This is a genomic window from Sphingobium sp. DC-2, assembly GCF_000722555.1.
GTDB classification, from domain to species: Bacteria; Pseudomonadota; Alphaproteobacteria; order Sphingomonadales; family Sphingomonadaceae; genus Sphingobium; species Sphingobium quisquiliarum.
In genome coordinates, this window is record NZ_JNAC01000050.1 from 56,645 (window position 1) to 112,554 (window position 55,910).

General features: G+C 65.8%; 55 protein-coding genes and 1 riboswitch (2 of these 56 running past the window's edge). Of the genes, 19 read left to right on the plus strand and 36 right to left on the minus strand.

The window, feature by feature from the left end:
* From ET21_RS0110295 to ptsP, 8 genes are all read right to left on the minus strand, one after another.
* Positions 1-807: the 5' portion of an RsmB/NOP family class I SAM-dependent RNA methyltransferase gene (locus ET21_RS0110295; protein WP_030539614.1), read on the minus strand. It extends 369 nt beyond the left edge of the window; the window shows 807 of its 1,176 coding nt (coding positions 1-807); its start codon is at positions 805-807; its stop codon lies beyond the left edge, outside the window.
* A 138-nt stretch (positions 808-945) separates the two neighbouring features.
* Positions 946-2,403 (minus strand): IMP dehydrogenase, encoded by a 1,458-nt coding sequence (gene guaB / locus ET21_RS0110300; RefSeq protein WP_021237552.1) that lies wholly within the window; start codon positions 2,401-2,403, stop codon positions 946-948.
* Positions 2,404-2,933: 530 nt separating this feature from the next.
* Positions 2,934-4,883: an ATP-dependent zinc metalloprotease FtsH gene (gene ftsH, locus ET21_RS0110310; RefSeq protein ID WP_021237551.1), complete on the minus strand. Its 1,950-nt coding sequence runs from the start codon at positions 4,881-4,883 to the stop codon at positions 2,934-2,936.
* Between the two features lie 75 nt (positions 4,884-4,958).
* Positions 4,959-5,150, minus strand: a complete 192-nt coding sequence (locus ET21_RS0110315) for a hypothetical protein (RefSeq protein ID WP_021237550.1) — start codon at positions 5,148-5,150, stop codon at positions 4,959-4,961.
* Between the two features lie 134 nt (positions 5,151-5,284).
* Entirely contained in the window at positions 5,285-6,238 is a 954-nt protein-coding gene (tilS, locus tag ET21_RS0110320; RefSeq protein WP_051768107.1) for a tRNA lysidine(34) synthetase TilS, read from the minus strand.
* Between the two features lie 6 nt (positions 6,239-6,244).
* The gene (locus tag ET21_RS0110325; protein ID WP_030539617.1) at positions 6,245-7,153 is read right to left on the minus strand and encodes a tetratricopeptide repeat protein; all 909 of its coding nucleotides are present in this window, start codon (positions 7,151-7,153) and stop codon (positions 6,245-6,247) included.
* A 99-nt stretch (positions 7,154-7,252) separates the two neighbouring features.
* On the minus strand, positions 7,253-8,173 hold the full coding sequence (locus ET21_RS0110330; RefSeq protein ID WP_030539618.1) for a helix-turn-helix domain-containing protein: 921 nt from the start codon (positions 8,171-8,173) through the stop codon (positions 7,253-7,255).
* A 90-nt stretch (positions 8,174-8,263) separates the two neighbouring features.
* Positions 8,264-10,540 (minus strand): phosphoenolpyruvate--protein phosphotransferase, encoded by a 2,277-nt coding sequence (ptsP, locus tag ET21_RS0110335; RefSeq protein ID WP_030539619.1) that lies wholly within the window; start codon positions 10,538-10,540, stop codon positions 8,264-8,266.
* A gap of 173 nt (positions 10,541-10,713) precedes the next feature.
* Here ptsP and ET21_RS0110345 point away from each other — a divergent pair, with 173 nt between their 5' ends.
* Positions 10,714-11,880, plus strand: coding sequence for a pyridoxal phosphate-dependent aminotransferase (locus ET21_RS0110345; protein ID WP_021238275.1), 1,167 nt, complete (start codon positions 10,714-10,716; stop codon positions 11,878-11,880).
* 145 nt (positions 11,881-12,025) lie between these two features.
* On the opposite strand, the gene ET21_RS0110350 is transcribed toward ET21_RS0110345, so the two are convergent.
* From ET21_RS0110350 to ET21_RS0110370, 5 genes are read right to left on the minus strand one after another with little or no spacing between them, the layout of a single operon-like run.
* The gene (locus tag ET21_RS0110350) at positions 12,026-12,493 is read right to left on the minus strand and encodes an SRPBCC family protein (protein ID WP_030539620.1); all 468 of its coding nucleotides are present in this window, start codon (positions 12,491-12,493) and stop codon (positions 12,026-12,028) included.
* On the minus strand, positions 12,490-12,978 hold the full coding sequence (locus ET21_RS0110355) for a VOC family protein (RefSeq protein WP_030539621.1): 489 nt from the start codon (positions 12,976-12,978) through the stop codon (positions 12,490-12,492). The genes ET21_RS0110350 and ET21_RS0110355 overlap by 4 nt, the downstream gene beginning before the upstream one ends.
* Before the next feature lie 11 nt (positions 12,979-12,989).
* Positions 12,990-13,793 carry a VOC family protein gene (locus ET21_RS0110360; RefSeq protein ID WP_021238278.1) on the minus strand — a complete coding sequence of 268 codons (804 nt, stop codon included), beginning with the start codon at positions 13,791-13,793 and terminating at the stop codon, positions 12,990-12,992.
* A 14-nt stretch (positions 13,794-13,807) separates the two neighbouring features.
* The gene (locus tag ET21_RS0110365; RefSeq protein WP_021238279.1) at positions 13,808-14,170 is read right to left on the minus strand and encodes a DUF1428 domain-containing protein; all 363 of its coding nucleotides are present in this window, start codon (positions 14,168-14,170) and stop codon (positions 13,808-13,810) included.
* Positions 14,171-14,208: 38 nt separating this feature from the next.
* Positions 14,209-14,646, minus strand: a complete 438-nt coding sequence (locus ET21_RS0110370) for a VOC family protein (protein WP_030539622.1) — start codon at positions 14,644-14,646, stop codon at positions 14,209-14,211.
* Between the two features lie 136 nt (positions 14,647-14,782).
* On the opposite strand from ET21_RS0110370, the gene ET21_RS0110375 reads away from it, so the two are divergent.
* Positions 14,783-15,457, plus strand: a complete 675-nt coding sequence (locus tag ET21_RS0110375; protein WP_030539623.1) for a helix-turn-helix domain-containing protein — start codon at positions 14,783-14,785, stop codon at positions 15,455-15,457.
* Between the two features lie 43 nt (positions 15,458-15,500).
* Here ET21_RS0110375 and ET21_RS0110380 read toward each other — a convergent pair whose 3' ends face one another.
* From ET21_RS0110380 to ET21_RS0110390, 3 genes are all read right to left on the minus strand, one after another.
* Entirely contained in the window at positions 15,501-16,349 is an 849-nt protein-coding gene (locus tag ET21_RS0110380) for a hypothetical protein (RefSeq protein ID WP_021238282.1), read from the minus strand.
* A gap of 130 nt (positions 16,350-16,479) precedes the next feature.
* Complete coding sequence (locus tag ET21_RS0110385; protein WP_030539624.1) at positions 16,480-17,493, minus strand: nitronate monooxygenase family protein; 1,014 nt, start codon at positions 17,491-17,493, stop codon at positions 16,480-16,482.
* Positions 17,494-17,723: 230 nt separating this feature from the next.
* Positions 17,724-18,989, minus strand: a complete 1,266-nt coding sequence (locus ET21_RS0110390; protein ID WP_021238284.1) for an aspartate kinase — start codon at positions 18,987-18,989, stop codon at positions 17,724-17,726.
* Positions 18,990-19,153: 164 nt separating this feature from the next.
* Here ET21_RS0110390 and ET21_RS0110395 point away from each other — a divergent pair, with 164 nt between their 5' ends.
* Both ET21_RS0110395 and ubiG read left to right on the plus strand, forming a co-directional pair.
* A complete protein-coding gene (locus ET21_RS0110395; RefSeq protein ID WP_237751537.1) occupies positions 19,154-19,357 on the plus strand; it encodes a hypothetical protein in 204 nt (67 codons plus the stop codon).
* Between the two features lie 48 nt (positions 19,358-19,405).
* Positions 19,406-20,134, plus strand: a complete 729-nt coding sequence (gene ubiG / locus ET21_RS0110400) for a bifunctional 2-polyprenyl-6-hydroxyphenol methylase/3-demethylubiquinol 3-O-methyltransferase UbiG (RefSeq protein WP_030539626.1) — start codon at positions 19,406-19,408, stop codon at positions 20,132-20,134.
* A 33-nt stretch (positions 20,135-20,167) separates the two neighbouring features.
* Here the strand turns inward: ubiG and ET21_RS0110405 are convergent, their stop codons facing one another.
* On the minus strand, positions 20,168-20,983 hold the full coding sequence (locus ET21_RS0110405) for a CoA ester lyase (protein ID WP_021238287.1): 816 nt from the start codon (positions 20,981-20,983) through the stop codon (positions 20,168-20,170).
* Between the two features lie 97 nt (positions 20,984-21,080).
* On the opposite strand from ET21_RS0110405, the gene ET21_RS0110410 reads away from it, so the two are divergent.
* Together ET21_RS0110410 and ET21_RS0110415 are read left to right on the plus strand one after the other, a co-directional pair.
* Complete coding sequence (locus tag ET21_RS0110410) at positions 21,081-22,052, plus strand: SPFH domain-containing protein (RefSeq protein ID WP_030539627.1); 972 nt, start codon at positions 21,081-21,083, stop codon at positions 22,050-22,052.
* The gene (locus tag ET21_RS0110415; protein ID WP_030539628.1) at positions 22,052-22,495 is read left to right on the plus strand and encodes an NfeD family protein; all 444 of its coding nucleotides are present in this window, start codon (positions 22,052-22,054) and stop codon (positions 22,493-22,495) included. The genes ET21_RS0110410 and ET21_RS0110415 overlap by 1 nt, the downstream gene beginning before the upstream one ends.
* Positions 22,496-22,626: 131 nt before the next feature.
* Here ET21_RS0110415 and ET21_RS0110420 read toward each other — a convergent pair whose 3' ends face one another.
* From ET21_RS0110420 to ET21_RS0110435, 4 genes are all read right to left on the minus strand, one after another.
* Positions 22,627-23,442 carry a ferredoxin--NADP reductase gene (locus tag ET21_RS0110420; protein WP_030539629.1) on the minus strand — a complete coding sequence of 272 codons (816 nt, stop codon included), beginning with the start codon at positions 23,440-23,442 and terminating at the stop codon, positions 22,627-22,629.
* 41 nt (positions 23,443-23,483) lie between these two features.
* The gene (locus ET21_RS0110425; RefSeq protein ID WP_030539630.1) at positions 23,484-23,804 is read right to left on the minus strand and encodes a hypothetical protein; all 321 of its coding nucleotides are present in this window, start codon (positions 23,802-23,804) and stop codon (positions 23,484-23,486) included.
* A 132-nt stretch (positions 23,805-23,936) separates the two neighbouring features.
* Positions 23,937-24,254: a hypothetical protein gene (locus ET21_RS0110430; protein WP_021238292.1), complete on the minus strand. Its 318-nt coding sequence runs from the start codon at positions 24,252-24,254 to the stop codon at positions 23,937-23,939.
* 114 nt (positions 24,255-24,368) lie between these two features.
* Entirely contained in the window at positions 24,369-25,964 is a 1,596-nt protein-coding gene (locus ET21_RS0110435) for a phosphoenolpyruvate carboxykinase (protein WP_030539631.1), read from the minus strand.
* Positions 25,965-26,264: 300 nt separating this feature from the next.
* Between ET21_RS0110435 and ET21_RS0110440 the strand changes: the two genes are divergently transcribed.
* From ET21_RS0110440 to ET21_RS0110500, 13 genes are all read left to right on the plus strand, one after another.
* Positions 26,265-26,969 (plus strand): response regulator transcription factor, encoded by a 705-nt coding sequence (locus ET21_RS0110440; protein ID WP_021238294.1) that lies wholly within the window; start codon positions 26,265-26,267, stop codon positions 26,967-26,969.
* Positions 26,938-28,536: a stimulus-sensing domain-containing protein gene (locus tag ET21_RS0110445; RefSeq protein WP_030539632.1), complete on the plus strand. Its 1,599-nt coding sequence runs from the start codon at positions 26,938-26,940 to the stop codon at positions 28,534-28,536. Before ET21_RS0110440 ends, ET21_RS0110445 begins: the two co-directional genes overlap by 32 nt.
* 69 nt (positions 28,537-28,605) lie before the next feature.
* Positions 28,606-29,040, plus strand: a complete 435-nt coding sequence (locus ET21_RS0110450) for an HPr kinase/phosphorylase (RefSeq protein WP_030539633.1) — start codon at positions 28,606-28,608, stop codon at positions 29,038-29,040.
* Positions 29,037-29,975 (plus strand): RNase adapter RapZ, encoded by a 939-nt coding sequence (gene rapZ / locus ET21_RS0110455; RefSeq protein WP_021238297.1) that lies wholly within the window; start codon positions 29,037-29,039, stop codon positions 29,973-29,975. The genes ET21_RS0110450 and rapZ overlap by 4 nt, the downstream gene beginning before the upstream one ends.
* A 22-nt stretch (positions 29,976-29,997) precedes the next feature.
* The gene (locus ET21_RS0110460; protein WP_021238298.1) at positions 29,998-30,402 is read left to right on the plus strand and encodes a PTS sugar transporter subunit IIA; all 405 of its coding nucleotides are present in this window, start codon (positions 29,998-30,000) and stop codon (positions 30,400-30,402) included.
* On the plus strand, positions 30,399-30,671 hold the full coding sequence (locus ET21_RS0110465) for an HPr family phosphocarrier protein (protein ID WP_021238299.1): 273 nt from the start codon (positions 30,399-30,401) through the stop codon (positions 30,669-30,671). The genes ET21_RS0110460 and ET21_RS0110465 overlap by 4 nt, the downstream gene beginning before the upstream one ends.
* Positions 30,672-30,736: 65 nt before the next feature.
* Positions 30,737-31,537 carry an RNA methyltransferase gene (locus ET21_RS0110470; protein WP_021238300.1) on the plus strand — a complete coding sequence of 267 codons (801 nt, stop codon included), beginning with the start codon at positions 30,737-30,739 and terminating at the stop codon, positions 31,535-31,537.
* Positions 31,538-31,670: 133 nt separating this feature from the next.
* Positions 31,671-32,945: an MFS transporter gene (locus ET21_RS0110475; protein WP_037470709.1), complete on the plus strand. Its 1,275-nt coding sequence runs from the start codon at positions 31,671-31,673 to the stop codon at positions 32,943-32,945.
* Positions 32,946-33,066: 121 nt separating this feature from the next.
* Positions 33,067-35,565: an ATP-dependent helicase HrpB gene (hrpB, locus tag ET21_RS0110480; protein ID WP_030539635.1), complete on the plus strand. Its 2,499-nt coding sequence runs from the start codon at positions 33,067-33,069 to the stop codon at positions 35,563-35,565.
* Between the two features lie 60 nt (positions 35,566-35,625).
* Complete coding sequence (locus ET21_RS0110485; protein WP_021237309.1) at positions 35,626-35,904, plus strand: ETC complex I subunit; 279 nt, start codon at positions 35,626-35,628, stop codon at positions 35,902-35,904.
* A 117-nt stretch (positions 35,905-36,021) separates the two neighbouring features.
* Positions 36,022-36,264 carry an acyl carrier protein gene (locus tag ET21_RS0110490; protein ID WP_030539636.1) on the plus strand — a complete coding sequence of 81 codons (243 nt, stop codon included), beginning with the start codon at positions 36,022-36,024 and terminating at the stop codon, positions 36,262-36,264.
* Positions 36,265-36,432: 168 nt separating this feature from the next.
* Entirely contained in the window at positions 36,433-37,695 is a 1,263-nt protein-coding gene (locus ET21_RS0110495; RefSeq protein WP_030539637.1) for an aminotransferase class I/II-fold pyridoxal phosphate-dependent enzyme, read from the plus strand.
* A 120-nt stretch (positions 37,696-37,815) separates the two neighbouring features.
* Positions 37,816-39,807, plus strand: coding sequence for an ATP-binding protein (locus ET21_RS0110500; RefSeq protein ID WP_030539638.1), 1,992 nt, complete (start codon positions 37,816-37,818; stop codon positions 39,805-39,807).
* On the opposite strand, the gene ET21_RS0110505 is transcribed toward ET21_RS0110500, so the two are convergent.
* The 15 genes from ET21_RS0110505 to ET21_RS0110580 all read right to left on the minus strand — a co-directional run.
* A complete protein-coding gene (locus tag ET21_RS0110505; protein ID WP_030539639.1) occupies positions 39,764-40,648 on the minus strand; it encodes a hypothetical protein in 885 nt (294 codons plus the stop codon). The two genes, ET21_RS0110500 and ET21_RS0110505, sit on opposite strands and share 44 nt — an antisense overlap.
* A 325-nt stretch (positions 40,649-40,973) precedes the next feature.
* Positions 40,974-41,618 (minus strand): DUF938 domain-containing protein, encoded by a 645-nt coding sequence (locus ET21_RS0110510; protein ID WP_030539640.1) that lies wholly within the window; start codon positions 41,616-41,618, stop codon positions 40,974-40,976.
* On the minus strand, positions 41,615-43,186 hold the full coding sequence (gene gcvPB, locus ET21_RS0110515) for an aminomethyl-transferring glycine dehydrogenase subunit GcvPB (RefSeq protein ID WP_030539641.1): 1,572 nt from the start codon (positions 43,184-43,186) through the stop codon (positions 41,615-41,617). Before gcvPB ends, ET21_RS0110510 begins: the two co-directional genes overlap by 4 nt.
* A gap of 96 nt (positions 43,187-43,282) precedes the next feature.
* A complete protein-coding gene (gene gcvPA, locus ET21_RS0110525; RefSeq protein WP_030539642.1) occupies positions 43,283-44,641 on the minus strand; it encodes an aminomethyl-transferring glycine dehydrogenase subunit GcvPA in 1,359 nt (452 codons plus the stop codon).
* A 114-nt stretch (positions 44,642-44,755) separates the two neighbouring features.
* Complete coding sequence (gene gcvH, locus ET21_RS0110530) at positions 44,756-45,127, minus strand: glycine cleavage system protein GcvH (RefSeq protein WP_021237300.1); 372 nt, start codon at positions 45,125-45,127, stop codon at positions 44,756-44,758.
* Between the two features lie 22 nt (positions 45,128-45,149).
* Entirely contained in the window at positions 45,150-46,301 is a 1,152-nt protein-coding gene (gene gcvT, locus ET21_RS0110535) for a glycine cleavage system aminomethyltransferase GcvT (protein WP_021237299.1), read from the minus strand.
* 173 nt (positions 46,302-46,474) lie between these two features.
* A riboswitch (glycine riboswitch) is annotated at positions 46,475-46,574 on the minus strand.
* A 69-nt stretch (positions 46,575-46,643) separates the two neighbouring features.
* Positions 46,644-46,934: a hypothetical protein gene (locus ET21_RS0110540; RefSeq protein ID WP_021237298.1), complete on the minus strand. Its 291-nt coding sequence runs from the start codon at positions 46,932-46,934 to the stop codon at positions 46,644-46,646.
* Between the two features lie 45 nt (positions 46,935-46,979).
* Positions 46,980-48,137, minus strand: a complete 1,158-nt coding sequence (locus ET21_RS0110545) for a deoxyguanosinetriphosphate triphosphohydrolase (protein WP_030539644.1) — start codon at positions 48,135-48,137, stop codon at positions 46,980-46,982.
* Positions 48,138-48,147: 10 nt separating this feature from the next.
* Positions 48,148-49,884: a tetratricopeptide repeat protein gene (locus tag ET21_RS0110550; protein ID WP_081856672.1), complete on the minus strand. Its 1,737-nt coding sequence runs from the start codon at positions 49,882-49,884 to the stop codon at positions 48,148-48,150.
* A 185-nt stretch (positions 49,885-50,069) separates the two neighbouring features.
* Complete coding sequence (gene ftsZ, locus ET21_RS0110555) at positions 50,070-51,536, minus strand: cell division protein FtsZ (protein ID WP_030539646.1); 1,467 nt, start codon at positions 51,534-51,536, stop codon at positions 50,070-50,072.
* Positions 51,537-51,645: 109 nt separating this feature from the next.
* The gene (gene ftsA / locus ET21_RS0110560; RefSeq protein ID WP_021236350.1) at positions 51,646-52,932 is read right to left on the minus strand and encodes a cell division protein FtsA; all 1,287 of its coding nucleotides are present in this window, start codon (positions 52,930-52,932) and stop codon (positions 51,646-51,648) included.
* A 4-nt stretch (positions 52,933-52,936) separates the two neighbouring features.
* Complete coding sequence (locus ET21_RS0110565) at positions 52,937-53,893, minus strand: cell division protein FtsQ/DivIB (protein ID WP_021236351.1); 957 nt, start codon at positions 53,891-53,893, stop codon at positions 52,937-52,939.
* Positions 53,886-54,827: a D-alanine--D-alanine ligase gene (locus ET21_RS0110570; protein WP_030539647.1), complete on the minus strand. Its 942-nt coding sequence runs from the start codon at positions 54,825-54,827 to the stop codon at positions 53,886-53,888. Before ET21_RS0110570 ends, ET21_RS0110565 begins: the two co-directional genes overlap by 8 nt.
* A gap of 112 nt (positions 54,828-54,939) precedes the next feature.
* Positions 54,940-55,842, minus strand: coding sequence for a UDP-N-acetylmuramate dehydrogenase (gene murB / locus ET21_RS0110575; protein WP_030539648.1), 903 nt, complete (start codon positions 55,840-55,842; stop codon positions 54,940-54,942).
* Positions 55,839-55,910, minus strand: the 3' portion of a protein-coding gene (locus ET21_RS0110580; protein ID WP_021236354.1) for a hypothetical protein. Its footprint extends 126 nt past the window's final position; the window shows 72 of its 198 coding nt (coding positions 127-198); the start codon falls outside the window, past its right edge; it ends in the stop codon at positions 55,839-55,841. Before ET21_RS0110580 ends, murB begins: the two co-directional genes overlap by 4 nt.

The window sequence follows — 55,910 nt, forward strand, 5'->3', positions numbered from 1 at the left end:
CAGATCGCGCAGTGCCCTTTCCTCATGCCCCTGATCCAGCAGCAATGTCTGGATGAAGGTCGCCCCGGCCCGCACGGCCCGCGGCTCCAACCGGGCGAGGCGCGACCGGATGGTGTCCGCCGCGATCAATGTGCCCCGGCTCCCCATCGCGCTCGCCAGCGCCAGCGTCTTGCCCCCCGCGCCCGCGCAGAGATCGACGACCGTCATCCCCGGCCCCGCTCCGCACGCGGCGGAAATCAACTGGCTTCCGGCATCCTGCACTTCCACCAGACCCTGTTTCCAGGCGTCGCTCTGCTCGACTGGCCAGCCCTCAGCCAGGCGAAGCGCGTCGTCCAGTCCATCGACCGGCACGGCTTCGGGCAACAGGGGCGCGACCTCCTGCCGCACCGCCTTCAACCGATTGACGCGCAGGTCGACCGACGCGCGGCCAAGCAGGGCCTGCTGCTCGACAGGATCGGCAAGCAGCGGCTGCAACCATTGCGGCACATCGCCTGCCTCTGCCCCCGCCTCCCGCGCGTCGATCGGCGCTGGCCCATGAGCGGACCCGTCGAACAGGGCGGCCAGATCGCCCCGCTCCCGCGCCAGCCCCACCATCGCGGCGCGCCCTGATGAAGGCCGTTCCGCCGCGCGGCGCACCGCATCATAGACATGATCGCGCACCGCCCGCCGGTCGCGCGATCCCGCATAGCGGCGCTCCTTGAAATAGCGCGCGATCAGCGTGTCCGCCGCCGGTCCACCATCCCGCGCCGACGCGATGATGGCGTCGAGCAGTTCGATCGCAGCCTGAATGCGGGCAGATGGGGTCATATACTACTCCCCCTCCCACGGCAGAGAGGGGCCGGGGGTGTCTGCCACGCCAGCGGCGCTTTGGGCGGAGAGCAGTAAGGCCCGCTTCGCTCGCGCCCACCCCTGACCTCATCCGCGTGCGGGAGAGGAATGAAGATGTCAGCGCGTGGGATAGTTGGGCGCTTCCCGCGTGATCGTCACGTCATGAACGTGGCTTTCGGACAATCCCGCATTGGTGATCTGCACGAAGCGGGCGCGCTCCTGGAGGTCCTTGATCGTGCGGCTTCCGGTATAGCCCATGGCCGCCTTCACGCCGCCGACCAGCTGGTGGATCACGTCCTTGGCGGGGCCCTTGAACGGCACCTGGCCTTCAATGCCTTCGGGCACCAGCTTCATCTGGTCCTTGATGTCCGCCTGGAAATAGCGGTCCGCCGACCCGCGCGCCATGGCGCCGACGCTGCCCATGCCGCGATAGCTCTTATAGGCGCGGCCCTGATAGAGGAAGGTTTCGCCCGGCGCTTCGGCCGTGCCCGCCAACAGCGACCCCACCATGACGCATCCCGCGCCCGCCGCCAGAGCCTTGGCCACGTCGCCCGACGTGCGCAGGCCGCCATCGGCGATCACCGGAATGCCCTGCTTCGCCGCTTCATTGGCCGAATCCATGACGGCGGTCAGCTGCGGCACGCCCACGCCCGCGACCACGCGCGTGGTGCAGATGGAACCGGGGCCGATGCCCACCTTCACGCAGTCCGCGCCAGCGCCGATCAGCGCCTTGGTCGCTTCGGCGGTGGCGACATTGCCCGCCACCACCTGAACATGGTTGGACAGCCGCTTCACCGCCTCGACCGCGACGGCCACCTGCTTGCTGTGCCCATGCGCGGTGTCGATGACGATCAGGTCGCATTCGGCGTCGATCAGCGCCTCGCTGCGCTCCAGCCCCTTGTCGCCGACCGTCGTCGCGGCGGCCACGCGCAGGCGGCCCGACGCGTCCTTGGTCGCCTGAGGATAGGTGACCGCCTTCTCGATATCCTTGACGGTGATCAGGCCGACGCAATGATAATCATCGTCCACGACCAGCAGCTTTTCGATCCGGCGCTGGTGCAGCAGGCGCATCGCCTCATCCTGGCCCACGCCCGCCTTCACCGTCGCCAGATTGTCCCTGGTCATCAATTCGCTGACGGGCTGCTGCGGATTTTCGGCGAAGCGCACGTCGCGGTGCGTGAGGATGCCGACCAGCTTGCCGCTGTCCTCGACGACCGGGATGCCGCTGATCCGGTGCCGCTCCATCAGCATCTGCGCATCCGCCAGCGTGGCGCGGGGGGTGATGGTGATCGGGTTCACCACCATGCCGCTTTCGAACCGCTTGACCGCCCGCACCGCCGCCGCCTGCTCCTCGATCGACAGGTTGCGGTGCAGGACGCCGATCCCGCCCAGTTGCGCCATGACGATCGCCATGTCGGCTTCGGTCACCGTATCCATGGCGGAGGAGAGGATCGGGATGTTGAGCTTGATCTGCTTGGTCACATGGGTGCTGGTGTCGGCCTGGCTCGGCAGCACATCGGACTCGGCGGGCTGCAACAGCACGTCGTCAAAGGTGAGGCCGAGGCGGATATCCATGTGAAAGCCACTTTCTGCTACAGGCCTTGGCGAAGGCCGGGGGGATTCGTGGCGGCCCATGTAACCATTAACCAGCAAAACAGCCAGACCTTAGCAGGCATTTTGTTGCGCAAGCGCGAAAAGCCGCTGTGGGATAGGATTATTCGCGCAAAGGCGCAGAGGACGCAGAAGCCTTCCTCCCCCTCAAAAGCGGCGCAGCCCCTCAAATCCCTCTGCGCTCTCTGCGCCTCTGCGCGAAAATAATTCACGCGGAGGCGCGGAGGCGCGGAGAATGGGGGCATCCAGTCTCTGCGACTGAACATTTTCAAATCCTGCCTCCAGCTGACCTCATTTTGATCAAAAAAGAAAGGGCTTCGAAAAGCTCACCCCGAACGGATGACCTGTGACCCGGCAGCGGCCGCCAATGCCATGGCACGACCTCTCCGCCGTCATCTCTCTGCGTCTCCGCGCCTCCGCGCCTCCGCGCCTCCGCGTGAATCAAAAAGGGCGCAGCCACCGGCCACGCCCCCTTTGCACCATTCAGCTAAACCTCAAGCCCCTGCCGGAGAAGGTTCCCCAAAGGGCCCCTTGCGCTTGCGCGTCTTGGGGATGGAGGAACCAGCCGCCGGCACCGCCGATGGCTTGATCGTCGTGCCGTCGTCGCGGGTGATCTCACCCTTGTCGAGCAGCGTCTTGATCTCCTCGCCGGTCAGCGTCTCATATTCCAGCAACGCGTTGGCGAGCAGATGGAGCTGGTCCTCATGCTCCGTCAGCACCGTCTTGGCGCGCTGATAGCCGCCTTCCACGATCGTGCGGATTTCATGGTCGATCGCCTTGGCCGTCTCGTCCGACATATGGACGCGCTGGCTCTGGGAATAGCCGAGGAAGGTTTCCCCCTGCTGCTCCTCATATTGCAGCGGGCCCAGCTTGTCCGACATGCCCCACTGGGTCACCATGTCGCGCGCCAGCTTGGTCGCATATTGGATGTCACCCGAAGCGCCCGACGATACCTTGTCATGCCCGAAGATGATCTCTTCGGCCACGCGCCCGCCCATGGCGACGGCCAGGTTCGCATGCATCTTGTCGCGGTGATAGCTGTAGCTGTCCCGCTCCGGCAGGCGCATCACCATGCCCAGCGCGCGGCCGCGCGGGATGATCGTCGCCTTGTGGATCGGGTCGGACGCCGGTTCATGGACCGCGACGATGGCATGGCCCGCCTCATGATAGGCGGTCATCTTCTTCTCATCGTCGGTCATGACCATGGAGCGGCGCTCGCTGCCCATCATGACCTTGTCCTTGGCGGCCTCGAACTCGTCCATCGCGACCAGCCGCTTGCCCCGCCGCGCCGCCATCAGCGCCGCTTCGTTGACAAGGTTGGCGAGATCAGCACCCGAAAAGCCCGGCGTGCCGCGCGCGATGGTGCGCGGATTGACGTCCGGCGCCAGCGGCACCTTCTTCATATGGACAGCCAGGATCTTCTCGCGGCCCTCGATATCGGGGCGCGGCACCACCACCTGACGGTCGAAGCGGCCCGGACGCAGCAGCGCGGGGTCCAGCACGTCAGGACGGTTGGTCGCCGCGACGATGATGATGCCCTCATTCGCCTCGAAACCGTCCATCTCGACCAGCAGCTGGTTCAGCGTCTGCTCGCGCTCGTCATTGCCGTTGCCCAGGCCAGCGCCGCGATGACGGCCGACCGCGTCGATTTCGTCGATGAAGACGATGCAGGGCGCATTCTTCTTCGCCTGCTCGAACATATCGCGCACACGGCTGGCGCCGACGCCGACGAACATTTCGACGAAGTCCGAACCGGAAATGGTGAAGAAGGGAACGCCCGCCTCACCCGCGATCGCGCGCGCCAGCAGCGTCTTGCCCGTACCCGGCGAACCGACCAGCAGCGCGCCCTTGGGGATCTTGCCGCCCAGCCGCGCGAACTTGCTCGGGTCCTTCAGGAACTCGACGATTTCCTGCAATTCCTCGCGCGCCTCGTCGATGCCAGCGACATCGTCGAACGTCACCTTGCCATGCTTTTCCGTCAGCAGCTTGGCCTTGGACTTGCCAAAGCCCATCGCGCCGCCCGCGCCGCCGCCCTTCTGCATCTGGCGCAGGACGAAGAAGGCGATGCCAAGGATCAGCAGGAACGGCAGCGACTGGTAGAGCATGATCTGCCAGAAGCTCGGCTGCTCCTCCGTCTGCCCGGAATATTTGACGTTATAATCGTCCAGCAGGCCCGTGAGGCCCGGATCGTTCACGGGCACGGTGTTGAACCGCTGGCCGCTGCTCAGCGTCCCGGTGATCTTGTCGGGAGCGATGGCGACGTCCTTGACCTGCCCTTCCTGAACCTTCGACCGGAACTCGGAATAGGCAATGCCGGTGCCCGCCTGCGAAGCGGTCCGGCTGTCGAACATGGACACGAAAAGCAGCAGGGCGATAATCACGCCCGCCCAGATCATCGCGCTCTTGATCCAGGGATTGCCCTGGGGGTCCTTCTCGTCGTTCATTCAACACTCTCTTTCACCGGGCAAGATAGGATGCTCCGGCAAAATCGCAAGCTGGCGTAGAAGGATGCGCTGCGGTCAGCCGCCCACAAATTGCGAGAGGCCGATATAGCCCAGGATCAACGCCACCCCCGCCGAAAGGCCGCACAGCAAATAGCCTGCATAAAGCAGCAGGGGCGGGTGCGGGCGCGCCAGTTTCCGGTTACGTTGCGCTGCCGAAAGGATAACGCTGGCGAGCACGCCATAGGTCAGCGCCGCAAATTCGAACATGACTCACTTTCCAAGCTGGAGGGGGCTGTTCCCTTAAGCATGCAGGCTATTAAGGAAAGGTCATTGCGCTGCATCAATTCGACGGACCGTGGGGCATGCGCGATAACCCGTGGAACCTTTCCGAAACGATCCATTTACCGTCGCGGAGGAGCCAGCCTCACCCCCCATTGTTCGCCGCCTTTCAGCAGCACAGGACCCAGGCTGACCTGCTGCCCCGCCGATAGCGCGGCCATTGCCCGGTCGAGCGCTTCTCCACGCGGCGGCTGCGCATCCGGCGCGGCCAGGGCGATCATGCGCAGCAGCAGACGCCGCATGATCTCGCGCGGGAAGCCGGCGTCATCAAGGATCCACGCATTCCCATCCTGCCGCACATGGCGCGCCGCAAGATCGTCGGCCATCCAATCCAGCGCCTCGGCCGCTTCCGCCAGTGCGCCAGCGCTGCGCGCCGCCGTGACGGGATCGAGCCAGTCCACGCCGCTCAGCCGCTGCCGAATCGATGCCCGGTCAAAGCGAAGATCGCTGTTCGATGGGTCTTCTACATAAGGGATCGCCCGCCGCCGCACATAAGCGAGCAGGTGAGACCGCCGCGCGCCCAGCAGCGGCCGCAGCACCCTGCCCTGCCGCGCCCTGATCCCGGCGAGGCCGCCCACCCCGGCCCCGCGATTGAGCCGCATCACCATGGTTTCCAACTGGTCATCGGCGTGATGCGCCGTGAAAATCCAGTCGATCCCTCGCCCAGTGCGCCACTGTTCCAGCGCGGCATAGCGCTGCTGGCGGGCCCATTGCTGGACATTGCCCGTGACCGGCTCGGCGGGATGCAGGATGGCATGGGGAATGGCGCGGTCCCCGCACCAGGCGGCGACCATCGCCGCTTCCTCCGCCGAAGCCTGCCGCAAGCCATGATCCACCGTCGCGGCTTCGACCCGCTCCTGGAACAGCCGGGCGCTCAGGTCCAGCAAGGCCATGCTGTCGGGGCCGCCGGATACCGCTACCCCGAAACGCCAGCCCTCACCCGGTCCGGCAAGCTGCCCCGCCGCCCGCTCCAACAGGGCATTAAGGCCGGTCTCCTCCGGTTCGGGGCTTGCCATCTGGCCCTAGCTGCACTTGGCCTTGACGCGTCCCTTGTCCATCATGCCCCGCAGGTTCGCGGGCAAGGTCGCGCCATAGACCTGCTCAAGCTCCGCATAGACCTTGCACGCGTCGGCGGGCTTCTTGAGCTGGATCAGCGCCTCGCCCAGCCAGGCCAGGCTGTCGGCGGCGCGGTCGCCACGGGGGCGCTTCTGGTAGTTCTCGTAAAAGGCGACCGATGCCAGCGCGGGCTTGCCATCGTCCAGATAGGCGCGGCCCAGCAGATTATGCGCCCGGCTCGCGATGGAGGATGATCCGTATTTGTCGACCGTGGCCTTCAACTGCGCCTGCGCTTCGGGATAGAATTTCGCGTCCCACAGGCGGAAGCCGTAGGTGTAGGCGTCATCCGCCTCATTCCCCGTGGAGGGCCGCTCGATCGCCGCCACGGCCGCCTTGCGCGCTTCGCTGGCCCCGCCATTGGTGCCCGAAGCGGCGGCAGGCGTCTTCGCCGCCGTCCCCGCTGGGGTGGCGGGCTGAACGGGCGGCGGCGCGACCACGGTGGTGCGGCTTTGCGCCTCGGCCTTATATTTGTTGAACGCTTCCTCCAGTTGCCGGATCTTGAAGCTGTTCTCCTCCACCTGTCCGGTCATCGACGCCAGTTGCGATTCCAGGGCCGATACGCGCGCGGTCAGGTCAGCCACCGGCGATGAGGATGGCGAGCCGGATGGAACGACAGGCTTGGCCGGAGGCGTGATTTCCGCCTGCAACGGAGCGCCGCCCGGAAACACCTTTCTCTGGACGGCGCGCATTTCCTTTTCCAGCCGGTCGACCCGCACGTCCAGTTCCACCTTTTGCGCAAGGGCGGACGGCGCAAGCGCGACCCAGGCCGGCCCTCCCATCAGCAGGGCCGTGGCCGTTAAGAGAAGGTAACGCATCTTTATCCCCCGACTAACTTTCGCCTTAACCATAAAGCGATATTCGCCGCCGTAAAGCGCGACATACCGGCGTCACGAATGACCGCCCTTCCTTATACTTCAGTCGGTAGCGGGGGCAGCGGCAGCAGGCGCGGCCGCGGCGGGCGGCAAAGATGCGCTGGCCGCTGGACTCGCGGGCGCGGCCGGTTGCGGCGGCGCCTGCGTCGCGGGAGCGGGCGATCCGGCTGGAGCGGCAGGCGCGGCCCTCGCCAGCAAGGCTTCGGCGGAAACCGGCACGTCGGATATGGTGCGGTCGGGCGACCCCAGCGGCGCGACTGGCTTGCCACCGACCGTCACCGCCAGCGCCTGCGGCCTGCCGGTCAGGATCATCGGGTTGCGCGCATTGGCGGGCAGGGTGAAGCTTTCCCCCTTCTTCATCAGCCCGTCCTTCAACCGCTCGCCCGTTTCGTCATAGATGCGCAGCCACACATCGTCATTGGCGGTGAAGACCACCGTCTGCACCACTGGAGCGGCGGGACGCGCGCTGGCGGCGGGCCTGGGGGCTGCGGCGGGCGCGGCCTGCTGCGCTGCCATTTCCTGCTCCGTGGGCGGCGTCAGCAACTGCGTGCGCCAGATGGTGAAGCCCGCCACAAGGATGATGACGATCGCGGCGGCGGTCCAGGCCAGCGCGCGCGAAGGCACGCGCGCCGGATCGGCCGGTTCGAACGTCTCGTAGCGATTGCTGCCCAGTTCCGAATTATGGACGGCGTTGCGCACGTCCGCGGCGATCGCCACCTCGTCCAATCCCACGGCGCGCGCATAGGCGCGGGCGAAACCCACGGCATAGGGAATGCCGGGCAGCGCCGAATAATCATCCCGCTCGATCGCTTCCAACTGGCGCTGCGCGATCCGCGTGCGCGTGGCGACATCCTGCACCGACAGGCCTTGCGCCTCGCGCGCGGCGCGCAGCTTCGCGCCAGCGGTGTCCGGCTGCGTTTCCGTCCCCGCCAGATCCGTTTCCATTTCCGGTTGTTCTGCCATGCTGCTCCGCGACCCTTTAAGGCAGTCTTGTCTCATTGCGGGACGGGGATTGTCAACGCCGCGCTGGCGGCCCGTACCCTGCTAATCAGTTCAATTCAGTTCGATTCCCCGCTCCGACGCCCAACCGGCCAGCCGGGCGCGCAGGTCCACCGCGCCCTCGTCCAGCAGGGATCGCATCAGAGCCTGCAACTCGGCGGCGTCGATGGCGCGGATCATCGCCTTGACCGGCCCGACCGATGCGGGCGTGATCGACAGCCGCCGCACGCCCAGGCCAATCAGCGCCATCGCCTCCAGCGTGCGCCCGCCCATCTCGCCGCATACGCCAACGGGGCATTCATAGGCCGCGCAGGTCCGCACCACCCGGTCAAGGAAGCGCAATATGGCGATGCTCAGCCAGTCATAGCGCTCGGCCAGCTTGGGATGCGCGCGGTCCGCGGCAAAGAGGAACTGGGTCAGGTCATTGGTGCCGATCGACAGGAAGTCGAGCTTGGGCAGCAGCAAATCCAGCACCTCCGCCAGCGCAGGCACTTCCAGCATCGCGCCATAGCGCACCGCCACGGGCACCTTCTTGCGCTGGGACAGCAGCCATGCGCGCTGATGCTCGACCAGGGCGCGCGCCTGCTCATATTCCCAGGGTTCCGACACCATCGGGAACATGATGTTCAACACCTTGCCCGCCGCCGCTTCCAGCAGCGCGCGCGCCTGCGCCTTCATCAGGCCGTCCCGGTCGAGCGCCAGCCGCAGCGCGCGCCAGCCCATCGCCGGATTGTCCTCCAGCTCGTCATCCCCGTCGCGCGTCATATAGGGCAGCGCCTTGTCGCCGCCGATGTCGACGGTGCGGAAGATGACCGGCCTGTCCCCGGCCGCGTCCAGCACATCCTTGTAGAGCCGCTGCTGCTTTTCGCGCTGCGGCAGGGTCGCCGACACCAGGAACTGGAATTCCGTGCGGAACAGGCCGATGCCGTCAGCGCCCACCAGGTCGAGCGCCTGCGCATCCTCCCGCAGGCCCGCATTGACCATCAGCTCGATCCGCTGCCCGTCCGTGGTCACGGACGGCAGGTCGCGCATGGCGGCGAATTCCGCCCGGCGCTTCTGCGTCACGTGCAGCTTGTTCTCGAACGCCTCGTCCATGTCGGCGGTCGGCCGGATCAGCAGGCTGTTCGACCCGACATCCATCAGGATGAGGTCGCCTTCATTCACCTTGTGCCGTATCTCGCGCACGCGCCCCAGCACCGGCACGCCCATGGCGCGCGCGACGATGGTAACATGCGCCGTCAGCGATCCTTCCTCCAGGATCACGCCCTTCAAGCGCCTGCGATCATATTCCAGCAGTTCCGCCGGCCCCAGGTTGCGCGCGATCAATATGGCGTCCTGCCGCAAGCCAAGCTGCGCCGCCGTGCCAAGCTGGCCCGACACGATGCGCAGCAGGCGGTTGGCCAGATCCTCCAGATCGTGCATCCGGTCCTGCAACAGCGGATCGTCGATCTGCCGCATACGCATACGGGTGCGCTGCTGCACACGCTCGATCGCGGCCTCGGCGGTCAGGCCGCTGTCGATCGCCTCGTTGATGCGCCTGATCCAGCCTTCGTCATAGGCGAACATCTTGTATGTTTCGAGCACCTCCTGATGCTCGCCCTCGGTGCCGAACTCGGCCGTTCCGGTCATCCGGTCGATCTGTTCGCGCATCTTGGCGAAGGCGGAAATGACGCGCTGGCGCTCCGCCTCCGTATCTTCCGCGACGGTATGTTCGACATGGACGCGCGGCTGGTGGAACACGGCATGACCGCGCGCCATGCCCATCACCAGCTGCAATCCCTGCAACATGATGGTGCCGGTATCCTGCACCCGCGAATCCGCAGGGCCGTCATCGGCCAGCTCGGCGTTGGCGATCAGTTCGGACAGCACCATCGCCACCGTCTGAAGCGCCTCGATCTCCACTTCTTCATAGCGGCGCGGTTCGACATGCTGGACGCACAGCACCCCGATCGCCCGTTCCCGCCGCACGATCGGCACGCCCGCAAAGCTGTGGAACAGCTCCTCCCCCGTTTCCGGGCGATAGCTGTAGTCGGGATGCGACGCCGCCTCGTCCAGGTTCAGCGTCTCGACATTGGTCGCGATCAGGCCGACCAGCCCCTCGCCCATCGCCATGCGGGTGACGTGGACGGCTTCCTGCTTCAGGCCGCGCGTCGCGAACAGTTCCAGCAGGCCCTCGCGCACCAGATAGATGGAGCAGACCTCGCTGGACAGCGCCTGGCCGATGATGTCGACCACCTTGTTCAGCTTCGCCTGGGCGCTGTTGCGCGCGGCCATGACCTCTTGCAGGTGGACCAGTATCTGGCGGGCGGCGGCGGCGGGCGTGCTTGGCATGAACAAGCGCTATCAGATCGCGGGCCTGCTTTCCAAGGGGAAGTCGGAACCGATCCGGCGGCTCGCGCAATAAATCGCAAAAATTTTGATGCGGACATGGTGTGGAAACAGGCCGTCCCTTCGTCTCCCCCTTTGGAAAATACATGCGATTGGTGAACAAGGGGACAGACGACATGACCATGATGTTGGAAAAGGACGCCCGCGAAGACCTGCTCGATCGCGGCTATTCGCGCCGCACGATCGGCAAGCTGTCGGCGCTGATGGCAGCGGGCGCCGCCGCCAATTCCCTGTTGATGCAGCCCGCCCTCGCGCAGCAGCAGGCCGCGCGCGGCATCAAGGGCGCGGTGCGCATCGGATCGAACGAATGCTGGGCCGGGCCTTTCCCCTCCGGCGTGGAGGCCGCCGCCAGGGCCGCATCCTTCGGCAACTGGTATGATCCCGACAATTACCGGGGCGACCTGATCTCCACCATCGCCAAGGTGGAAGGCATTTCGGACTCGCAGGTGATGCTCTGGCCGGGGTCGGGCGGCCCGCTGGTCAGCGTCGTCGCTGCCTATTGCTCGCCGGCCAAGGGGCTGGTCAGCGCCGATCCGACCTTCGAATCCGCATGGCGCACCGCCGATTACATGAAGGCGCCCATCGCCAAGGTTCCCCAGGCCATCGGCAAGGGCCATGACGTCAAGGCGATGCTGGCCGCCAATCCCAATGCGGGCCTCTATTATATCTGCACGCCCAACAATCCCACGGGCACGATCACGCCGCTCGCCGACATCAAATGGCTGCTGGACAACAAGCCCGCCGACGCGATGCTGCTGGTGGACGAAGCCTATATCCACTTCTCCGAAGCGCCCAGCGCCGTCAGCCTGATCAACGGCCGCAAGGACATCATCGTCATGCGGACCTTCTCGAAGCTGTTCGGCATGGCGGGCGTCCGCCTTGGCCTCACCTTCGCCGATCCTGAGGTGCAGAAGCGCATCATGCTGTTCGGCCCCAGCGCTGGCGGCCTGTCGATCACCGCCATGGCGTGCGGCAATGCGGTCTATACCGAAAGCGGCCTCATCAAGGCGCGGCGGGAGGAAATGATCGCCAATCGCGACGAGACCATCGCCTGGCTCACGAAGAAGGGCATAAAGGTTCAGCCCGGCAGCGAGGCGAATATGTTCATGATGGACTGGAAGAAGCCCGCCAAGGACATGCAGGCCGCCCTGCTCGCCACGCCGGAAAAGGTGCAGATCGGCCGCAACTGGCCCATCTGGCCCACCGTCTCCCGCGTCACCGTGGGATCGGCGGACGACATGGCGAAGTTCCGCTCCGCCGTTGAAAAGGTAACCAAGGCCTGACGCCCCTAATCCTCCCCATCAACGATGGGGAGGGGGGATCAGCCAAAGGCTGGTGGAGGGGAAATGCGGGATTTTCGCATCTCTCCTCCGTCCAAGCTACGCGCTGCGACCTCACCATGGTCGGCACGGCGAGGATTGCAAAAGCTCAAGCCGTCGCTGCCGATGTCTCGCACAACTCCTTGAACTGCGCGGCCATCTGGTCCCATCCCGGATGGAATCCCATCTCCTCATGCCGCTTGAGCGCTTCCTCGCTCCAATGGCGCGCCGTGGCGGTGAAGCGCGTCCCCTCCCCTTCCCCGGCGAAACTCCAGATAGAGGTAAGGAACGGCTCCTGCGGCACCCAGCCGGAGGCATAGGCATCGGTCGAAACCACCCGCTCTCCCGGCACGACATCCAGGAAGACGCCTTCCATCGGGCCGCTATCCTCGCCATCCGGGCCGAACATGCGCACCGCGCTGCGGCCGCCGGGGCGCAGATCTTCCTCGATCACCTCGGCCCGCCAAGGTTTGGGACAGAACCATTGGTCCTTCAGGTCCGTCCACACCTTCCATACGATCTCGCGCGGGGCGGCGATATGGCAGGTGACGGACAGTTCGAACGGTGCTCCGCTCATGCCGTCTCTCCCTCATAGGCCGCTTTCATCCGGGCAAGGTCCAGCTTCTGCATGGTCATCATCACCTCCATCATCGGCTGGATGCCGGGGCCGCCTTTCCTGTGCATCTCCATCACCTCTTCGGGCACGAGCTGCCAGGACAGGCCATATCTGTCCTTCAACCAGCCGCAGGGGCCGGGCGAACCGCCATCCGCCGTCAGCGCATCATGATAGCGATCCAGTTCCGCCTGATCCTTGCACGACACGGACAGCGACACCGCTTCGGTAAAGCCGAATTCCGGGCCGCCGTTCAGTCCCTGATAGCTTTGCCCGAACAGGGTGAATTCAACCATCAGCACATCGCCGCCCTTGAAGGGCGCGGGCGTCGGCTGACCTTCGGGAAAGCGGCTGATCGAATCCACCGACCCGCCAAAGACCGAGATATAGAAGCGCGCAGCTTCCTCGGCCTGCCCGTTGAACCACAGGCAGGGTGAAATCTTCGACATCGTTCCTCTCCTTATGCTGCGGCTGGCCGCATGCCGACCAGCGCGAACATCGCGCCCTGCGGGTCCGTCGCCTGGATGATCCACGCGCCGCCCGGCACCTCCACGGGGCCGTTCAGCACCGTGCCGCCGCCCGCCTTCACCTTTTCCAGCGCCGCGTCGATGTCCGGCACGGCGAAGTAGAACAGCCACGCCGGCTCCGGCATTTCCTTCGGGCGCGGCATCATGCCGCCGGACATCTCGTCGAACCCGGTCGCGCCGGACATGGAGAAAAGCTGGTAACTGCCCATCTCGCCCATATCCATCGCCTGCCCCCGTCCCCATCCGAACTGGGACGTGTAGAAGGCAAGGTCCTTGTCGAAATCGCCACTATACAATTCATGCCAGCCGACATGACCGTTCGCCATGGGCGGCGCGGCGTCCATCCCATCGGGGCTGGACCCCTTGAGCAGCATGAAGACCGCGCCACCCGGATCGCCCATCACCGCGAAGCGCCCGACGCCCGGAATATCCTCCGGCGCGCGCTTCACGCTGCCGCCAGCCTCGGCCAGACGCCTTGCATCGGCATCCACATCGGCCGACCCGATATAGCCGCCCCACCAGGGAGTCATGCCGCAATCCCTTGCCTCGGCAGGAATGCGCATGATCCCGCCCAGCGGGCCCGCGCTGCCCGACACGACATGATAGGGATCGTCCGTCCGCTCGCCGCCGAAAGGCTGCGCGGTCCAGCCGGCCACATCGCCATAGAAGCGGATCGCCGCTTCCGGGTCGCTGGTCATCAGCTCATACCAGAAGAATTTTCCGGTCAGGTCGCTCATCGTCCGCCTCCTTGTCAGGCACGCTCGTCGAGCAGCACGGAAAAGCCGCCATAGATCATGCGCTGGCCGTTGAACGGCATGGGCTGGCCTTCCTTCGGCTTCATCCGCTCGTCCGCCATCACCTTGGCCATGCCAGCGTCGCGCACGTCCTTCGATGGCCATTCGATCCAGGAAAAGACGACCTCCTCCTCATCCTCGGCAATCACGCTGGTGCGGAAGTCGTTGACCTTCCCCTGCTGGATATCGTCGCCCCAGCATTCGACCACGCGGGTCGCGCCATGTTCGATGAAGATCGGCGCGGCATAGGCGGCCGCATCCTTATACGCCTGCTTGTTCCCCTTGGGCACGGGAACCACGAAACCGTCCATATAGCTCATCGTCTCTCTCCTTTGTTTGCGGCAGGCCGGGTCAGGGATCAGGCGGCGGCCTCCTCGTCGGCCGCCATGGCCGCTTCCATGTCCATCCAGGTGACTTCCCAGATATGGCCGTCCAGATCGGCAAAGCTGCGGCCGTACATGAAGCCATGATCCTGGCTTGGGTTCGGCTCGGTCCCGCCTGCTGCCAGCGCCTTTTCCGTCGTCGCATCGACGTCCGCCCGGCTGGCCTCGCTCAGCGCCAGCAGCACCTGCGCCGTCTCATGCGCGTTGGGAATCTTGCGCGGCGTAAAGCTGCTGAACCGCTCATGCGTCAGCAGCATGACATGGATCGTTTCGGAAAAGCTGACCATCTGCGCGCTGTCATCGGCAAAGTCATTATTCCGCACAGCACCCGCCGCCTCATAAAAGGCGATCGAGGCGGGCAAATCCTTCACCGGCAAATTCACGAAAATCATCTTGGGAGCAGTTTGCGGCATCTTTTCTCTCCTCTGGATGCTGCATCGGCGGCGCCTCCGTCAGGGGAAGGATCGACTCACCGGCTTGATCTTTCTGCACCTCATAATTATCTTATGCAACATCAAAGTTAGAAAAGATAACTAAGGGTATCGGGACGTGAAAAAACGGGCATATCAGGACGGCTGCGCCGTCGCCCATGCGCTGGACTTGATTGGTGATCGCTGGGCCATGCCGATCATGCGGGAATTGATGCTGGGACCCAAGCGCTTCACCGATCTGCGCGCCAGCCTGCCCGGAATCAGCGCCAATGTGCTGACCCAGCGGCTGGAGGAGCTGGAGGCCGCCAGCGTCCTCATCCGCCGCCGCCTGCCCCCGCCTGCCGCCAGCCAGATTTATGAACTCACCGAATGGGGCCGCGAATCGGAAATCCTGTTCCAGGTGCTGGGCCGCTGGGCCTGCCGATCCCCCACGATGCAGCCGGGCATGCCGATGAGCAACGTGTCGGTGATCCTGTCGATGCGCACCATGATCGATCGCAGCCGGATCGGCGATATGGACGCGGTGATCGGCCTCCGCTTCGGCGAGGAGGAATTTCGCGCGGTGCTGCGGCAGGGCGACCTGCACATCGACCGGGGTTCGGCCGAAGGTGCGGATGCCATCATCAGCGGCGACCAGAATGCACTGGCAGCGGTGCTCTATGGCGGAGCCAGCTTCGACGATGTGAAGAACGCGCTTGAGGTGACAGGCGATTCCGGCCTTGCCCGGCGCTTTGCCGGGATGTTCCCGCTGCCACCCAAGGCGCCGGCGACCGCATCCGTGCCCGGAACCTGACATAATCCCGCGCGGATGGCGGCGCGTCAGGCGAGGGACTGGCTTATTTCACCGGCTTCGTCACCGGGAATGTGGGCACGATCACCTGCGTGACCGGCGGCACCAGCGGCTGGCCGCTGCCTTCCTGCGGCCGTGGAACCGGCACGCTGCTGGGCATCGCCGGGGGCAACGCGAAGCCTGCCCCCGTTTCCGCAGGCGGCTTGGGCGGCGGAGGCAACGGCGTCGGCGACACGACCACCGTCACCGTTCCGCCAAAGCGGGACTGCCATTCGGCCAGCCGCCGCAGATAATCGGCATAGGCTTCGTAGAAATCCTGAAAGGGCTTTTCCAGCTGGGTCAGCGCTTCGGGCGCATAGTCCAGCAACTGGCTGGAAGGCATTGCAAGGATCTTCGCGCCCACCTCGATCGCGACGGGGCAGAAACTCTTCGTCACCGGCGGCAGCGCGAAGAAATTATAGACGACCGTGTTCAGCAGTTCGCGCGCCTGGAGCCCGCCGCTGCCATAGGCGGCGGTATAGTTGCGGTCGACCGCGGCATTGGCCTCCCGAAGTATGCCCTCATGGACATGCAATATCCGGTTATACTGGATGCGGGCGGGCTCGTTCACGCCATGGCAGGACAGGGCGGCGACGTTCAGCGCCATGCGCACATGCCACAACGCGGTATTGGCCGTCACCCCGCGATTGGGCGTCAGATATTTGCCGTCGTCACCCACTTCGGGAATGCTCATATCCTCCACCGCGCCCATGGGCGGCAGCGGCTTCACCGTCGGCACGACCGGAGGCGGCGGCGTGGGCGGCGCCTTCTTCGGGGTCGAGCAGCCCGCGACCAGCGCCAGGGCGGCCACGGACAGGATTGTCCAGACACGGCAAGAAACGGCACGCAGCGGCACCCGAATTCCCTTATGCTAAGTTGCTCGCGGAAAACTCATGGCAAAGCCTGGCGTTCCTGGCGATGTCTGCCCGGATCGGTTCATCCCTCAACCGATTCGGTTCGTCCCGATAATCGGATCGGGAGGCTTTTCAGGCGCTCCGCCGCTCCAGCGCAATCGCGGCTTCGTCCATCAACTGGGCGATGATGCCGGCCACCGGCTCCTCCTTCGTCACCATGCCGACCGACTGCCCCGCCATCAGCGACCCGCCCTCGACATCGCCGTCGATCACGGCACGGCGCAACGCCCCTGCCCAATAATGTTCGATCTGCAACTGCGCCTCGGCCATGTCGACAGAGCCGCTGTCGAGCAGGTTCGCGACCTCCCGCTGCTTGGCGGTGAAGGCTTCCGTCCCGGCATTTTTAAGCGCGCGCACCGGGATGACCGGCAGGCGCGGATCGATCTGCACGCTGGCGATCGCGTCGCGGGCGGATGCGCGGAAGAACGCCTTCTTGAAGTTGGGGTGCGCGATGCTCTCGGTGGCGCAGGCGAAACGCGTGCCCAGTTGCACGCCCGCCGCGCCCATCTCCAGATAACCCGCGATCAATTCACCGCGCCCGATCCCGCCAGCCACGAACACCGGCAGTTGCGACGCCATTTCGGGCAGGATTTCCTGCGCCAGGACGCTGGTCGACACCGGACCAATATGGCCGCCCGCCTCCATCCCCTCGATCACCAGCGCATCCACGCCCGACCGCGCCAGCTTCTTCGCCAGGCTCAGCGCCGGGGCAAAGCAGATCAGCTTCGCGCCCTTTTGCTTGATCGCCTCGATGCTGCCCTTGGGCGGCAGGCCGCCCGCCAGCACGACATGGCCAACCTCATGCCTGGCGCAGACATCGATCAATTCGAACAACTGCGGGTGCATGGTGATCAGGTTCACGCCAAATGGCCTGGACGTCAGCGCCTTCGTCCCCGCAATTTCCTTGTCGAGCAGGTCGGGCGTCATCGCCCCGCAGGCGATCACGCCAAAGCCCCCGGCGTTGGAAATCGCCGCCACCAGGTTCCGCTCCGAAACCCAGCTCATCGCTCCGCACATGATCGCCACGTCGCAGCCCAGAAATTCGGTGCCGCGAGCCATCAGGGAGGTCAATTTGGCGTTGGTCATCGTGCAAACCTTCAGAATCAAATAGCCCCTCCCTTTCAGGCGTTTCGGGTCGATCATGCCCCCGGCATGACCTGAACAGCGCGGGGCGCCGTTCACCCGAAACAGGGTTGGGGTGGGTCGGCGCGCTTAGCGCCGGTCCAGCTATGGGTCAGGGCAGAAGCTCCCCGGATCAGGTCCAGGGCCGCCCCCGCCCCCAGCCCCCTCCCGCCTGCGGGAGGGGAGATAAACTGTCAAGCGACGGGCGCGTCCAGCCCATAGGCCGTGTGCAGCACGCGCACCGCCAGTTCGGTCTCGTCCTCGTCGATCAGCACCGAAACCTTGATCTCGCTGGTCGAGATGGCGAGGATGTTGATCCCACGATCGGCCAGCGACTTGAACATGGTCGACGCCACGCCCGCATGGCTTTTCATGCCGACGCCCACCACGCTGATCTTCGCGACCTTCGTATCGGGGATCACGCGGTTGAAGCCGATGACGTCCTTCTGGCTTTCCAGCACGTCCAGCGCCCGCGCCAGGTCAGCGCCCGGCACGGTGAAGGTCACGTCCGTCTCGCCCTTGTCGCGGCCGACATTCTGGATGATCATGTCCACGTTGATCGCCGCGTCGGCCAGCGGGCCGAAGATGTGCGCCACGGCGCCCGGACGATCGGGCACGCGGGTAACGGTGATCTTCGCCTCATTCTTGTCATGGGCGATGCCGGTGATGAGCTGACGTTCCATCTTGTCTTCCTTGAGCTTGGCTTCCAGTTCCTCTTCGCTGACGATCAGCGTGCCGGGGAGGTCTTCCTGGGTGGGATCATCGAAGGAGGAAAGCACCTGCACGACCACGCCTTCCTTCATGGCGAGGCCGACCGAGCGGGTCTGGAGCACCTTGGCCCCGACCGAGGCCAGCTCCAGCATCTCCTCATAGGTGACGAGGTCGAGCTTGCGCGCACGCGCCACGATGCGGGGATCGGTCGTGTAGACGCCGTCCACATCGGTATAGATGTCGCAGCGATCCGCCTTCACCGCCGCAGCCACCGCAACCGCCGAAGTATCCGAACCGCCACGGCCCAGCGTGGAGATGCGGCCATCCTCCATCATGCCCTGGAAGCCCGGAATCACCGCCACGGTGCCCGAGCGCATGGACGCCAGAAGGTCGATCGTGTCGATCTCGCCTATGCGCGCCTTGGCATGCGCCTCATTGGTGCGGATGGGAAGCTGCCAGCCAAGCCAGCTACGCGCGTCCACGCCCATGGCCTTGAGCGTCATGGCGAGAAGGCCGCTCGTCACCTGCTCCCCGCTCGCGACCACCACATCATATTCGGCCGGATCGTAGAGCGGCGATGCTTCCTTGCAGAAACCCACCAGCCGGTCCGTCTCGCCCGCCATGGCGGACACGACGACCGCGACCTCATGACCCTGGTCCACGACATGCTTGACCCGCGCGGCCACGTTGCGAATTCGCTCCATCCCCGCCATGGAGGTGCCGCCGAATTTCATCACGATGCGCGCCATTTGCCTGTCGAACCTGTCTGCTGATCTGGAAAGAATGTTGCCGCCCGCATGGGCAAAACGGCGCTCCTATTAGCAGCAGCGGCGAATATGGCAAGCAAGCCGATGGTCCGGGGAACTCCGATGCCGCCCGCACATTCCTTTGCGGGACAGCTATGGAGGATGGGATGGAAGCGAACCTGTGGGCGCTCGTCACGATCGGCGGGCCGATCTTGCTGGGCGCGGTGCTGATCTTCGTCATCTTGAGCAACCGCAAGCATCGGAGCCGGGAGGAGCTTGCCCGCACCGAAGCCGCCACGCGGGACCTGCACCGCCGCCTGGATGCTGAGGACAAGGCGCTGAACGGCGAAGGTCCGCCCGTGCGGCCCTGACGCGCGAATATCATGGCGCGGGGCGGCGGATATTGATAGCTACGGCCCATGGCTATCGCGACGATCGATCCCCGTGAGGCAGCGCATTTCGGCGCAATGGCGGCTGACTGGTGGGACCCCACGGGCAGCAGCGCCATGCTGCACAAGCTCAACCCCGTGCGGCTGCGCTATATCCGTGAAGCGGCCGACTGGCACTGGCATACCGACGAACATGGCTTCCGCCCGCTCGCCGGGAAGCGCGCGCTCGACGTTGGCTGCGGCGCTGGCCTGCTGGCCGAACCGCTTGCCCGGCTGGGGGCCGCCGTCACGGCGCTCGACGCGGCGGAGGAGAATATCGCGGTCGCCCGCCTCCATGCTGAGGGGCAAGGCCTGACGATAGACTATCGCACGACTCCGGTGGAACAGCTGGATGCGGGCGAATTCGACCTCATCACCTCCATGGAGGTGGTGGAGCATGTCGCCGATCCCGCCGCCTTCGTGGCCGCGCTGGCCCGGCGCCTGTCGCCCGGCGGGCTGCTCATCATGTCCACGCCCAACCGCACCCCGCTTTCCCGCCTGGCGATGATCACGGTCGGCGAAAGCCTGGGCGGCATTCCCAGGGGGACGCATGACTGGGATCGCTTCCTGAAGCCGGATGAACTCGGCAAGCTGCTGACGGATGCGGGGCTGGAGGTCACGGACGTCACCGGCCTCTCCTTCGACCCGCGCAAGGGCTTGATCCTCTCGCCCAGCAAGGCGATCAACTATCTGCTGACCGCGCGCCATCCGCAGGACTGACGGCGTGCGGACCAGAGCCTGGGGGACCGGACCCTAGACCCCGGCAGCTTCCGCGCGGGCGATCAGCGCCCTTGCTTCCTCCACATGCATGCTTTCGATCATCCGCCCTTCGAAGCGTTCCGCCCCGCCGGTGGCCGCCTCGATCAGGCGGCGCGCGTCCGCCACAGCCTGCGGGTCCGGCCCGAACACCTGATTGGCGACCGTCACCTGGCTTGGGTGGATCAGCGTCTTGCCGTCAAAGCCCAGCGCATGGCCCTCCGCGCATTCCGCTTCCAGCCCGGCTTCATCGTCCAGCCGGTTGAAGACGCCGTCGAACACGGCGACCCGATGGGCGCGCGCGCTCAGGATCACGGACTGCATCGCGTGGGACAGGCCCTCCCGGCCGGCCGATGGCGGGATGCCAAGATCCTGCCTCAGGTCGTTGATGCCCAGGAACAGGCCCGCCGTCCCCTCCGCCGACGCGATGGAGGATGCGGCAAGCACCCCGACAGCGCTTTCGATCATGGCGATGACCGGCTTCTGGCAGACGCTGAACACATCCTTCACCTGCCGCATGCATTCGACCTTGGGCAGGACGACATAGTCCGCCGCCGACCGCTTGACCGCGACCATCTCCGGCCCGTGCCACGATGTTCCCTCGATATTGATGCGGATCGCTGACAGGCGGCGGCCAAAGCCTTCGTCCACGGCCTGGATGGCGTTGGCGCGCGCTTCCTCCTTCCGGTCATCGGGAACGGCGTCCTCCAGGTCCAATATCACCATGTCGCACGGCAGCGTCCGCGCCTTGGCGATGGCGCGCGGGTTCGATGCAGGCAGGAAAAGCAGCGAGCGGGCATGGCGCAGCAACATGGTCAATCTCCTGGTTCGGCCGGGCATCTTTGATGTTGGCCTTTTCCCCTCGGCGAATCCGCGTCATAGTCAAGCGCTTCTTCGGGGGGATGGAAAGATGCTGACGACATTCGCGCTGACGGTGACTCTGCTGGTGCTGTTCTACCTGGCCGTGAGCGTCAAGGTGGTGCGGCAGGGCTATCAATATACCATCGAACGCTTCGGCCGCTTCACCGAAGTCGCCCGGCCGGGGCTCAATTTCTACCCCGCCTTCTTCTATTCCGTCGGGCGCAAGATCAACATGATGGAGCAGGTTGTCGACATTCCGGGGCAGGAGATCATCACCAAGGACAATGCCATGGTGTCTGTCGATGGCGTCGTCTTCTTCCAGGTGCTGGACGCGGCCAAGGCGGCCTATGAAGTGTCCGAACTCTATGTCGCCATCATACAGCTTGCCACGACCAACCTGCGCACCGTCATGGGTTCCATGGACTTGGACGAAACCCTGTCGAAGCGGGACGAGATCAACGCCCGGCTGCTGTCAGTGGTCGATCATGCGACCAACGCCTGGGGCATCAAGATCACCCGCGTCGAATTGAAGGACATCCGCCCGCCCGCCGACATCGTCAACGCCATGGGCCGCCAGATGAAGGCGGAGCGCGAAAAGCGCGCGCTGATCCTCGAATCCGAAGGCTTGCGCGCCTCCGAAATCCTGAAAGCCGAAGGGCAGAAGCAGAGCCAGATTCTGGAAGCCGAAGGCCGCCGCGAAGCCGCCTTCCGTGACGCCGAAGCCCGCGAGCGCGAGGCGGAAGCCGAAGCCAAGGCGACGCAGATGGTCTCCGAAGCGATCGCCAGCGGCAACGCGCAGGCGATCAACTATTTCGTCGCGCAGAAATATGTCGAGGCGGTGAGCCAGTTCGCCAGCTCGCCCAACGCCAAGACCATCCTCTTTCCCGTCGAGGCGACCCAGCTCATCGGCACGCTGGGCGGCATCGGCGCGCTGGCGAAGGAAGCGCTGGGCGATGGCCCGGCGCCGCCCGCCCCGCCTGCGCCCCCGCGCCGGGGCCCGTTCGACCGGGGCCAGGGCTGATGGAGTGGCTGACCGCGCTGGAGGATCATTGGTGGTGGCTCGTCTTCGCCGCGCTGCTGGGCATCGGCGAAGTGCTGGTGCCGGGCGTCTTCCTGATCTGGGTCGCGCTGGCGGCGGCGGTGACGGGCCTCATCGCGCTGGCGCTGCCCCTGTCCGTGCCAGTCCAGTTCCTGATCTTCGCCGGGCTCTGCCTGGTCGCGGTCTGGGGCGGGCGGCGCTGGTATGCCGCCAATCCCGTGGCGTCGCAGGACCCGCTGCTCAATGACCGCACCGCCCGCCTGATCGGCGAAACGGTCGTCGTAGTCGAAGCGATCGAAGGCGGCCACGGCCGCGTGCGGGTCGGCGACAGCGTCTGGTCCTGCCGCGGCCCCGATGCGCCAGCAGGCGCGCGCGTGCGGATCACCGGCGCGGATGCGTCAATCCTACAGGTGGAACTGGCCTGAGGAGAGCGGCTGGCAGCCTCTAATCCCCCTAGGCAAAGCGCGGGGAGGATTGGGATAGCTCCCCAATCACCAACGGAAAAAGGGGACCAGCGCCACCGCGCCAGCCCCTTCCCTGTCCAGCTTCCCGTCAATCAGCCGACGAAGGCACGCTCGATCACATAAGCGCCCGGCGCGGCGTTAGAGCCTTCGGCGAAGCCATGCTCCTCGAAATAAGCGCCGAACTGCTTGATCATTTCCATGCTGCCGCACATCATGACGCGGTCGGTTTCCGGGTTGAACCTGGCCTCGCCCGGAATGCCTTCGAACAGGGCGCCGCTTTCCACCAGCTTGTCGATCCGCACATTGTTGCGGAACGGTTCGCGGGTGACGGTGGGCACATAATGGAACTGCGCGGCCGCCTGTTCCGCCACCAGCGGATCTTCGGCCAGCTTGCCAGTCAGCTCGTCATGGAAGGCAAGGTCGCTGACCCGGCGGACCGAATGGACGACCACTACCTGCTCGTAAAAATCATAGACGTCGGGATCGCGCGCCAGGCTGAGGAAGGGCGCAAGGCCGGTCCCGGTCGACAGCATGAACAACCGCTTGCCCGGCAACAGCGCGTCCGTAACCAGCGTGCCCGTCGGCTTGCGGCCGAGATAAATCTGGTCGCCCGGCTGGATCAGCTGCAACTTGGACGTCAGCGGGCCGTCCTGCACCTTGATCGACAGGAATTCCAGTTCCTCGTCCCAGGCGGGGCTGGCAACGGAATAGGCGCGCAGCAGCGGTTTGCCATTGTCGCCCTGGAGCCCGATCATCACGAACTCGCCCGACCGGAAGCGGAAGCTCGCCGGACGGCTGATGCGGAAGCTGAACAGATGCTCGTTCCAGTGCCGCACGGACAGCACGGTTTCAACTGTCAGGGCGCCAGTCGGCTCCAGCACCGGCTTTTCGATCGTCACGTCGCTCAAAACCTTTTCTCCTGCCAAATCCAATCCGCCAGCGTCCCCGGTCAGCAAGCGCTAGTTGCGTGGCTTTCGCAATAAATGTTGGCGGGCGAATGCCTTTCCGGCACCGCGAAGGCAAGGTGAAAAAACTTTTGCGCCCGATAGCTGATGATCTTCAACGCCGCCAAATGGCTCAGGCCATGGGGCAGATATAGAGAGTGGAGCGGCGCTCCGCCATGCCGCAGGCGAAACTGACTTTCACCGGATCGCCGCGCCCCTTCGCCAGCCGCTCCCCTGCCGGGCTGCGTGAATTGCCCGCTCCCGGCATAGATGTTCAACAGGATCACAGCCGCAAGGGCCGCGCCCGCGCGCAGCGTAAAAGCCATGGTCACAATCCCCCGCTTAGCGCCGTACAATCGTATGGCGGCGCGGACCATAGCCGCTTTTCAGGGATGATGCAGCCCCCGATGCGAATCTTTCGCATCTAGGCGAGCAAAGAAACCTGCCTCGCCGTAGCGTCAGCCGAACAGGCCCTTGGCCAAACGGCTGAGTTCGTTGATCGGGTTGCCGTCGCCGTCACGGTCGAACAAGCCGCCGATCGCGCCCATGATCGCTTCCGGCCCGCCAAACTTGGCGAGCAGCGTCTGGAGGCCGTCAGCCGACACGCCATGCTCCGCCGCCGTTGCGGCCAGAGCGGTGACGTCCGTCTCGCCTGCCGCGATCCTGCCGCCAATCTCCGTCATCAATGCCTGCATCTGCTCCGGGGTAACGCCCAACTGTCCGGCCACCGCTTCCAGGCCGCCAACGCTGTGCAGAAGATCGTTAAACATCGCCATCCCCAAATGCTGCTCAATTCGCCGCAACATAGCACCGCCGCAGGCAGACCAAAAGGAAAAGAGCCGATGGGGTCCTTCCCCACCGGCTCCCTGCCTTGTCTCTTGACGGACTCCTCAGGCGGCGGTCAGCGCCGCCTCGCGCACCGAAGCGTCCACATGGCTTTCGAACTGGGCGAAATTGTCCACGAACTGCTTCACCAGCTTGGTCGCGGTTTCGTCATAGGCGGCCTGGTCGGCCCAGGTCGCGCGCGGATCGAGAATGGTCGAATCCACGCCCGGCACCGCCACCGGCACCTGGAACCCGAAATTGGGATCGGTGCGGAATTCGGCATCGTTCAGGCTGCCGTCCAGCGCCGCATTGAGCAGCGCGCGCGTGACCTTGATCGGCATGCGCTTGCCGACGCCATATTTGCCGCCCGTCCAGCCGGTGTTCACCAGCCAGCAGGTGACGCCGCCCTTGTTGATCCGGTCCTTGAGCAGATTGCCGTAGACCGAAGGGTGACGCGGCATGAAGGGCGCGCCGAAGCAGGTGGAGAAGGTCGCCGATGGCTCCGTGACGCCGATCTCGGTGCCCGCCACGCGCGCGGTGTAGCCCGACAGGAAATGGTACATGGCCTGATCCGGCGTCAGCCGCGCGATCGGCGGCAGCACGCCATAGGCGTCGGCGGTCAGGAAGATGATGTTCTTGGGCACCGGACCCAGATTCTTTTCCGACGCATTGGGAATGAAGTCGATCGGGTAGGACCCACGGCTGTTTTCCGCCAGGCTGTTGTCGTCCAGGTCGATCTCGCGCGTATCCTCGTCGATGACGACATTTTCCAGCACCGTGCCGAACCGCTTGGTGGTGGCGAAGATCTCCGGCTCGGCCTCGGCCGACAGGTTGATCATCTTGGCATAGCAGCCGCCTTCGAAGTTGAAGACCGCCGTGTCCGACCAGCCATGCTCGTCGTCGCCGATCAGGGTGCGGCTGGCATCGGCCGACAGGGTCGTCTTGCCTGTGCCGGACAGGCCGAAGAACACCGCCGTATCGCCGTTCGCGCCGATATTGGCCGAACAGTGCATCGGCATCACGCCCTTGGTGGGCAGCAGATAGTTGAGGATGCCGAACACCGACTTCTTCATCTCGCCCGCATAGCGCGTGCCGCCGATCAGGATCAGCTTCTCGGTGAAATTGACCGCGATCACCGTTTCGCTGCGGGTGCCGTGGCGCGCAGGGTCCGCCTGGAATGTCGGCAGGTCGATGATCGTATATTCAGGCGTGAAGCCCGTCAGTTCCTCAGCGCCCGGCCGCACCAGCAGCGTGCGGATGAACAGGTTGTGCCAGGCCAGTTCGTTGATGACGCGCACATTGACGCGATATTCGGGCTGCGACCCGCCGAACAGGTCGGCGACATAGAGCTTGTCCTTTTCGGCCAGCGCCTTGAAGAAGTCGGCCTTCAGCGCGGCGAAATGTTCCGGCGTCATCGGCACATTGGTTTTGCCCCACCAGATGGTGGATTCGGTTTCCGCATCCCTGACGATGAACTTGTCATTGGCCGAACGGCCCGTATGCTTGCCCGTCTTGACGACCAGCGGGCCGTCCTTCGCCAGCACGCCTTCGCCATTGACGATCGCGGCTTCGACCAGCGGCGCGGTGCCCAAATTCCAGAACTGCACAGCATTGGTGGTAATGCCCTGATGATCCAGGGTAGTAGAGGATTTGGCCTGCACGCCTTAACTCCTGATGTCAAAACTCTCAGATCGCGAACAACGACCGCTTGCGACCGATCCGCCCCTCAGCGCCACATCCTTGAACGTGCGGCGTCATTTATTGCAGACGGTTGGCGGCATAGCCTTTTTGAGGGCCCAGCGTCAAACCCCCGGCGGCCTTGCTTTGCGGCGATTTTCTCTGCTCGTCGCGCGGGGGCAAGCGCCTACCCCTTTCTTGCGGGGGGAGCGGCCATGGTCTAACGCAGCATTGCGGGCCTGCCGGGCCTGCCAGGGATTAGCGGACGATCGACGGGACGAAGCATGAGCGCAACCATCGCCCTTGTGGATGATGACAAGAATATCCTGACATCCGTGTCCATCGCCTTGCAGAGCGAAGGCTTCATGACGCGCCTTTATTCCGACCCGGACGCGGCGCTCAAGGCGCTGGTGGACAATCCGGCCGACCTGGCCGTGTTCGACATCAAGATGCCGGGCATGGACGGGCTGGAACTGCTCCGCCGCCTGCGGGAAAAGAGCCAGATGCCCGTCATCTTCCTGACGTCCAAGGCCGATGAGCTGGACGAGGCGCTGGGGCTGGCGATGGGCGCGGACGACTATATCTCCAAGCCCTTTTCGCAGCGGCTGCTGATCGCGCGCATCCGCGCCATATTGCGCCGGGCGGAAGTCAGCCGGGCGGTCGAAACGCCCGGCGAGCCGGTATCCGAACCGATCGTGCGCGGGCGGCTGGAAATGGACCCGGCCCGGCATCGCGTGAAGTGGCTCGGCCGCGACGTCACGCTGACCGTCACCGAATTCCTCATACTCGAAACGCTGGCGACGCGCCCCGGCGTGGTCAAGAACCGCAACCAGTTGATGGATGCCGCCTATCAGGATGACGTTTATGTCGACGACCGCACCATCGACAGCCACATCAAGCGCCTCCGCCGCAAATTCCGCGAGGTCGACCCCGAATTCAACGCAATCGACACCCTCTATGGCGCCGGATACCGTTTCTCTGAAGAATGATCTCCGGGGGGGCGGAGGGCTGCGCTGGTCCGGGCGGATCAGCCTGACCCCGCGCATCCTGGCGGTCAACGTCTTCGCCCTCGCGCTGCTGGCGGGCGGCTTCTTCTATCTGGACAGCTATCGCACGCGGATCGTCGATGCGCGGCTCCAGCAATCGGCGCGCGAACTCAAGCTGCTCGCGCTGGGCCTGGAAAATGCGCCCGCCGACCGCCATGACGCGCTGATCGCCGCCTATGCGCGGCAGACCAGGGACCGCGTCCGCCGCTATGCCCCGGACGGCAGGCTGATCGCCGACAGCTTCACCATGGACGCCCCGCGCTACCGCCTGCGCACGCCCGACGAAGAGGAATGGAAGCGCCATGTCGCCCGCTTCCTCGACCGGGTCGTGGACCGCGTCGTATCCGCCGACAGCCCGCCCAGCTTCGAGGAACCGGCGGTGGACCGGGCCGAAGCCTGGCCCGAACTGATGCTGGCGCGCAAGACGGGCAAGCCCCAGGCGATGAACCGCTATGCGCCCGACCGCACTTTCATGATATCGGCGGCGGCAAGCGTGAAGGACGGGACCAGCCTGCTCGCCACCGAAAATGCGCGCGACATCACCCGCACCGTGCGGGCGGAGCGGCTGCGGCTGGGCATAGTCATCGCCGCCGCCGTGCTGGCGTCCGTGCTGCTCTCGCTGTTCCTCGCCCGCACCATCGTCCAGCCGCTCCAGCGCCTCGCCCGCGCCGCCGTGCGCGTCCGGCTGGGGCGCGCGCGCGAAGTCACCGTCCCGCGCCTGCCCGACCGCCGGGACGAAATCGGCATGCTCGCCCGCGCCCTGTCGGACATGAGCCACGCCCTGCGGCAGCGCATCGACGCAACCGACGCCTTCGCCGCCGACGTCAGCCATGAACTCAAGAATCCCATCGCCTCGCTGCGGTCTGCCCTCGACGCGCTGGACCGGGTCGACCGGCCGGACCTGCGCGCGCAGTTGATGGCGATCGCGCAGGACGATGTGCGCCGCCTCGACCGGCTGGTGACCGACATTGCCGAAGCCTCGCGGATCGATGCGCAGCTCTCCCGCACCCGCTTCGAACCGATCGACCTTGGCCTGCTGATCGAACGCATGGTCGTCGCACGCGAGGCGCGGGGCGTCCCGCGCGGCGTGCGCTTGGCCTTCGCCCGCCCGCGCAAGGATGTCGCCGTGGTCCTGGGCGAGGAACAGCGGCTGATGCGCGTGCTCGACAATCTGATCGACAACGCCATCTCCTTCTCCCCCGACGGCGGGCTGGTGCAGATCGTCGCGACCGTCGCCGACAATGAAGTGCTGGTGAGCGTCGAGGATGAAGGGCCCGGCGTGCCGGAGTCGCAGCGCGAGCATGTCTTCCGCCGCTTCCACAGCGTCCGCCCCGAAAATGAGGCTTTCGGCAAGCATTCGGGGCTGGGCCTCGCCATCGCCCGTTCCATCGTGGAGGGGCATCAGGGCAAGATCAGCATCGCCGATCGTGAGGACAATCAGAGCGGCGCCTGCTTCATGCTCCGCCTGCCCATGGCCGTGGAACGCGACCCCGGCATTGTGTCGGAATAGGACAGAGCCGGCTTTCCCATCAAATCGATTCCCACCGCCCTGAACTGGGTCTATGAAGGGTGGAGCGATATGACGCGGCAACAATCATCCGAAACCCTGCACGCAAGCAGCGTCTCCATCGGCGGACGCGCGGTGCTGCTGTCCGGCCCCAGCGGCGCGGGCAAGTCCGACCTTGCGCTGCGCCTGATCGACAGGGGCGCCACGCTGATCAGCGACGATTATACGGTGGTCACTTGGACGGACGGGCGGCTGGAGGCCAGCGCCCCCGCCACCATCGCGGGCAGGATGGAGGTGCGCGGCATCGGCCTTGTCGACATGCCATGCGTCGAATCTGCGCGCGTCGCCCTGATCATCGACCTTGGCCAGCATGTGGAGCGCATGCCCGCCGATCCTGAAATGCGGTCCGTCGCGGGCGCGCAGGTGCCGGTGATCAGGCTCGCGGGGCTGGAGCCATCCGCGCCGGTCAAGGTCGAACTCGCGCTCAGGATGGCGGGGCTGGCATGAACGCTCCGCCCCCCAAGACTATCCTTCTCGTGTCGGGCCTTTCGGGCGCGGGCAAGACGACCGCGCTCAAGACGTTGGAGGATATGGGGTGGGAAGTGGTGGACAATCTTCCCCTGCTGCTGCTGGAACGGCTGCTCGACACGCCCGTGCCCGCTGGCCATGGGGAGCTTGACGACCGGCCGCTGGCGATCGGCATCGACGCGCGCACCCGCGGCTTCAACGCCAACGCCATCGTCCAGCGGATTAAGGCGCTGCGCTCCCGTCACGGCCATGACATCGAAACGCTGTTTCTCGACTGTTCCGACATGGAGCTGGAGCGGCGCTTCGCCGAAACGCGCCGCCGCCACCCGCTGGCGTCCGACCGGCCCGCCGCCCATGGCCTCGCGCGCGAGCGTGAACTGACGGAGCCGATGCGCCGCTGGGCGACCCATGTGATCGACACCACCAGCCTCACCAGCAACGGCCTGCAACAGGAAATCCGCAACCGCTTTTCCCGCGACGGCCTGTCCGCGCCGGTGCTGACGATCATGTCCTTCGGCTTTTCGCGCGGCGTGCCCCTGAACGCGGACCTGATGTTCGACATGCGCTTCCTGCGCAATCCGCATTGGGACGATGAGCTGCGGCCCAGGACCGGGCTCGATCCCGCCGTCGCCGCCTATATCGCCGAAGATCCGGCTTATGAGGACTCCGTCCGCCGGATAGAGGAGCTTCTGGCGATGCTCCTGCCGCGCTATGCGGACAGCGGGAAAAGCTATGTCACCGTCGCGTTCGGCTGCACCGGCGGACGGCATCGTTCGGTGCATGTTGCCGACCGTGTCGCCAAATACTTGCAACATGCGGGCTTTTCGCCCACGATCTCGCACCGCAATATGGAATCAGCGCCCCAGGACGCCCTGGAGAAGCGCAGACCGGGAGGCCCGAAAGCTCAATCATGAAAAAAGTGGGCCTCGTAAGTAGATGATCGGACTCGTACTCGTCACTCATGGATCGCTGGCGACCGAATTTGTCGTGGCCATGGAGCATGTGGTCGGCCCGCAGCAGCAGATCGAAACCATCTGCATCGGCCCGGAAGATGATATGGAGGTGCGCCGCGCCGACATCGCCTCGGCGGTGGAGCGGGTGAATGACGGATCGGGCGTCATCCTGCTGACCGACCTGTTCGGCGGCACGCCCTCCAACCTCGCCATATCGCTGCTCAAGGCGGGCGAGATCGAAGTGATCGCGGGCATCAACCTGCCCATGCTCATCCGCCTGGAAAGCGCGCGCAAGGTCATGGACGTGCGCCAGGCTGTCGCCGCCGCCCGCGAAGCCGGGCAGAAATATATCAGCGTCGCATCGGAATTGTTGGGCAGCACCACATGAGCGAAATCAGCCGGGAAGTCCTGATCAGCAACAAGCGCGGTCTGCACGCGCGGGCAAGCGCCAAGTTCGTGACGCTCGCCAGCGGCCTTCCCGCGCAGATCACCGTGCGCAAGGACGGCAGCGAGGTGACGGGCACGTCCATCATGGGCCTGATGATGCTGGGCGCGGCGCTGGGGGATTCCATCACCATCAGCGCCACTGGTCCCGAAGCGGCGGAATCGCTGGGCAAGCTGGTCATGCTGGTCGAAGACAAGTTCGGCGAAGAATAGCTCTTTCTCGCGCCGCCCCGGCCCGATAGAGAGGCCGCCTCGTCCCAAGGAGGAAAGCAGGCGCAGTGGCACGCGAGATCACCGGATTTTCCAACCCGCTGGTGAAGCGTGTCCGATCCCTGCGCGAAAAGAAATTCCGCAAGGCCGAAGGGCTGTTCCTGGCGGAAGGGCTGCGCATTCTCACCGAAGCGCGGGAAGAAGGCGTGCTGCCCGAAATGCTGTTCCACGCAGGGTCCAGCCATCCCCTCGCCGCCGATCTGATCGCCGCGATGGAGGCGGCGGGCGGCGACGTCATCGAAACCACGCCGGACATTCTGTCGAAAATATCGGGCAAGGATAATCCCCAGGCGGTCGTGGGCGTCTATCGCGACCGGCTGACCCCCCTTGATAAGCTGGACCGGACCAAGGCCGGCATATGGATCGTCGCCCAATCGCTGCGCGACCCCGGAAATCTCGGCACCATCCTGCGCACGGGCGATGCCGTGGGCGCGGGCGGCCTCATCCTGATCGACGATTGCGTCGATCCCTTTTCCGTCGAGTCCGTGCGCGCATCCATGGGCGCGCTCTTCACCCAGTCCATCACCCAGGCCCGCTGGGGCGAATTCATGCACTGGCTGCGGCAGGGGCCGGGCGAACTGATCGGCACCAGCCTCAAGGCGACTCAGGATTATCAGGAGCCGCGCTATGCCAGCCCCTCCTTCCTGCTGGTCGGGAACGAGGCGCAAGGACTGCCGGAAGCCTATGAGGCGGAATGCGACCAGCTTGTGAAGATGCCGATGCTGGGCAAGGCCGACAGCCTCAACGCCGCCGTCGCCTGCGCGGTGATGGCCTATGAACTGCTGAACCAGAAGCGAGCGAAGCGATAGAGCAAGGCCGGTCATCCTCATCCGTTCGGGCTGATCCTGTCGAAGCCCCTCTCTTTTCCTTGAAAAGGACGGCCCTTGCGGCGAGCGGCGGATAAGGCGGCCTGACGGATTTTCAGGGGGGAAGAAGAGGACGATGGCTAACGAAGGTATCGGAGCGATGCTGCGCCACAAGCGGGTGCTGGCGGCCAGCCTGATCGGCACGGCGGTCGAATTCTACGATTTCTACATCTATGCGACCGCCGCCAGCCTGGTGTTCGGCCCCCTCTTCTTCCCCGCCTCATCCCCCTCGGCCCAGTTGCTGGCGGCCTATGGCTCCCTTGCCCTCGCTTTCTTCGCGCGGCCGTTGGGCGCGGCGGTGTTCGGCCATTATGGCGACCGCATCGGACGCAAGGCGACGCTGGTCACCTCGCTCATGCTGATGGGCGGGTCGACGCTCGCCATCGGATTCCTGCCGACCTATCAGATGATCGGCTGGTGGGCGCCGCTGATCCTGTGCATCCTGCGCTTTGGCCAGGGCTTCGGTCTTGGCGGCGAATGGGGCGGCGCGGCGCTGCTGGCGGTGGAAAACGCCCCGCCCGGCTGGCGCGCGCGCTTCGGCATGTTCCCGCAGCTTGGCGCGCCCGTCGGCTTCCTGGCCGCCAATGGACTGTTCCTGATTCTCGGCATGTTCCTGACGGACGAGGATTTCTTCGCCTGGGGCTGGCGCCTGCCCTTCCTTGGCAGCGCGGTGCTGGTCTTCCTGGGCCTCTGGGTCCGGCTCAAGCTCACCGAAACGCCGGAATTCGCCGCCGCCCAGGCCGAAGCGCCCCCGCCCGCCCTGCCGCTCGCCACATTGTTCTCCAGCCATCTGGGCGCGGCGATCGCGGGCACCTTCGCCGTGGTCGCCTGTTTCGCCGTCTATTATATCGCCACCGCCTTCGCGCTCGGCTACGGCACCACCACGCTCAAGATCGACCGGGAAATCTTCCTCGCGGTCCAGCTTGGCGCGATCCTGTTCATGGCGATCAGCATCGTCATCGCAGGCTGGTGGTCGGACAAGACCAGCCCCACCCGCGTGCTGGTGGCGGGCTGCATCGGCACCGTGCTGATGGGCGTCATCTTCGGTCCCGCCATGGGCACCGGGCAGTTGCTGCCGATCTTCCTGATCCTCAGCCTCGCGCTGTTCCTGATGGGCTTCGTCTACGGGCCGCTGGGCGCCTATCTCCCCCATCTCTTCCCGGTCCAGTTGCGCTATACCGGCGCATCCTTCGCCTTCAACCTCGGCGGCATCATCGGCGGCGCGCTCGCCCCGATCGTCGCGACCTGGCTCATCCAGGTGCAGGGCGTGGCGCTCGTCGGCCTCTATATGTCGGCGGCGGCGGCGATCAGCCTCGCAGGCCTCTGGTTCACAAGCCGCAACCCCACCTGAAATCCTCCCCATTTTTGATGGGGAGGGGGACATGCAAAGCATGGTGGAGGGGAAAATGCACAGCCTCGCCATATCTCCTCCACCCTTGCAGCCTGCGCCAAATGGCGCGACACGCACAGCGATGATCACCCTGCCCATCCATGCCGTGCTGCCCGATCTGCTCGCCAGCTTGCGCCGGGGCAGCAATGCCGTGCTGGTCGCGCCGCCGGGCGCGGGCAAGACGACGGCGGTCGCGCCCGCCCTGCTCGACCAGCCATGGTGCACGGGTCAGGTGCTGCTTCTGTCCCCGCGCAGGCTGGCGGCGCGCGCTGCCGCCGAACGCATCGCCGAACTGATGGGCGAGCAGCCGGGCGGGACCGTGGGATACGCCACGCGGATGGATTCCAAAGTCTCGGCCCGCACCCGCCTATTGGTGCTGACCGAAGGCATCTTCGTGCGGCGGATTCAGGATGACCCGGAACTGTCCGGCATATCGGCCGTGCTGTTCGACGAAGTGCATGAGCGTAGCCTGGACAGCGATTTCGGGCTCGCGCTTGCTCTGGATGCGCAGGCGGCATTGCGGCCGGACCTGCGCATCGTACCGATGTCGGCGACGCTGGACGGCGCGCGCTTCGCCCAATTGCTGGACGGCGCGCCGGTGATCGAAAGCGAGGGCCGCATCCAGCCGCTCGAACTGCGCCATGCCGGGCGTTCGGCGGAAAAGCGGATCGAGGATGACATGGCCGCCACGATCCGCCGCGCGCTCAGGGAGGAAGCGGAGGGCGACATCCTCGCCTTCCTGCCCGGCGTGGCGGAGATCGAGCGCACGGCCGATCGGGTCGAGGGCGAGGACATTGAACTCCACAAGCTGCACGGCAGTCTGGACCCCGCCGCCCAGCGCGCCGCCATCCGCCCCTCGCGGGAGGGACGGCGCAAGCTGATACTGGCGACCTCCATCGCGGAAACCAGCCTGACCATCGACGGGGTGCGGATCGTCATCGATTCGGGGCTGGCGCGGCGGCCCCGCTATGACCGGGCGGCGGGCGTCACCCGGCTGGTGACCGAACGGGCTAGCCAGGCGGCGGCGACGCAACGCGCGGGCCGCGCGGCGCGGCAGCGTCCCGGCGTCGCCTATCGCCTGTGGGAAGCGGCTGCGACTGCGGGCATGCCGCCCTTCGATCCTCCCGAAATATTGGAAAGCGACCTGTCCGGCCTGCTGCTCGACTGCGCGCTGTGGGGCGTCGGCGACCCTGCCGCCCTGCGCTGGCTCGATCCCCCGCCCGCCGCCGCGGTGAGCGAGGCGAGGAAGCGGCTGACGGTGCTGGAGTCGCTCGACGCCGATGGACGGATCACCGCCCACGGCAAGGCGCTGGCCAAGCTGCCGCTGGAACCGCGCATCGGCCATATGCTGGTGCGCGCGGCCGAACTGGGTCTGACCGGCGTGGCAGCCGAAGTCGCCGTGCTGCTCGGCGAGCGCGGCATTGGCGGGCAGGATGCGGACCTCTCGCAGCGGCGGCTCCGCTGGCGCCGGGAAAGCGGCAGGCGGGCGGACGCGGCGCGCGCCATGGCCAAGCGCTGGGCAAAGCTCGTGACGTCCCCCTTACCGCTGACGGGAGGTGCCGGGGGTGGGCCAGCCCAGACGCCCGCGACCCGTCCACCCGGTGCTGACTTCGAACACGCCACCGGCATCTGCCTCGCGCTCGCCTTCCCCGACCGGGTGGCGAAGCGCCGTTCCGGCGATGGCGCGGAATGGGCGAGCGTGGGCGGGCGCGGCTTCCGGCTCGATCCCCTGAGCCCGCTGGCGCGCGAGGAATGGCTGGCCGTGGGCGAGGTGCAGGGCAGCGCGGCGGGCGCGCGCATCCTGTCCGCCGCCGCCATCGGCGAAGCGGATGTGCTGGCACTTTTCGGCAGCCATGTGGCGGAACACCGCACCGTGCGCTTCCGCCCTGAAACCGGCGGGATCGAGGCCCTGCGCGAACGCCGCCTCGGCGCCGTGCGCCTGTCCTCCGGCTCCGACGACCGTCCCGATTCCAATGCGATAGTTCACTCGCTAGTTGAAGGCGTGCGTCAAGGCGGCCTCGACCTCCTCCCATGGTCCGATGCGGCGCGATCGCTGCGCACCCGCGCGGCTTTCGCCGGGGTGGAGGCGCTGTCCACCGAAGCGCTCATGGCAAGCCTCGACGAATGGCTCCCGCCCTTGCTGGCGGGCAGGCGGCGGCTGGCGGATATCGACCGCTCGCAACTGTCCGCCGTGCTGGAAGGACTGATCGGCTGGGACGGCAAGCAGCAGCTCGACCGGCTCGCCCCGCCCGAATTCCGCTCGCCAGCGGGAAGCAGCCACCCGATCGACTATGCGGCCGAAGGCGGGCCCCGTGTCGAATTGCGGGTGCAGGCGCTGTTCGGCCTCAGCGAACATCCGGTGGTGGGCAGCGCGCGCATCCCGCTGGTGCTTTCGCTCACCTCGCCCGCCGGGCGGCCGATCCAGACGACGCGCGACCTGCCGGGCTTCTGGTCGGGAAGCTGGAGCGCGGTGGCGAAGGAAATGCGCGGGCGCTATCCCCGCCATCCCTGGCCTGACGACCCGGCGGGCGCGGCGGCGACGCTGCGCACGAAACGTGCCGACGCGCGCGCCAAGCCTTGACTTTGCGCCGCGCGCTGGTGCAACGCAAAGGCGGTTTCCCAAAGGGAGTTTGACGCTTCGATGTCCGCGCGCATCCACCAGATCCAGAAGAACGCCATGCAGTCGGGCAAGGCGAACACCGACAAATGGGTGCTGGAATTTGCCGCCGCCGAAGCGAAGCGGCCCGATCCGCTGACTGGCTGGGCCGGTTCGGGCGACACGCAGAGCCAGGTGCGGCTGACCTTCCCGTCGCGGGAGGCCGCGATAGCCTATGCGGAAAAGCACGGGCTTGACTACAGCGTCATCCCCACCCCGCCCAAGACGCTGAAGATCCAGGCCTACGCCGATAATTTCCGCTGATGGTGGCGGTGGCGGCACAATCGGGCGCGATCATGCCTGATTGCCGCCTTATTCCCTTGCCAAGAGGCGGGGCTTGGGGGCACAAGCCGCCCCTTCATGGGAAAGCCTGAACAGATAATGACGGATCGCCAGCAGATTTTCGACAGCATCGCGGCGCAGATCGCTCCCTTCAACAAGAAGGGTGTCGAACTGACCGAGGCCACTACATTCGCGGGCGACCTGGAATGGGACAGCCTGACCGTCATGGATTTCGTGGCGGCGATCGAAGACGAATTCGACATCATCATCACCATGAACATGCAGGCCGAAATCGAAAATGTCGGCCAGCTTGTGGATGCCGTGGCGAAGCTGAAGGGCTGAACGGCCTGAAAAGATATTCCGTTCGTCCTGAGGAGCGATTGAGCCCGCCGGGCCGAAGACGGCCGGAGGATATGGCCTGCGAAGGACCCGAAACCGGGCGCCCCTGCTCTGGTACGGACCTTCGGCTGCGCTCAGTCACTGCTCGCGCGAACGGCTAGGGAAATGAATATGCCCGAAGCTGCTGAAACCGCCACCGACGCCCACACGCCCGCCGAAGTCGCAGGCGCGCGCGACCTTTTTTCCAAATTCGATCCCCTGATCGCGGAGCGCGAGGCGCTGCTGGCCACGGGCGTGCGCGACCCGTTCGCGATCGTCATGGATGAGGTCAAGTCGCCGACCCTGGCCGTCATCAAGGGCAAGGAAACGATCCTGCTCGGCACCTATAACTATATGGGCATGACATTTGATCCCGATGTGGTCGCCGCGGGCAAGAAGGCCCTGGACGAATTCGGCGCGGGCACGACCGGCAGCCGCGTCCTCAACGGCACTTATCAGGGACACAGGGAGGTCGAGGACGCGCTGAAGGATTTCTACGGCACGTCCAGCGCCATGGTCTTTTCGACCGGCTATCAGGCCAATCTGGGCATGATTTCGACGCTGGCGGGCCGGGGCGACTATGTCGTGCTGGACGCGGACAGCCATGCGTCCATCTATGACGGCTGTTTCTTAGGGGATGCGGAGATCGTCCGTTTCCGCCACAACAGCGTCGAGGATCTGAACAAGCGCCTTGGCCGCCTGCCCGCCGACGCGCAGAAGCTGGTGGTGCTGGAGGGCGTCTACTCAATGCTGGGTGACGTCGCGCCGCTGCCCGAAATGGTGGCCGCCGTCCGCAAGCATGCCAACTGCATGATCCTGGTCGATGAAGCGCATGGCATGGGCTTTTTCGGCCCCAACGGCCGCGGCGTCTATGAAGAACAGGGCGTCGAAAAGGACGTGGATTTCATCGTCGGCACCTTCTCCAAATCGGTCGGGACGGTCGGCGGATTCTGCGTATCCAACCATCCCAAGTTCGAAGTGCTGCGGCTGGTCTGCCGCCCCTATGTTTTCACCGCCTCGCTGCCGCCCAGCGTTGTCGCCACCGCCGCCACATCGATCCGCAAGCTGATGCATGCAGGCGAAAAGCGGGCGCATCTGTGGAAGAACAGCCAGCGGCTGCACAAGGGGCTGACCGATCTCGGCTTCACGCTGGGGACCAGGGAACCACAGTCGGCGATCATCGCCGTCATCCTGACCGATCAGGCGCAGGCCGTCGCCATGTGGCAGGCCCTGCTGGAGCTTGGCCTTTACGTTAACATGGCGCGTCCTCCGGCCACTCCTGCCGGAACCTTCCTGCTGCGTTGCTCGCTATGTGCGGAGCATAGCGATGAACAGGTCGGACAGATCATCGCCATGTTCGAAGCTGCGGGACGGGCGACCGGCGCTCTCGGCTGATCGCGGGCGCTGCGCTCCGGCGACGAAGCGAGACGCAGGTGAGACGAACGGAGGCGATAGGGAGGAACCTTCCTATCCTCGCCATTTCGCCTGCAACGCTGTTCGACTAATGTGTTCATAATGCCGGACAGCTATCTTATGGAAGAGCAGGCGACAGGATGGCGGGCAGCGGTGGGGCGCTTGCTGCCGCTGATCCTTGTCATACTGCTCATCGGCTCGCTCGGCACCCTGCTCTACAATGCCAGCAACGCGTCGCGCGACCATGAACGCGCGTTGCAGGAACAGCGCCGCAGTTTTGAGATCATCGCCCTCGCCCGCGCCTTCGAAGCGAAGACCGCCCGCGCCGAAGTCACGCTGGCGCGCTATGTCATCAGCCTTGATCCCGATGTCGGCCGCCTGTTCCAGGACCAATGGCGCACCGCGTCCAGCCAGTTGAAGCTGCTGCGCTACGCCACCCGCCAATCAGGCTGGCAGCGCAACAATGTCCGCGAACTGGAAACCGCCTTCAACCAGCGCGGCAAGACGCTGGCGGAAATCGGCCTGCGCACCACCTATGACCAGAAGATGGCAGCGCTCGGCCAATTCCACCGCGCTGGCCGGTCGGAGGATCTGAAGCGCATTACCGCCCTGCTCGACCGGGTGATTCGCGCTGAAAATGCCCGGTTGCAGGAACGCAGCGTCGCGGTGACGCTGGCGGGCAACCGCACTGAATGGGTGGGCAAGACGTCGCGCCTGTTCGGGCTGGTGCTGCTGGTCTGCGTGCTGTTCGCGCTCTGGATCGCGAACGCAGCCTATACCGAGCGGCGCAATGCCGGCCGCATGGCGGAGATGGAGGCCGAACGCGCCGACCGGCTGGAGGCCGCCGTTGCTGCGCGCACGGTCGAACTGTCCGGCGCCTATGAGCAACTCAAGAAGGAAACGGCCGAACGCGCCGCGGCGGAAGAAAATCTGCGCCAGATGCAGAAGATGGACGCGGTCGGGCAGTTGACCGGCGGGATCGCCCATGACTTCAACAATATGCTGGCGGTGGTCGTGGGCGGGCTGGAGCTTGCCAAGCGCAAGCTTCGCCTCAAGCCCCGCGAAGCTGCCCATCATCTGGACAATGCGCTGGAGGGCGCGAATCGCGCCGCCGCCCTGACCCGCCGCCTGCTGGCTTTCGCCCGGTCCGAACCGCTGCTGCCCAGCGCGGTCGATCCCGAAGCGCTGGTGTCGGGAATGGCGGACCTGATCGACCGCTCCATCGGCGACCAGATCAAGGTTTCGATCATCAACCATGCCAGGGGCTGGCACATTTTTGTCGACCAGCATCAGATGGAAAATGCGATCCTCAACCTGTGCGTCAATGCGCGCGACGCGATGGACGGGCGCGGCAAGCTGGTGATCGAAACCGCGCAGGTCCATCTGGCCGCGAATGAAGTCGGCGAATGCGCGCAGGGCGATTATGTGATGCTGAGCGTCACCGACGATGGCTGCGGCATGAGCCCTGACGTCGCCGCGCGCGTGTTCGAACCCTTCTTCACCACCAAGCCGGTGGGCAAGGGCACCGGCCTTGGCCTTAGTCAGATTTTCGGCTTCGTGCGGCAGAGCGAGGGCGAAATCCGCATCGATACCGAAGAAGGCAAGGGCACCAGCGTCCATATTTATTTACCGCGCAAGGGTGCTGCGGAGACGGGCGCGCGCACTGATGCCTCGGCAGGCGAGCGTGAACCCGTGCTCCACCCCCCCACCCGAATCCTGGTGGTGGAGGACGACCCGCGCGTACTGAACCAGACAATGGCCGCGCTGGCCGAACTGGGCCATCTGCCGGTCGCCTGCGAACATCCGTCGCAAGCCGCAAAGCTGCTAACCAGCTATCGCGACATCGGCCTGATCATCAGCGACGTGTTGATGCCCGACATGACCGGGCCGGAAATGGTGCGCAACCTGCCCCCCGCCTTCGCCAGCCTGCCGGTGCTGTTCGTCACCGGCTATGCGGGCGACACGGCGCTTAGCGCTGATTTTGGCGGCCATGAGGTGCTGCGCAAGCCCTATACGCTGATGGGCCTGTCGCAGGCCCTGTCAAACGCGCTTAACGGATCGCACCGCCCCGGAACAGCCGCGGCAGCAGAGTAAGCGCGCCCAGCAAGGGCCAGCGCCGCTGCCACGGCTTGATCTGGATCGCCGTGCCCGCATGGCGGTTGATCTTCCACGCCAGATAATCGATGCCGCCCGCATAGGTGAAGCTCGCCTTGGCAAGCCGGACGACGGACAATATTTTACCCCGCCGCTGGAGCCGCCGCCAGCGCTTGGCTGCTTGGGCCGCAGACGGAGATGGCGGAAGTCCCTGCGCCAGAGCCGCTTGCCCGAACAGGCGGTAACGTTCCGGGTCGGCATCCACGATCGATCGCGAACGCCCCTTCCGCTCCGCGCGCAGCTCCGCATTATAGGTGAGGGAAAAGCCGGTCTCCCAGAGGGCAAGCACATCATCGGGTGCCTGCGTCATCGGCCGGGCAAGTGAAAGCAGCGTCGGCGCGGCGCTGGCGGCGGCGCGAATGGCGCTCCGGCGCGCCTCATCATCCCTGACCCAGAGCAAGCGCGCGGGCTGGGCGAAACGCGCCCAGACCGAGACATTGTCCGCCGCCGGGCTGTTCAGCCGGGCGAAGTCAGCCTGCGACAGCACGGCATATTTGGCGATCAGTCCATCATGCTCGAAAGGGAAGACATTGGGCGGAATCATCCGGTTCGCCGCCGCCAGCCAGCTTTTCCCATAAGCGGCGCGATAGTCCGAAACGATGAGGTAGAAGTCCAGCATCAGCCCATCGAGATTCTTTTCCCGAAGGCAGGAACCGTAGAAAAGCACCGCCCGCGCCGCCTGCGGATAACGGGCGGCAATCGCCCCCGCCATCGCAACGGCGCGCGGGTCGGCCGGGGCAGCAAGTTCGGCGGTGACAAGGGACAGGAGCTGGTCGGCCATTGCGCCCCATTATCCATTCGGCGCGGAATTGTCGAAGGCCGCTCTTGATTGTCGGTGAGTAAGCGGACTGCAACCCATCCGGCGCCTCCACAAGGTGCTCCTGCGAAGGCAGATCCCAGTCCCACCTTCAGAATATTGTGCCTACAGGCCTGAGCCGCTTCTCAGCCCGGAGCCGTCGAGCCACAAGCCTGCATCTTCCAACGGCTTTGCATTGAGGCAAGTGAACTTCGAAAAGCCCTGCCGTTGGGGGAAGGCTGCCCCGCCCCGCGACGCTTCGGAACTGGGCTCCTGCCTTCGCAGAGAACATTGGCGCTTCTGGCGCTCGTCAAAAAGGCCGCCGGAACAACAACGAAAGATTATTGGCAGGCATTTCGACCAAGCGCTGAAAATCCAGCCCCTCCTCGTCCGCTATGGCGATCACATCCTCGACCCGCCGCAAGCCCCACGCCGCGTCCCGCGCCCTTAGAGACGCATCGAAGGCGAGATTGGAGGGAGCAGTCACGATGCCTTCACGAAAATAAGGGCCATAAAGATAGAGCAGGCCGCCAGGCGGCAGCACCTTTCCCGCGCCTTGCATCAGCCCGATCGCCGCCGCCCAAGGGCTGATATGCACCATGTTGATGCAGATGACCGCATCCGCCTTGTCCACCGGCCACTGCGCCGCAGCGTCGAGCTTGATCGCGGGCAGGAGGTTGGCCAACCCCGCTTCCGCGCGCCACGCCTCGATCGACGCGAGCGCCGCCGGATCGGGATCGCTGGGCTGCCAATCGAGCGCGGGCAGCGCGGTGGCGAAATGGACCGCATGTTCGCCGCTGCCGCTCGCCACCTCCAGCACTTGGCCGGAAGGCGGAAGCTCGTCCCGCAGGACCGCCAATATGGCGTCGCGATTGCGCTCCGTCGCTGGAGCGAAGCGCTTGCCCGCGACGGCGGGGCCGGAGCCCGGTTGCCAAGGCTCCGGCCTGTCCGTCATTCGGCGGCCTGCGCCGCCTGCGGCTCTGTCCAGGTGAGCACCGGCTTGCGCGCGGCGAGCGTCTCATCCAACCGGCGGCGCGGCGCATAATAGGGCGCGCCCTTGAGCGCCGCGTCCCCTGCCTTCGCCCGTTCAGCCAGGCTGCGCAGCGCCATGATGAACTGGTCGAGCGCGGCCTTGCTTTCCGTCTCCGTGGGCTCAACCAGCATCGCCCCATGGACCACCAGCGGGAAATACATAGTCATCGGGTGGAAGCCTTCGTCGATCAGCCCCTTGGCGATGTCCAGCGTGGTGAAGCCTTCGGCCAGCCCCTTGTCGCTGAACAGTGCCTCATGCATGCAGGGCCCGCTCTGTCCGAACGGCGCATCCAGCACATCGTCCAGGCTGCGCAGGACATAGTTGGCGTTCAACACCGCATCGCCCGCGACCTGACGCAGGCCGTCCGCGCCATGGCTGAGGATATAGGCGAGCGCGCGGGTGAACATGCCCATCTGGCCGTGGAAAGCGACCATGCGGCCGAAGGTCTGGGCATGGTGATCCTCCGCCGTCTCCTCCTCCACCAGCACGAATTGATCGCCCCTGCGCTCGACGAAGGGCAACGGCGCGAAGGGAGCCAGCGCCTGGCTCAGCACCACCGGGCCGGAGCCGGGACCGCCGCCGCCATGGGGCGTGGAGAAGGTCTTGTGCAGGTTGATGTGCATCGCATCGACGCCCAGGTCGCCGGGACGGACCCGGCCGACGATGGCGTTGAAGTTCGCGCCGTCGCAATAGACGAAGGCCCCGGCGGCATGGACCGCGTCGGAGATGGTCTTCATGTCGCGCTCGAACAAACCGCAGGTGTTGGGATTGGTGATCATCACCGCAGCGACATCGGGGCCGAGCCGCGCCTTCAAGGCCTCCAGATCGACGCGGCCGTCCGGGGTCGCGGGAATATCCTCCACCTTGTATCCGCAGAAAGCGGCCGTGGCAGGGTTGGTGCCATGCGCGCTTTCGGGAACGAGGACGACGCTCCGCGCATCGCCCCGTGCTTCCAGCGCCGCGCGGATCGCGAGCAGCCCGCACAGTTCGCCATGCGCGCCCGCCTTGGGGCTCATCGCGACCGAGTGCATGCCGGTCAGCTTGATCAGCCATTCCGCCAGCTCATGGATCACCGCCAGCGCGCCCTGCACCGTCGATTGGGGGCTAAGCGGGTGAAGATCGGCGAAGCCGGGCATCCGCGCCACCTTCTCATTCAGGCGCGGATTGTGCTTCATGGTGCAGGACCCAAGCGGGAACAGGCCAAGGTCGATGGCGTAGTTCTGGCGGCTGAGGCGCGTATAATGGCGCACCGTCTCCTGCTCCGACAGGCCGGGCAGGCCGATGGCGTCCGTGCGGGCCAGACTGCCGAGGCGGCTTTCCACCTTGGGCGCCTGTGCGAAATCGACGCCGGTCGTATCGGTGGAGCCGATCTCGAAGATCAGCGCCTCTTCCAGCATCAGCGCGCGGTTGCCGGTGGCAGTGGCGGGCGCGGCGTCGGCTTCGGTGACGGCTTGCGGCGCAGTGGGGCGGCCTTCCTTGAGCATCGTCATATCAGAACTCCTTCCCGCACATCATCCGTTCGCCCTGAACGCTACGATCAGGCCTGGGCTTCGACACGCTCAGCCCGAACAGGGAGAGGAACGACATCATGCCAGTTCCTCCTCAAGCGCAGCAGCCAGCGCTTCGACATCCTCCACCGTCACCGTCTCGGTAACGGCGACCACCAGCCCTTGCCCAATCTCCGGCGCGTCAGGGAACAGGCGGCCCAGCGACACGCCCGCCAGCACGCCCTTGTCAGCCAGATTGCGCACCACCTCGCGCGCATCCTTGGACAGGACCAGCGTGAATTCGTTGAAGAAGCTGTCGTTGAGCAACTTCACCCCCGGCACCTGCGCCAGCCGGTCCGCGGCCTGCACCGCCAGCGCATGGTTGAGGCTCGCCAGTTCGCGCAGGCCTTTCTCGCCCAGCAGCGTCATGTGGATGCTGAACGCCAGCGCGCAGAGACCCGAATTGGTGCAGATGTTCGACGTCGCCTTTTCCCGGCGGATGTGCTGCTCGCGAGTCGAAAGGGTCAGCACGAAGCCGCGCTTGCCCGCCGCATCCACCGTCTCGCCGCACAGGCGTCCCGGCATCTGGCGGACATATTTCTGCTTGCACGCGAACAGGCCGAGATAAGGCCCGCCGAACTGCAAGCCGACGCCGATCGATTGGCCTTCGCCCACGACGATGTCCGCGCCCATATGGCCCGGCGCCCGGCAAGCGCCCAGCGCAACAGGCTCCGTCACCACCGCGACCAGCAGCGCGCCCGCTTCATGCGCCGCGTCCGCCAGCGGGGTCAGGTCGGCGATGCGGCCCAATATGTCGGGATATTGGACGACGACGCAGCTTGTGTCCTTGTCGATGCCCGCGATCAGCGCGTCGATATCGGTCGCCGCGTCGAGCCTGGGCGCTTCATGCACCAACGCGTCGCCGGTGAACTTCGCCATGGTACGCGCGACGGAGACATAATGGGGATGCAGGCCGGACGAGAGCAGCGCCTTGCCGCGCTTCGTGATGCGGCGGGCCATGCCGATCGCTTCCCAGCAGGCGGTGGAGCCGTCATACATGGATGCGTTGGCCACGTCGCAGCCCAGCAGCCGCGCGACCTGCGTCTGGAATTCGAACAGCACCTGTAGCGTGCCTTGCGCTATCTCCGGCTGATAGGGCGTGTAGGCGGTCAGGAACTCGCCGCGCTGGATCAGATGATCGACGCTCGCCGGGACATGATGCCGGTAAGCGCCCGCACCCAGGAAAAAAGGCGCTTCCCCAGCCGACAGGTTCTTCCGCGCAAGGGCCGCCATGTGACGCTCGACCGCCAGTTCGCTGGCATGGTCGGGAAGACCGGCAATCTTCCCGGAAAGCCGCGCCTCTGCGGGCACGTCCACGAACAGGTCATCGACCGAGGACACGCCGATGACGGACAGCATGTCCTGCCGGTCCGCATCGGTTAGGGGTAGGTAGCGCATGTCATTCTCCACTCCCCTCCCGCTGATGGGAGGGGCCGGGGGTGGGTTTGTTGCGGAGATGGCGCTAAAGGCCTTCCCCTCATTCCTCCCGCCAAAGGGAGGGGACTTTCCTGATCAAAGGCTCGCCACGAACTTCTTGTAGGCGGCTTCGTTCATCAGGCCTTCCAGTTCGCCGGGGTCGGAAATGCGCAGCTTGAAGAACCAGCCATCCTCCTCGGCATCGCTGTTCACCAGAGCGGGCTCATCCTCCAGCGCTCCGTTGGTTTCCACCACTTCGCCCGAGATCGGCGCATAGACGTCCGACGCGGCCTTGACCGACTCCACGACGGCGGCGTCGTCGCCCTTTTCAAAGGTCGCGCCTTCGGCAGGCAGTTCGACGAACACGATGTCGCCCAGCTGCTCCTGCGCATAGTCGGTGATACCGACGGTGGCGATTTCACCTTCGACATCGATCCATTCATGTTCGTCGGTAAAATAACGGCTCATGCTTCTACTCCCCTCGGAAAAGTCAGGCCTTGCGGCGATAGCGGTGCGGGACGAACGGCATGGGCACGACCGTCGCGCCGATGCGCTTGCCGCGCACCTCGATCTGGAGCGCGGTGTCCAGCGCCGCATGCGGCAGGCTGACCCAGCCCATGGCGACCGGCGCGCCCACGGTCGGCGCGAAGCCGCCGGACGTGACCTCCCCCACCAGAACGTCGCCAGCATAGATTTGCGCGCCTTCCCGCGCGGGCAGGCGCCCGTCGATGCGCAGCCCGACGCGCTTGGACCCTGGCCCTTCGGCAAGCTCCTTCATCACGCGCGCGTGGCCGATGAAACCGCCTTCCTCGCGGCGGCGCTTCTGGATCGCAAAACCCAGGTCCGCGCCAATGGCGCTGACGGCAGGCGTCAGGTCATGGCCGTAAAGCGGCAGCCCCGCCTCCAGCCGCAGCGAATCGCGCGCGCCAAGGCCGATCGGCTTCACCTGCGGCAGGGCGCACAGCGCATCAGCCAGCAGCGCCGCGTCACTGGCCGGAAGGCTGATCTCGAACCCGTCCTCGCCCGTATAGCCCGACCGGCTTATCCACAACGGCACGCCGCGCCATTCGAACAGGCCGCACTGCATGAACAGCAGACCGGCGGTTCCGGGCACCAGCGTAGCCATCGCCTCGCCCGCCTGCGGTCCCTGAAGCGCGAGCAGCGCCTGCTCGTCCATATGGTTCATGACCACTTCATCGGGCAGATGCTCGATCATCCAGCCGATATCGTCATATTTGGTCGCACCGTTCACGACCATGTAGATGGCCGCGCCGTCGAACGCGCCATCGCCCAGGCGCGACACCATAAGGTCGTCCAATATGCCGCCATCCTCGTCCAGCAGCATGGAATAGCGCTGACGGAAGGGCTTGAGCCCCTTGATGTCGCTGGGCAACAACAGTTCCAGCGCGTCGTCCGCACCTTCGCCCGAAAAGGTCAGCTGCCCCATATGGCTGACGTCGAACAGCCCGGCATGATCGCGGGTCCAGGCATGTTCGGCCATGATCCCTTCATATTGGATCGGCATGTGATAGCCCGCAAAGGCGACCATGCGCGCGCCCTTCGCGCGATGCCAGGCATCGAGCGGCAATTCCTGCGGCGGCAATTCTTCTTCCAGATGGGTGACGTCTTCATTGCCGGACATGAGCGGCCTTTCCGTGCGGGTTACTGGCGACAAACGCGCGGGACCGCAGCCGGTCCATCACTTTGCCACCCCCTCTGTCACGGAACCTGAGAGCTTTGACCACCGGCATACGGCCGGACGGCTTACCCCTTCGGTGGGACGGCGCGTGAGGCCATCCGCTTTCCAGAGTGCCTGCCCATGATGCGGTCCTTTGGCCTGAGAGATTCCGGGGCGGTTGCTCCTTCGGCGACGGGTTGGCCTCAAAGGCGTCCCATACTCTCCCGCATCATGCCCAGGGGCCGAATCCAACCGGACCCTGGAGACCCCTTCGCATTGCTGGAAATGCAGCGCGGCGTCAATCGCTCAATCGGCTCCCTCCTCTTTCGCCAGCCGCTGGGCGAGGGAAAGAGCCGCCTTGCGCAGCCGCTCCAGTTCCGCCATCGCGCCGGGGTCGCCCAGCGTGACGCCTCCCAACCCATCCTCACCCTCGAACAGGCGCAGAAAGCGGTCGACCCCCGCGAAGTTCGAATCCGCGACCAGATGGCGGCAAAGATCGATCCTGCCCGGCCATAGCCTGTCACCCTGCGCGCGCAGAAAAGTGGACAGGTCCTCCATCTGGGCTGCAAGCGCGGCGATCTGGGGATGAAGGTTCATGTGCGCACGCTATGCCGGGCGCGGGACCGGCGCAAGCTCCGCGCATCAGGCGGGCGTCAGCGCTCCGAAAATATCCGCATGGCGCCGCTCGGCATAGCGGTCCGTCATGCCAGCGATGAAATCGGCGATGTGGCGGCTGCGGCTGGGTTCGTCCGGCGGACAGCCATCGCGCCATTCGGGCGGCATCAGGCCGGGCTGTTCCCGGTAGGCGTGGAACAGGTTCCTCACGATGATGCGGGCGCGATCGGCCGCCGCGAGCTGCGAGGGGTGATGATAGAGCATGGCGTACATGAAGCGTTTGAGGTCGCGCTCCTGCGCCGCCAGCTCCGGGGAAAAGCCGACCAGCGTCTCGCCAGCGGCGCGCACATCCTCAACCGTGCGAACGCCCGCCCTGCGGATATTGTCCCGCGTGGCGGCAATCAGGTCGTTCGCCATGACGCCGATCTGCTCACGCACCAGTTCGCGCAACAGCCGGTCTTCGGCGACATCGGGATAGCGGGCGCGCACCCTGTCCCAGCAGCTTTTCACCAGCGGCACGCTCAACAACTGGTCCAGCGTCAGCAATCCCGCGCGCAGCCCGTCATCGATATCATGATTGTCATAGGCGATGTCGTCGGACACCGCCGCCAGTTGCGCCTCCAGCGACGCATGGCGGCCAAGGTCCAGCGGAAACAGCGCATCGACCTCGCGCATGGCCCAGCCGGGACGTTCGACCGGACCATTATGCTTGGCCAGGCCCTCCAGCATTTCCCAGCTGAGGTTCAGGCCATCGAACAGCGGATAGGGCGATTCCAGCAGCATCAGCGTGCGCAGCGTATGGGCATTGTGATCGAAACCGCCATGCTGGTCGAGCGCGGCTTCCAGCGCATCCTCCCCGGCATGGCCAAAGGGCGGATGGCCGATGTCATGGGCCAGGCACAGGGCCTCGGTCAGGTCTTCGTTCAGGCCCAGCGTCCGCGCGGTCGTCCGTCCGATCTGCGCGACCTCCAGGCTGTGGGTCAGCCGGACGCGATAATGATCACCATCGGGGGACACGAACACCTGCGTCTTGTGGCGCAGGCGGCGGAAGGCGATGGAATGGATGATGCGGTCCCGGTCGCGCTGGAACATATCGCGCGGGCCGCGCACCTCGCCGCCGATTTCGGGGTGCAACCGGCCACGGCTGTGGTCCGGGTGCGACGCATAGAGGGCAAGGCTCGTCATGCGGGAGCCTTTACTTGCTCCCCAGCCTTTCGACCACCTCTCCCGCATCGCTTTGCCAGGCGAAGGCGTCAGCCCCTGCCGTCTTGAGCTTCGATTCCACCGTCTTGGCGCGGGCGAAGCTGGCGAAGGGACCGATCAGCAGCCGGTTGGTGCGGCCCCAGCTTGCGACCCACCCGTCCTGCGGCGCGACATCGTCATATTTGCGGCGCAGATTCTTGAGCGTGAAGGCCAGCGCGCCGCGATCACTGCCCGTACCGATCTGGACCCAGTTGCGGGACGGATTCGCCGCCAGGCGGGCCTTTTCCTCCGCCGCTTTCTTCGCCTTTGCATCGGCTTCGGCCTTTGCCTTGGCCGCTGCCGCTGCTTTCACCTTCTCTGCCGCGGCGGCTTTTTTCGCCTGTTCAGCGGCGGCCTCGCGTTCGGCGCGGCGGGCGGCCTGGAGCGCGGCGATCTCATTAAGGTCTACGGCGGCGACGGCGGGCTGCCGTTCCGACTCGGGCACGTCGATGGAGCGGATAATGTCCGCCAGCGTGCGCGTCGCTTCGGGATTGGGCTGCGGCGGCGCGGGCGTTGCTGCTGCCGAAGCGGCAGGCTGGGCTGGCGCTGCCTGCTGCGGCGACGGCTGGGGCGCCGCGGCCGGGGCCGGAGCCTGGGGCTGCGCGGCGGCCGGAGAGGCGGGCGGCTGGCTCGGCAGCGACTCAAAACCGGGCGCAGGCGGCCCCTGCACCTGCGCGCTTCGCGGTTGGGCCGGAGGCGTCGCTGGCGTGGCGGGCCGGGGCAGGGCTGGCGGCGTGGCAGGCTGCGGCGCTGGCTGGGTCTGAACCGGCGCTTCAACCGGAGTCGTCGCCGTAGCCGTGGCCGTGCGCGTCTGCGCCGCAGAGGCAGGAGCAGGCGCCGGTAGAGGCGCGGGAGCGGCGCGGCGGCTCTCCGCCCTGGCCAGCGTGCTGCGCCCGGTCGAGGAACGGGGTTGTGCCGCCTGCCGGGCAGGCGTTGCCACCGCCGCCGGGGCAGCAGGCTGCGCCGGGACGGCGGCCGCAGGCGCGGGCGTCGGCGTCACCGCCGCTATGGTCGTGCCTACACGCGCCGGGAAATGACCAAAATGCACCGCTGCGGCTTTCTGCGCCGGGGTCAGGTAGGGCATCTTCTGCATATAGGGCGTCAACGCCGCCGCGAGTTGCCCCGGCATGGTCTGGCTGGCGATCTTGCGCGCATCATCCTGCCGGTTGTTCATCGCCAGAATGAAGGCGCGAAAACGCCAGGCGGGCCGGTCGCTCTTGTAAAGCAACGGCTGCAACACCTTGTCCGCCGCTTCCACCTGACCGGATATACCCAGCGACGCGGCATAGCGGTAAATCAGTTCGCTATTGTCCGGCGTCCGTTTGAGCGCGGCCTGATAATCCCGCTGCGCGCCCGCCTGGTCTCCGGTCAGGTCGCGCGCAAGGCCCCGGTCGCTCAGCAACGCCGCTTCGGAATAGCCCAGCCGCGTCGCCTGATCGAACAGCTTCAACGCCTCGGCCGGGTTCTGCGTCTTGAGCATCACCCTGCCCAGCCCCGCCTTGACCCTGCTATTATTAGGCTGAAGCGTGTCGGCGCGTGCGAAGAAGCCCGCCGCCGCGCGCGTGTCATCCAGGTCGATTGCCGCCTCGCCCGCGCCGATCAGCGCTTCAACGTCGCGCGGATTGGACGCAAGGCGCGACAGTTGGCGGTTGAGCGCTTCCGTACTGGACGGCCGGATTGGCTGCACCATGCCCGTTTGCGCCTGAGCGGTGCCTGCTAGAAGCAGCCCCGCAACGATCGATAAAGCCGGAGTTTTCACACCATTCCTTTAGCGGATTGCTGCGTGAATGGACAATTTACCATGACGAAAAGCGCGCCGGATCGCCTTGGACGATAGACGGTGCGCTCTTGAACCGCCGGGCGGCTGCCCGGGGATTACTGGTTGCTCTGACGGTTGAGGAAGCGCGGAATGTCCGGCGTCGTGCCGTCATCCTCGGCCGCAGCCGTATTCTTGTCCGCGCCGCGTGTGAGGCCGGCCATGCGCTCGAACAGTGTGCCGCCCGTGGCGACGCGAGGTGCCGGTTGCGGCGCGGCGGCTGGCGCGGGCGCGGGGCGCGCTGGCTGCGGCTCTGCCTCTTCGGCGCCCAGCAGCAGTTCGTCCTGCGACGGGTCCTCGTCCGAGAAGACGGCGGCCGGACGCGGCGGCGCCAAGGAGGCGGGCTTTTCCGCAGCGGGAGACGCCAGCGGGGCAGGCTCCGGCGCGGCGGGCACGTCGAGTTCCAGCGGCTCAGGCTCCGGCTCGGCCGCAGCGGCAGGCGCCGGGGCCGGAGCAGGCTGCGCCGCCGGGCGCGGCGTTGCGGCGGCGCTCGGAACGGCTACGGCCGGGCGGCTGGCGAAACTGAACGGCTGGGTCAGCGGAGCAGCGCCAGCGGTTACTTCGCTGTCGATGCCGGTAGCGACAACCGACACGCGGATCTTGCCGTTGAGGCCGTCATTGAAGGCCGAACCCCAGATGATGTTCGCATCCGGGTCGACAAGTTCGCGGATATGATTGGCTGCTTCATCCACTTCCATCAGGCGCATGTCGTCACCGCCGACGATGGAAACGATGACGCCCTTCGCGCCGCGCATCGACACGCCGTCGAGCAGCGGGTTGGCGATCGCCTTCTCCGCCGCCTGGAGCGCGCGGCCGTCGCCTTCGGCTTCGCCGGTGCCCATCATCGCCTTGCCCATTTCGCCCATCACCGAACGGACGTCAGCGAAGTCGAGGTTGATGAGGCCCGGCATGACCATCAGGTCGGTGATGCCGCGGACGCCCTGCTGCAACACCTCGTCAGCCATCTGGAAGGCTTCCTTGAAGGTGGTGTTGGGGTTCGCGATCAGGAACAGATTCTGGTTGGGGATGACGATGAGGGTATCGACATGCTTTTGCAGTTCCTCGATGCCCGATTCCGCCGACTTCATGCGGCGGTTGCCTTCGAAGGTGAAAGGCTTCGTCACGACGCCGACGGTCAATATGCCCTTGTCGCGCGCGGCCTTGGCGATGACGGGCGCAGCGCCGGTGCCGGTGCCGCCGCCCATGCCCGCCGCGATGAAGCACATATGCGCGCCTTCCAGCGCCTGTTCGACCGAAGCGATCGTCTCTTCCGCCGCCGCCTTGCCGATTTCGGGACGCGATCCCGCGCCCAGCCCTTCGGTGATCTGCGGGCCAAGCTGGATGCGCCGCTCTGCGGGCGAAGCGTTCAGCGCCTGCGCGTCCGTGTTCGCGACGATGAAATCCACGCCCTCGACCGACGCGGCGATCATGTTCGCGATGGCGTTACCGCCCGCGCCGCCCACGCCGATCACCGCGATGCGTGGCTTCAACTCATCCACATGCGGTGGGCTGATCTCAATGCTCATAAATTCTAGCTCCCTCCAGCTCCGGCGACATGAGCGAAACTGTCATCGAAGGTTAATGCAACAGAAAATAGCGTATTTCACCAGTAAAATTCGTTCTGCTTCGGATTATTCAATAGTTGGTCTTTATGGCTCTTACCATACGCTGCCACCATTGCGGCGCGCCGATACGGTGCACGGTCTGTGGCGCGGACGCTATCGTCCTAAGGTCAACCGGGTTCGAAGCGCCGTAAAGCGCAAGTCCCGCCAGCGTCGCGAAGGCCGGGCCGCTATGCGCTTCGGGCATTGCGGCAAGTCCGCGGGGCCGTCCGATCCGCACCGCGCGGCCCAGCGCGCCCTGCGCATAATCGGCGATGCCCTTCATTTCCGCGCCCCCGCCGGTCAGCACCACCTGCCGCCCGGTGGGCGTGTTGAAGCCCATGCCAGCGAGCGCCGCATTGATCTCCGTCATCAACTGGTTCAACCGCTCGCAAATCACCGCGACCAGCGCGGCGCGCGTTATCTTGCCCCCATCGGCATTCGGCCCGGCATTCTGCCCCGGAAGCGCGACATCGCCATGCGGCGGCGCGATCTCGATCATCTCGCGAAAGTCGCGGCGGTTCTGCATCGCCGAGCCATAGAAGCATTTGATCCGCTCCGCCTGGCTGCGGCGGATGCCGAAGGCGGAGGCGATGTCGTCCGTGATGTCCGAAGCGCCGATCGGGATGCTGTGCAGCCCCACCAGCATGCCGCCCGCGTAGAGGGACACGTTGGTAACGCCAGCGCCCATCTCCACCAGCGCGACGCCCAGGTCCCTCTCCTCCTCCGACAGGCAGGCAAGCCCCGTCGCGATGGGCGAGGCGACGATGCTGTTGACGTTCAGATACGCGCCCCGCACGCACAGGTCGAGATTGGCGAGCGGCGCGCCGTCCGCCAGCACGACATGGATATCGACGCCCAGCAGGTCGGCATGCATGCCCAGCGGCTTCTTCACCGGCACGCGGCCGTTGATGGTGAAGCAGGTCGGCTGCGCATGCAGCACCACGCGGCCATCGGGGTCGATGCCCTGCTGCCCCGTGGTCAGCAGATCATCTATATCGGCCTGCTCGATGCGGTAGCCGCCCATGTCGCGCTCGACCGTGACGACGTCGCTGACCAGGCTGCCGCCCGAAAAGCTGACCCACACATCCTCGATATTGGTGCCAGCGACACGTTCGGCCTGCTCCACCGTTTCGCGCACGGCGAGTTCGGTGCGCTCCATGTCGGCGATGAACCCCCGGCGCACGCCCCGGCTTTCCCTCTGACCCGTACCCAAAATCGCGAGTTCGCCCGTCTCGGTTCGCCCGGCGATGAGCGCCGACACCTTCCACGATCCGATGTCGATCGCGGTGACGAGCTTTTCGACCTTGGGCTGGGGCATGGGGTCAGCCCTCCTCGCCGATAGGCTCTGGATCAGCGTCAGCCTTGGCAGCACCCTGCGCGGCAGGCTTCTCCCGCGCCTGATCCTGCGGCAGGCGCAGGACGAAACGGTCGGGATCGCGCATGTCGAATTTCACGATCCCGCGTCCCAGCAGGCGATTGACCCCGTCCATGCGGGCGAAATTGACCAGCGCGGTGGCAGAGGCCCTGTCTCCTTCCGGCAGGGAAAGCGTTTCCCCCGACTGAAAGCGCAGGTCCCAGCGGCGGTTCCCGACCCATGTCGCCCCGGCCAGCATCGGCTTGAGCGCGGGCGCATTTTCCATCAGCTTGTTGAGCCCCGCCGTCTGGCGGTTGGCGCTCGGCCCCACGACCAGCGGCAGGTCGGGCATGGCGCTTGGCGACACGGATTGCAGCACCACGCCCTGCACGTCGATCAGGTGCAACTGGCCATCATGCTGCCATACGGCGACCGGGTCCCGCTCCACGATATCGACCACCAGCGTATCGGGCAGGCGGCGGGAAATGCGCGCATCCTTGACCCAGCCAAGCCGCATCATCTCCGCCCGCACCTTGGGCAGGTCGAGCGAGAGCATGGAACGGTCCACCTGGCCCAGCGCGATATTGTAGACGGGCAGCTCGTCCATCCGCTCGACGCCGCGCACCTCGACCTTCTGAACCTCGAAACCGGCATTGGCGGCGATCTCCGCGGCCTTCTGCCCGGCCATGGCGGGAACGCCCGACAGCACGGCGATCCCGGCGATGGCCGCAACCACAATGCCCACGATCGCCCAGCTTGCCATGCGCTGCAACGTGTCTTCGCTGACCGGCAGGGCATGGACCATGCGCCCGGCCCAGCTACGCCGCTTGCCTGGTTTCCCTCGCCCGCCGCCATTGCGTCCGCCCATGGAGGCGGTGCGCGTCAGCCGCGCCGTTCCGCCACGCCGGATGCGTGCCTCAGCCATGCCCTGCCCCCTTCAACGCGTCCTCGACGATCCGTTCGACCAGTTCCGCATATTCGATGCCCAGCTTCGCCGCCTGTTCGGGCACAAGGCTGAGCGGAGTCATCCCCGGCTGGGTGTTCACCTCCAGCAGGAACAGCCCTTCCACGCCCTGGCTGTCGTCCCAGCGGAAATCAGACCGCGACGCGCCCCTGCATCCCAGCAACTGATGCGCGCGCAGCGCGATCGCCTTGCATGCCTCTCCAATCTCGGCCGGAATATCGGCGGGGCAGACATGCTCGGTCATGCCGTCGGTATATTTGGCATCGAAGTCATAGAAGCCGCTCTTGGGGCGCAGCTCCGTCACCAGCAGCGCCTCATCACCCAGAACGGCGGTCGTCAGTTCCCGGCCGCGGATATAGGGTTCGGCGAGCAACTGGTCGAAATGCTGCCAGGGCCCTTCGACATCGCGGCCTATGGGAAACCCGTAATTGCCCTCCTGCGTCACGATGGCGACGCCGACGGAACTCCCTTCATTGACCGGCTTCACGACATAGGGGCGCGGCAGCGGATCGCGATCGAACAGGCTGGCGCTCTCCACTATGTGACCGCCGGGCATCGGAATGCCATGCGGCACCAGCGCCTGCTTGGTCAGTTGCTTGTCGATTGCGATCACCGATGTTGCGAGCCCCGAATGGGTGTAGGTAAGGCCCATCAGGTCCATCATGCCCTGCACCGTGCCATCCTCGCCAGGGACGCCATGGAGCGCATTGAACACGACATCGGGCCTGACCTCGGCAAGGCGCTGCGCCACGCCGCGATCCATGTCGATCCGCGTGACCTTGTGCCCGCGCGATTCCAGCGCCTTCGCAACGCCCTCCCCGCTCATCAGCGATACGGGCCGCTCCGCCGACCAGCCGCCCATCAGAACGGCGACATGCCAGGGACCGCGCGTCATTTCAGCATCTCCATGAATATACCGTTCGGGCCGAGCGAAGTCGAAGCCCTGCGCTGAACGAAGTGAAGTGCTTCGCTCCGCTCAGCAGAGCGAGGAGATTTGAGCAGGTTACTCACTTCGTCAGCCCCACCCGCTGAATTTCCCATTCAAGCTCAACGCCACTCTTCGCCTTCACCCGGCGGCGGACTTCCTCGCCCAGCGCTTCGATATCGGCGCTGGTGGCATCGCCCAGATTAAGCAGGAAGTTGGTGTGCTTTTCCGACACTTGCGCGCCGCCCAGCCGCAGCCCGCGGCAGCCCGCCTCATCCACCAGCGCCCAGGCCTTGTGCCCTGCCGGGTTCTTGAAGGTCGAACCGCCGGTCTTGCTGCGCAGCGGCTGACTTTCTTCACGCGCGGCGGCGATGCGGTCCATCTCCGCCTGGATCGCGGCAGGATCGCCAGCGGCGCCCCGGAACAGCGCGCTCACCACCACCGCCCCTTCGGGCAGGCTGCTGTGGCGGTAGCTGTAGCCCAGCGCATCGGCAGCCAGAGTCACCTGCTCGCCGGAGCGGAGCACCACATCGCATTCGACCAATATATCGCGCGTTTCGCGCCCATAAGCGCCGCCATTCATCCGCACGAAGCCGCCGACCGTGCCGGGGATCGATCGCAGAAACTCCAGCCCGGCGATACCGGCATCACGCGCGGTCGAGGACACGAGAATGCCCGATGCCCCCCCGCCGCAGCGAAGGGTGACGGCATCGGCCTGCTCGACCTTGGCGAAGGGCTTGCCCAGACGGATGACAACGCCGGGCACGCCGCCATCGCGGACGATGAGGTTGGAGCCAAGCCCCAGCGCCATCACCGGCACGGACGGGTCGAGCCGCATCAGAAAATCGGCAAGGTCCTGCGCGTCCTTGGGCTCGAACAGCCATTGCGCCGCGCCGCCCGCCTTGAACCAGACAAGGGGCGCGAGCGGCGCATCGGCCTTCAGCGTGCCGCGCACCGAAGGAAGGGCTGTCTCGGCCAGCGTCAACCGCCCAGGCCCCAAAAACGCATCCAGCCCTTCACCGCATTGGCGCCTGCATTGCCCAACGGCGTTGC

Excerpts from the sequence above, each read along its gene's own strand:
- ET21_RS0110405 (WP_021238287.1), bottom strand. The coding sequence starts at position 20,983 with ATGTTGCTGCGCCATGCCCGCTCGCTGCTTTTCCTGCCTGCATCGAAC.
- ET21_RS0110545 (WP_030539644.1), bottom strand. The coding sequence starts at position 48,137 with ATGACGAGCCTTGCCCTCTATGCGTCGCACCCGGACCACAGCCGTGGC.
- gcvT (WP_021237299.1), bottom strand. The coding sequence starts at position 46,301 with ATGTCCGGCAATGAAGACGTCACCCATCTGGAAGAAGAATTGCCGCCG.
- hrpB (WP_030539635.1), top strand. The coding sequence starts at position 33,067 with ATGATCACCCTGCCCATCCATGCCGTGCTGCCCGATCTGCTCGCCAGC.
- ET21_RS0110475 (WP_037470709.1), top strand. The coding sequence starts at position 31,671 with ATGGCTAACGAAGGTATCGGAGCGATGCTGCGCCACAAGCGGGTGCTG.
- ET21_RS0110390 (WP_021238284.1), bottom strand. The coding sequence starts at position 18,989 with ATGGCGCGCATCGTGATGAAATTCGGCGGCACCTCCATGGCGGGGATG.
- ET21_RS0110395 (WP_237751537.1), top strand. The coding sequence starts at position 19,154 with ATGGAAGCGAACCTGTGGGCGCTCGTCACGATCGGCGGGCCGATCTTG.
- ET21_RS0110330 (WP_030539618.1), bottom strand. The coding sequence starts at position 8,173 with ATGGCAGAACAACCGGAAATGGAAACGGATCTGGCGGGGACGGAAACG.
- ET21_RS0110385 (WP_030539624.1), bottom strand. The coding sequence starts at position 17,493 with ATGACCAACGCCAAATTGACCTCCCTGATGGCTCGCGGCACCGAATTT.
- ET21_RS0110445 (WP_030539632.1), top strand. The coding sequence starts at position 26,938 with ATGGCGCCGGATACCGTTTCTCTGAAGAATGATCTCCGGGGGGGCGGA.
- guaB (WP_021237552.1), bottom strand. The coding sequence starts at position 2,403 with ATGGATATCCGCCTCGGCCTCACCTTTGACGACGTGCTGTTGCAGCCC.
- ET21_RS0110505 (WP_030539639.1), bottom strand. The coding sequence starts at position 40,648 with ATGGCCGACCAGCTCCTGTCCCTTGTCACCGCCGAACTTGCTGCCCCG.
- ET21_RS0110440 (WP_021238294.1), top strand. The coding sequence starts at position 26,265 with ATGAGCGCAACCATCGCCCTTGTGGATGATGACAAGAATATCCTGACA.
- ftsH (WP_021237551.1), bottom strand. The coding sequence starts at position 4,883 with ATGAACGACGAGAAGGACCCCCAGGGCAATCCCTGGATCAAGAGCGCG.
- ET21_RS0110490 (WP_030539636.1), top strand. The coding sequence starts at position 36,022 with ATGACGGATCGCCAGCAGATTTTCGACAGCATCGCGGCGCAGATCGCT.
- ET21_RS0110370 (WP_030539622.1), bottom strand. The coding sequence starts at position 14,646 with ATGCCGCAAACTGCTCCCAAGATGATTTTCGTGAATTTGCCGGTGAAG.
- ET21_RS0110460 (WP_021238298.1), top strand. The coding sequence starts at position 29,998 with ATGATCGGACTCGTACTCGTCACTCATGGATCGCTGGCGACCGAATTT.
- ET21_RS0110345 (WP_021238275.1), top strand. The coding sequence starts at position 10,714 with ATGACCATGATGTTGGAAAAGGACGCCCGCGAAGACCTGCTCGATCGC.
- ET21_RS0110430 (WP_021238292.1), bottom strand. The coding sequence starts at position 24,254 with ATGGCGATGTTTAACGATCTTCTGCACAGCGTTGGCGGCCTGGAAGCG.
- ET21_RS0110350 (WP_030539620.1), bottom strand. The coding sequence starts at position 12,493 with ATGAGCGGAGCACCGTTCGAACTGTCCGTCACCTGCCATATCGCCGCC.
- ET21_RS0110325 (WP_030539617.1), bottom strand. The coding sequence starts at position 7,153 with ATGCGTTACCTTCTCTTAACGGCCACGGCCCTGCTGATGGGAGGGCCG.
- gcvPB (WP_030539641.1), bottom strand. The coding sequence starts at position 43,186 with ATGACGATGCTCAAGGAAGGCCGCCCCACTGCGCCGCAAGCCGTCACC.
- ET21_RS0110355 (WP_030539621.1), bottom strand. The coding sequence starts at position 12,978 with ATGTCGAAGATTTCACCCTGCCTGTGGTTCAACGGGCAGGCCGAGGAA.
- ptsP (WP_030539619.1), bottom strand. The coding sequence starts at position 10,540 with ATGCCAAGCACGCCCGCCGCCGCCGCCCGCCAGATACTGGTCCACCTG.
- ET21_RS0110540 (WP_021237298.1), bottom strand. The coding sequence starts at position 46,934 with ATGAACCTTCATCCCCAGATCGCCGCGCTTGCAGCCCAGATGGAGGAC.
- ET21_RS0110450 (WP_030539633.1), top strand. The coding sequence starts at position 28,606 with ATGACGCGGCAACAATCATCCGAAACCCTGCACGCAAGCAGCGTCTCC.
- ET21_RS0110495 (WP_030539637.1), top strand. The coding sequence starts at position 36,433 with ATGCCCGAAGCTGCTGAAACCGCCACCGACGCCCACACGCCCGCCGAA.
- ET21_RS0110410 (WP_030539627.1), top strand. The coding sequence starts at position 21,081 with ATGCTGACGACATTCGCGCTGACGGTGACTCTGCTGGTGCTGTTCTAC.
- tilS (WP_051768107.1), bottom strand. The coding sequence starts at position 6,238 with ATGGCAAGCCCCGAACCGGAGGAGACCGGCCTTAATGCCCTGTTGGAG.
- ET21_RS0110565 (WP_021236351.1), bottom strand. The coding sequence starts at position 53,893 with ATGGCTGAGGCACGCATCCGGCGTGGCGGAACGGCGCGGCTGACGCGC.
- ET21_RS0110500 (WP_030539638.1), top strand. The coding sequence starts at position 37,816 with ATGCCGGACAGCTATCTTATGGAAGAGCAGGCGACAGGATGGCGGGCA.
- ET21_RS0110425 (WP_030539630.1), bottom strand. The coding sequence starts at position 23,804 with ATGGCTTTTACGCTGCGCGCGGGCGCGGCCCTTGCGGCTGTGATCCTG.
- gcvPA (WP_030539642.1), bottom strand. The coding sequence starts at position 44,641 with ATGCGCTACCTACCCCTAACCGATGCGGACCGGCAGGACATGCTGTCC.
- ET21_RS0110465 (WP_021238299.1), top strand. The coding sequence starts at position 30,399 with ATGAGCGAAATCAGCCGGGAAGTCCTGATCAGCAACAAGCGCGGTCTG.
- ET21_RS0110510 (WP_030539640.1), bottom strand. The coding sequence starts at position 41,618 with ATGACGGACAGGCCGGAGCCTTGGCAACCGGGCTCCGGCCCCGCCGTC.
- ET21_RS0110550 (WP_081856672.1), bottom strand. The coding sequence starts at position 49,884 with ATGGTGCAGCCAATCCGGCCGTCCAGTACGGAAGCGCTCAACCGCCAA.
- ET21_RS0110315 (WP_021237550.1), bottom strand. The coding sequence starts at position 5,150 with ATGTTCGAATTTGCGGCGCTGACCTATGGCGTGCTCGCCAGCGTTATC.
- ubiG (WP_030539626.1), top strand. The coding sequence starts at position 19,406 with ATGGCTATCGCGACGATCGATCCCCGTGAGGCAGCGCATTTCGGCGCA.
- ET21_RS0110415 (WP_030539628.1), top strand. The coding sequence starts at position 22,052 with ATGGAGTGGCTGACCGCGCTGGAGGATCATTGGTGGTGGCTCGTCTTC.
- rapZ (WP_021238297.1), top strand. The coding sequence starts at position 29,037 with ATGAACGCTCCGCCCCCCAAGACTATCCTTCTCGTGTCGGGCCTTTCG.
- ftsA (WP_021236350.1), bottom strand. The coding sequence starts at position 52,932 with ATGCCCCAGCCCAAGGTCGAAAAGCTCGTCACCGCGATCGACATCGGA.
- gcvH (WP_021237300.1), bottom strand. The coding sequence starts at position 45,127 with ATGAGCCGTTATTTTACCGACGAACATGAATGGATCGATGTCGAAGGT.
- ET21_RS0110485 (WP_021237309.1), top strand. The coding sequence starts at position 35,626 with ATGTCCGCGCGCATCCACCAGATCCAGAAGAACGCCATGCAGTCGGGC.
- ET21_RS0110365 (WP_021238279.1), bottom strand. The coding sequence starts at position 14,170 with ATGAGCTATATGGACGGTTTCGTGGTTCCCGTGCCCAAGGGGAACAAG.
- ET21_RS0110570 (WP_030539647.1), bottom strand. The coding sequence starts at position 54,827 with ATGACGCGCGGTCCCTGGCATGTCGCCGTTCTGATGGGCGGCTGGTCG.
- ftsZ (WP_030539646.1), bottom strand. The coding sequence starts at position 51,536 with ATGAGCATTGAGATCAGCCCACCGCATGTGGATGAGTTGAAGCCACGC.
- ET21_RS0110360 (WP_021238278.1), bottom strand. The coding sequence starts at position 13,793 with ATGAGCGACCTGACCGGAAAATTCTTCTGGTATGAGCTGATGACCAGC.